This is a genomic window from Vibrio hibernica (genome assembly GCF_015223435.1).
GTDB classification, from domain to species: Bacteria; Pseudomonadota; Gammaproteobacteria; order Enterobacterales; family Vibrionaceae; genus Vibrio; species Vibrio hibernica.
In genome coordinates this window covers 115,344-158,045 of sequence record NZ_VHKO01000003.1, presented here as the reverse complement: position 1 = coordinate 158,045, position 42,702 = coordinate 115,344, and the positions used below count along the sequence as shown (strand labels likewise).

Here is a 42,702-nt window from a genome sequence, read left to right as displayed (position 1 = left end):
AAATAATTGGATTAATTACTCAAATTACATGGATGGATTTATGTTTGAAAAAGTACCTGCTGCACCTGCTGACCCGATACTTGGTTTAACTGAAGAATTTAAAAGTGATTCTCGTTCAACCAAAATCAACTTAGGTGTAGGCATTTACAAAAACGAAGAAGGCCAAACCCCTGTTCTTGCTACCGTAAAAAAAGCAGAAGCAGCGTTATTAGAATCCGAAAAAACCAAATCGTACTTAACTATTGAAGGTACTGCTGAATATGGATCCGCGGTTCAAAAACTATTATTTGGTTCTGAGTCAAAAATCGTTACAGAAAAACGCGCTAAAACAGCTCAAGCGCCTGGTGGCACAGGAGCGCTTCGTGTCGCTGGTGAATTCATTAAACGTGAATTAAATGCAGGTAAAATTTGGATTTCAAACCCAACATGGGCAAACCACGTTGGTGTATTTACTGCCGCTGGTGTTGAAACTGCGCAATACAATTATTACAACGCAGAAACTCATGATAAAGATTTCGCTGCAATGCTAACCAGCCTTGAAGCGGCACAAGCAGGTGACGTTGTTCTTTTACACGGCTGTTGTCACAACCCAACTGGTATTGATCCAACGGCTACTGAATGGGAACAGTTGGCAAAACTTTGCGCGGATAAAGCCCTACTTCCATTATTTGATTTCGCTTATCAAGGCTTTTCTAAAGGTGTTGAAGAAGATGCAGCAGGTTTGCGTATTTTTGCACAATACTGTGAGGAAATTTTAGTTGCGAGTTCTTTCTCTAAAAACTTTGGTTTATACAATGAGCGTGTAGGCGCATTCACTTTAATTGCAAAAGATAGTGATATTGCAGCAACTGCGTTCTCTCAAGTGAAAAAAATCATTCGTTCAATTTATTCAAACCCACCCGCGCACGGTGCAGCCGTCGTTACTTACATCTTGAATAATGAAGCCCTTCGTAATGAATGGGAGCAAGAAGTCACTGAAATGCGCGACCGTATTCAAGAAATGCGCACCTTATTTGTCCAAACGTTGAAAGATGAAGGTGTCACGCAAGACTTTAGCTTTATCGAAGCTCAAAACGGCATGTTCTCTTTCTCTGGTTTAAGTAAAGAACAAGTTAATCGCTTAAAAGATGAATTTGCGATTTATATCGTAGGCTCAGGTCGCATCAGCGTTGCTGGCATGACCAAAAATAATATGGGTCCATTATGTAAAGGTATTGCGGCTGTTTTGTAGGCGCTTAACGTTATCTCTACTTTTGAGAGGCCAGCATTTGCTGGCCTTTTTTATTAGAGCATCAGAATAATCTAAAAATACCGATTCTGTCTTATGCTTAGAGGGAAAATAAGTCAATTAGTGTGAAAGTTATACAGAGGAAATTCTTTCTTATCATTAGCTTTTATTTATTTTAGTTATTTAAATCTGACCTTTTAGCTGCACTACCATAAATGGAATAAACATGCTTAAAAAACTAATAGTATTCATTGGAATATTCCTCTTAATAACTTTATTTTTCACTTTCGATCTTCATCATATTTTAACGCTGGAAGGCATTAAATCTCGCATGGATGAATTTTATCATTGGCAACGCACTTCCCCCTTTCTTGTAGCGACTGTCTTTTTTCTTATCTACATTGCCGTTACTGCATTATCTTTACCGGGCGCTGCAATTTTGACTTTAGCGGCTGGAGGATTATTTGGATTAACGACCGGGCTTTTTATTGTCTCCTTTGCCTCCACAATAGGTGCAACATTAGCATTTTTAGTATCTCGGTATATTCTAAGAGATACGATTGAAAGGAAATTTTCAAAGCGTTTAAAATCCATTAATGCAGGTATTGAGAAAGATGGCGCTTTCTACCTATTCACGCTTCGTCTCGTGCCGGTATTTCCCTTCTTTTTAATTAACTTATTAATGGGGCTCACCAAAATAAAAACACGGACCTTCTACCTTGTCAGCCAAATCGGTATGTTTGCGGGCACCGTGGTTTTTGTTAATGCTGGAACGCAATTAGCCCAACTAGATAGCTTAAAAGGCATTTTATCTGTCAATTTGATTTTATCTTTTGCTTTACTCGGCCTATTCCCTTTAATAGCAAAAGCTCTTATTTCATCCATTAATAAACGGCGTGTTTATGCTAAATGGACCAAACCAAAAGTATTTGACCGCAATATGATCGTCATTGGTGGTGGCGCGGCAGGTTTAGTCAGCAGTTATATTGCCGCCACCGTACGCGCCAAAGTCACCTTAGTTGAAACTCATAAAATGGGCGGAGACTGTTTAAACTATGGTTGCGTGCCAAGTAAAGCTCTCATTAAAAGCGCCAAAGTTGCCCACCAATTTCGTCATGCTGAAAATTATGGATTAGACAGCCAAAATCCTACGTTTTCATTTAAAAAGGTAATGCAACGTGTTCAAGACGTGATCGCGCAGGTCGAGCCTCACGATAGCATTGAGCGCTATACCAACTTAGGCGTGGAAGTAAAAGCAGGTTATGCCACCATTATTGACCCGTGGACGGTTGAAATCAAAGCTCACGATGGTTCCACCGAGCGTTTAACCACTCGTAGCATTGTCATTGCGACAGGCGCTCGTCCATTTGTTCCAACACTTCCCGGTTTAGATGATGTTGGTTATGTCACAAGCGATACGTTGTGGGAAACATTCGGGAATTTAGATGCTCCACCAACGCGCCTTGTCGTTTTAGGTGGTGGACCTATTGGTTGCGAGCTTGCTCAAAGCTTCGCTCGCCTAGGGTCTAAAGTCACCCAAATTGAAATGGCGGATCGCATCATGTTGCGAGAAGACCTGGAAGTCTCTGAACTTGCCAATACAGAATTAACCGCAAGTGGCGTAAATATTCTAACCAACCACAAAGCCCTACGCTGTGAATTACAAGGGAATAAAAAAATCATCGTGGTTGAACATAATGGCGAAGAAGTTGAAATCGAATTTGATCAACTACTTTGCGCAGTAGGACGCTCGGCACGTCTTGAAGGTTATGGATTAGAAACACTCGGTATCGAAACCAACCGCACCGTACAAACTAATGATTATTTAGAAACCCTTTACCCTAATATATTTGCTGCTGGTGATATCGTCGGCCCTTATCAATTCACCCACGTTGCAGCCCATCAAGCTTGGTATGCAGCTGTTAATGCTTTATTTGGTAGCTTAAAAAAATTCAAAGTCGATTATCGAGTGATCCCTTGGACAACTTTTATTGACCCAGAAGTTGCCCGTGTTGGTTTAAATGAAACCGAAGCGCAGCAGCAAGGAATTGATTATGAAGTGACTCGTTTTAATTTTGAAGAATTGGACCGCGCCATTGCTGAAGGTGCGACTAAAGGATTTATTAAAGTCATCACACCAAAGGGAAAGGATACGATTCTAGGCGTCACGATTGTTGGTCAACAAGCTGGTGATTTAATAGCTGAATTCGTATTAGCGATGAAGCATGGGCTTGGCTTAAATAAAATCCTTGGAACGATTCATGCCTATCCTACATGGGCAGAAGGCAACAAATACGCAGCGGGTGAATGGAAACGAAATCACGCGCCTCAAACTATATTAAACTGGTTAGAAAAATACCATACATGGCGTCGTGGATAACCAAAACTACTTACCGAAGAACGAGAGCATTACTGATAATGTTCTCGATTCTATTTAAAAATAGCGCAGCTTTTTGATGTAAAAACTCTAAAAAACTCAGCAAGCCCAAAAACCCTCCTCAAAACAATAATAATGCTTTAGATCCAGACTTTGATTGCCTATAGTTAACTTATCTCCCATTAGTAGTTGTGGACATCATGGAAGCAGAATTACACGAAATTCAAAACTTTATTGCTCAATACCCTCCCTTTGACAGTTTGCCTGAAGAAAAAATAGCTTATATCGCTCAAAACACCGAAATTTCTTATTACCGAGAAAATACACCCATTATTAAATTTGGTGATCATATTAAAGATTTATATATGGTCAGATCTGGCGTTATAGAAATTTATCGCCGTAAAGGTGAACTCTATAACCGCTTAGATCAAGGCGATATCTTTGGTCAAATGGGGTTGTTAATGAACGGTAAAGTTCGTTTACCTGCTACGGCCACTGTAGACTCACTGTTGTATTGCATTCCTGTCGAAGTATTTAACGAATTATATGAAAGCGAAGATAGTTTTGCAGATTTTGTAGAAGTTGAGAACAACGCACGCTTACGCCAAGCAAACTCTGACAACAAAAGCTCCAACGATCTCACTACATCAAAAGTAAAAACCTTAATCACCCGAGAAGCCTTTTCTCTTGATAAACAACAATCGATTCAAACTGCCGCAAAACTAATGGCGGATGAGCATATATCGGCCTTATTAGTTATTGATGAAACCATAAGCATTGATGAAAATAATGAAAGCCAAGTAATAGGTATTATCACCGATCGAGACTTATGCACTCGAGTTTTAGCCGAAGGGTTAGATCCCAGCACCGCCGTTAGTGAGGTAATGTCTCCTGAGCTGATATCGTTAGATCATAACGCTTATATTTATGAAGCTATGCTAGCAATGTTACGCTGCAACGTTCACCACTTACCGATTCTTAAAAATAAGCAGCCAATCGGTATTATCGAAGTGGCTGATATTATTCGTTACGAATCTCAAAATAGTTTATTACTCGTCAACCAAATTTTCCACCAACAAAACATTGATGATTTAGTCACTATTTCTGAACAAGTAAAAGATTGCTTTGTTCGCATGGTACATGAAGATGCAAACTCACATATGGTGGGCAGCGCAATGGCCGTCATTGGCCGAAGCTTTAAACAACGCATTGCAGAATTAGCCGAAGAACATTTAGGCGCTCCCCCTATCCCATATTGCTTACTCGCACTAGGTTCAATGGCTCGTGATGAACAACTTATTGTCACCGACCAAGATAACGCCATCATTCTAGATAATAGCTATGATGAAGAAAAACACGGGGAATACTTTGCTCAACTGGCGGAATTTGTTTGCCAAGGGCTAGCTCGCTGTGGTTATGAATTGTGCACTGGCGATATTATGGCAACTAATCCCATATGGCGTATGACACGGGATGAATGGGAAGAATGCTTTGCTGACTGGATAGACAACCCTAATCCTAAAGCGCTTTTAAATAGCTCTATATTCTTTGATTTAGATGGTGTACATGGGCGTATCAAATGGGCAGAAAGCTTAAATGGCTTTATTGTTCGCCGCGCTCGTAATAGTAATAAATTTTTGGCTTGCCTTGCTCGTAATGCCAATAATAGAACCCCACCGCTTGGTTTCTTTAAAAGCTTTGTCATGGAAAAAGATGGTCGCCATAACAACTCCATTAACTTAAAACGTCGTGGAACGGCACCATTAGCGGATTTAGTCCGCGTACATGCCCTGGCTGTCGGTTCTCGCGCACAAAACTCATTTGATCGCTTAGATGATATTATTGAAGCGGGTATTCTACCAAAAGGTCGTGGTCAGGATCTGCATGATGCAATGGAATATATTTCTATGGTTAGGATCCGCCACCAAGCATTTGATGTTGAAAATGAAATCGAACCTGACAACAATATTGAACCCGATAACATGTCTGACTTTGAGCGCCGAAATTTAAAAGATGCCTTTCAGATTTTAAGTAATGCGCAAAATTTCTTAAAGTACTGTTATCATGGTAATTCATTTAAAAATACACCACCGCCAACTAAAACCCAACCAAACACTATCCGTCGTATGCGATAAGAGTAATGATTATGAATAAAACACACTCTGAAGAGGATTTTGATTGGAATGTTTTCTTTAGTAAACAAGCTAAAGAAGTCAAAGATCATCGTTTACAAACGTTTTATCAAGCTGGCGTTATTGATCCTAACACGCCATTAAATTCGGTTGAATTTGTAGCATTAGACTTTGAAACCACCGGTCTTGATTATGAGAAAGATGGGATTATTAGTATCGGTCTTATTCCTTTTACGCTACAGCGGATCTACTGCAACCAAAGTAAACATTGGCTAGTTAAACCCCGTAAACCGATGAATGAAGATTCTGTCATCATCCATGGTATTACACATAGCGATTTATCTGATGCTCCTGATTTAAAGCGGATATTGGAGGAAGTTTTAGATTCGTTAGCGGGTAAAATTGTGGTTGTACACTATCGTAATATTGAACGTCGATTTTTTGATAGAGCATTAAAAGAGCGGCTTGGTGAAGGTATTTTATTTCCTATGGTGGACACACTCGAAATCGAATCCATAATTCAAAACCAAGCTATAAGTGGTTGGTGGAATAAACTACGGCGGAAAAAAGCAGAATCCGTACGCTTAGGAACCAGTCGTACTCGTTATAACTTACCGGCTTATCAACCTCACCATGCATTAGTCGATGCTATTGCAACTGCCGAGTTACTACAGGCCCAAATTCATTATCACTTTTCACCAGAAACGCCTATTAGTGAAATTTGGTGTTAATGCAAACCCTGAAAATTATATCCATCACTGCAATTAAGTAAACAGATATTGTAACTGGATAATGACTGCGATTTATTTTACCTCCGTTTAAAATAGAAAAGGTTGGCCATTACTAAAATGACCAACCTTTCTTTATTTACGTCTACTCTTACTTGCTAATTCTAATACTTTATACGTTCTGTTCTCATCCCCATGATCAAACTAACACACATGATCAAGAGTACGAAAACAAACGGTAATGCGGTTGAAATAGCCACGGCTTGTAGTGCCGCAATCGCATTACTACCTCCAACCCAAAGTAATGCCATAGCAACAGCACCTTCAATTAAAGCCCAAAATAGTCGTTGAGGTACTGGCGCATCAATTTTGCCACCAGCAGTGATGCTGTCTATCACTAATGAGCCTGAATCGGATGAACTAATAAAGAAAACTAAAATAAGCACAATACCCACCACTGAGATTACATTACTCATTGGCAGTGCATCGAACACTTCAAACATCGCCATAGTAACATCAGTGAAACCTTTTTCCCCTAACGCACCAACTTTATCAACGATCTGCGCAATACCAACACCACCAAATGTTCCCATCCAGATAGTTGTAATAAACGTAGGAAGCAGCAAAACAGCAATAATGAATTCACGTACCGTACGGCCACGAGAAACACGAGCAATAAACATACCTACGAATGGTGACCAAGACATCCACCATGCCCAATAAAAGACAGTCCATCCATGCATCCACTCCGTATCCGTACGACCAAATGGATTCGATAAAGGAATAATGTTCTCAATATAGCTCATCGCTGTTTCAGGAATAGTATGAGATACCGTTCCGAAAGAAACACAGATAATAAAAACGAGCAGCATAAATGCAACAATCATATTAAGATTACTGACTAATTTCACACCACCATCGATACCTCGATAAACAGAAACGGCCGCCAATAATGTCACGACAAAAATCACAATGATTTGTAAGCCGACACCTGCATGAATGCCAAAAACATGCCCAATACCACTTGCGGCTTGCTGCGCACCAAAGCCTAACGATGTTGCAAGACCAAATAACGTGGCAATGACGGCTAGAATATCAATAATATGCCCAGGCCAACCCCATGTTCTATCGCCTAAAATAGGATAAAAAACAGAACGTATTGATAAAGGTAATCCCTTGTTGTAAGCAAAGAAAGATAATGAAAGCGCGACGACAGCATAGATGGCCCAAGGGTGAAGACCCCAATGGTACATAGTTGCTCCCAATGCCATTCTTGCAGCTTCTGGAGTATTAGGGGCTACATTAAGGGGTGTTCCAAACCAATCGGTATAATAAGCAGCAGGTTCAGCCACACTCCAAAACATCAATCCAATCCCCATACCTGCGGCGAAAAGCATCGCTAGCCATGAAAGATAAGAGTGTTCGGCTTTCGCATCAACACCACCTAAACGAATTTTCCCATAAGGAGAAACAACCAACACTAAACAAAAAATAACAAAAATATTACCTGCGATAATAAATAGGGAATCAAATCGATTAATGATGGACAACTTAACACCATCTAAAACATCTTTTGCAGTAGCAGGATCAGCAATTAAAATAACGGCCAAAAAAAGGAGGATTAACCCTGCACTAATACTAAACACCGCATTATGGACATCAAAGCCCCATTTCTGGACATTATCTTGCCCTATCGTATAGTCCGTGCTGTCTATACTATATTTGTCTATACCTTTAGTCATACTTCTCATCCATATTGGAATAACGAACCGATCTCAGAGTGCAAAATGCTTACACACTGAACATAAAATTGTAAAAATTTGAAAATCAATTAACAGAAGCCTAACGTCCAAATAAAAAATATCTAGTTAAACTCAAAAAAACACGACCAATCGGATACAAAACCAGCAATGCGGGCAAATAACACCCAGAAATATCATGTCACAGTTTGATCATAAGAACATCAGAAAACGAATTTATCGAGATCCAAATTTAAGGTCATTAACTAAGCCAGCTTATATACTACTTTGTTCGCTTCAGCTTGCTCTTTAACCACGAGTCCCTCTTCAACCAATTTTTTCAAACCACCAGCCGCCCATGTTGCAGCTTTAATCTTTTCTTGACCCGCTTCAAGGCCAATATCTTTAGAGGTAATACCTTCAACGTGAGCAGCAACAATATCAAGAATAGACTGCTGTTTTGGCGTTAACTTAATGTTTTGAGCAGTGTTAACCGCAGCTATTGTTATTTTTTCAGCTTTGACTATAACAGATTTCGTTTTTGCTATTGCTTTTTTAGCTTTAGACTTAGCTGCTGTCATGCTGTTATCAGCCGATACTTTAGCAATTTTTACTGCCTTTTTAAGTTTACGCTGTATGTTGCGCTTATGTGCCAGTCTTATTAAAGTTCTCCACAAAGTCACTGTTTATAGTGTGGTAAAAAAGTTTACGGGGTTATAACAAAATATAATTCAAATTTACAGTAACTGGCTAGTTTTCATACTAAAACACCAACAATTTCATTGGAATTAACTAAAATAGACAAATTAACTCATGATTTCATTATATCTTCATAAGGCTTATGCTGAACAAGATGAGCAAGATGCTAAATTTATTCAATCAAGTGGTATCCAAATGAAGGTAATGCCAACTCTACAGCTTTTCCAGAAGCAACCAGATATCCCTCTATGGCTAAAATACGCGCTATGGGCAATTTTACTTTGCTGTATTTTCACGATTCAAGCTCAATTTAATATCAAAGTTACTGTACTATTTTGCCTCGTTACCTTTAGTCTTTTCATCTCAATTAAAGAATTAATTTACAGTCAAAATTTTGGTTTTACTTTGACAAGCACCCATTTACAACAACATTTATATCGAGGTGGTTGGCTATTACAATGGAAGAATATTAAACATGCTGGCAGTTGTGAATATACCATTCAAGGCTGGAATACAGATATTCCTTGGATCGGAATTGAAATGAACAACTACCAACCTTTTATTGAGCACATCAGCCTTAAAGCGATCAGACACATTTTAGTTCACCAACGTAACTTGTTATATCTCGGTTTAAAACAACATAGAAAACAACATGAATTTGAAAATCACATTATCAATGACACAGCTTATACATTTAAAGATGGTAGGACGGCGACTGGATTAAGAGCAATGTTAATCAATAGAATGATCATTCAAAGAGAGTTATGGGGTTATGATATTTTTATAGCGGAGTGCGATTTAACGATATCAAAAAGTGAATTTATAGGATTAACTCGCCGATACCTCGCGGCGAGTTAACTTTATTACGTTTAATACAACGGCATTTCATCGGCCACATACGGATTCGATTTCCGCTCTTGTCCGAAAGTAGACTCAGGGCCATGACCAGGAATAAAACGAACATCGTTACCCAATGGCCATAGTTTATTTTTAATACTGTCAATTAGGGTTTGATAATCACCTTTAGGGAAATCAGTACGGCCAATCGCACCGTTAAATAACACATCACCGACAAAAGCAATTTTTGCACTTTGACTAAATAAAATAACATGTCCTGGAGTATGGCCAGGAGTATGAATGACTTTTAAAATCTCCTCTCCAAATTCAATGATGTCTCCTTCTTGTAGCCATTGCGTTGGTTCAAAAGGGTCAACTGGAGGGAAACCAAACATCTGGCTTTGGTTCATTAAACCTTGTAGCCAAAATGCATCATCGATATGAGGTCCGATTACAGGAATATTCATTGCCTCTCGTAACTCGGGAGTTCCACCAACATGATCAAGGTGACCATGGGTTAAGACGATTTTTTCGAGCTGAACCCCTAGCGTATTGATAATAGTCACCAAATGATTCACTTCTCCGCCGGGATCAACAATCACACCTTTCATGGTTTGATCACACCAAACGATAGAACAATTTTGCTGAAATGGCGTCACTGGCACCGATTGATATTGCAAGCTCATTAGGTATCTCTTTCATTCAATTTCGATAATGGAGGGACTATGCCAGTCTCACCTTCATTTGACAAGATTCGGCCTTTAATCTAAATATTGAATTTGCATATTGGCTTGTGACCAAACTTTCCACGTATCACCTTCTTGCTTAAACACAATTAATGCCTCAAGTTTATTATTATGAAAAGTAGGCCCTGAAACTTTTGTTGTTCTTATCCATACTCTTGCGTAAGCGTATTCGTTCTCTTGGGTAATATAGTGAAACTGATCCAAAGAATAGTTCAGCTTATAGTTCCCAAATATATCCTGAATCGCTTTTTTAGTTGGAACCCAAGCAAGCGATTGACTATGCATAGTCGCCATATAAGCCTGACTATCTTCTCGTTGCGAAGCATCCAAATTTTGATCAATCACTTGCCGTATTAAGTCTTCGGTTGTCGCGGCACTGGCAGGCGTTGTTATTAACCCCAATAAAACTACACAGCATAAATATATTGCTTTCATTTTATAACCCTATTTTAAGTTGGTATTGCGTTCCAGTGGTTATCCCACTGAATGGTTGAATTATGTGTATTAATATTATTGACAGGATCTCTATTCACAACCTCACCAGAACCGGAACTCACAAAAAAGTGTCCATTATGCGCGACAACACCCGATGCATCAGGCAATGGATTAAGCTCTAACAAACAATTTTGTGAAATAGACCAAATACCATAGCAATTTCCTGGTGGTGATGTGGCTAATACATAATCATCTACCACTGCAATACTCGCGATATAATGATCAAACCTTGCCCATTGTTCAGGTTCCGCATTAAGCATCGTTAGTCCACTATCCCCTTTTTGCATCGCAATTAATGAAGGATAATCATCAGGCTCACCTCTATACTGTTGACCACACAACACTAAATCATGTTGATCATAACCAAGATGTCGAATACTCAATTTTTTATCTGCTAATCCAACTTTGCTCGTAATTTCTCCATGCTGATTGAGGCGAATTAATGATGGTTGCATCGTATCCAAGTTAAGTGGTTCACGCCCTTGAGTGTGTACCCCACCAACTCCAACGGCGTAACTGCCATTATTTAAGCGAATAATCTCATGTGGACCAATGCCAATCCCATGCCATTCATCCACTTTTTTATAATCTTTAGCGACATCATAAACGCCAATTAAACCCTGGCTAGTTTGCTTGATCCCTTGCGTCGCGAGAAGTAACTTACCATCTAAGCTAAAAACACCATGCCCATAAAAATGACGATTATTTTCAGCCTGGACAAGCTGCTTCTTCGTGCCAGTTTGATAATCAAAAACTTGAAAATAACTACCCGGGCGGCGAGCAAAAGCAACCGCATCGGTAAAGCCCATACTACTTTTTTGACTAATAGCAACGCCGTGTGCTCTTTGTGGTAATGGGATCTGATAAATAGGTTTGCCTTGCCAATCGGCAACGACACAATGGAAGTTTTGATTAAAACCAACCGAATTACCAATCAATGCCGCCTTTTGTACTTCATTTTTATGTTGATAAAGCCACGCTATGCTGCCACATGCGACTAATCCGCCCCCCACAGCTGCTAAGGATAATAATTGACGCCGCTTAGCATTAAAATCTGTCATACGATTAATCGCCATCAGTAGAATTAAATCCTACCACCACGCCAAGTTCAACGGCTACTTCATCATGCAATAAGTATTTTATCCGCTCTAATTTATTAAACTGAGTCAGTGCTTGTCGATAGCCGTCTTTCGTTTGCAACATATCAAACAAACTGGCTTGTTTTGGCCAAGTAGTAATAGTGTGATCAAATTGAGCTAGTAGGCGGTCGGCAAGTTCAGACTGATCTTGCTTTCTTAATTGCCCATCTAATCCTATTCCTTTAGCAACATACAACTGACGTAATGCTTCTAAGTTGCTTTTCATTAAAATCAAAGATTGTTTAGACCGCCATGCTTCTGAAAAGTAAGGACGAGGATGGCCAATTTTTGCTAACGGACGACTTATTTTTTGCATTAAAAAGTCTAACTGATTCGTTAATAAACCAATATACTCAGCTTGCCATTGCTTATCATCATAGGATGACCAAGGATTAGTTTGCCATTGCATCGCAATCATTTCGGCGTGCTTATGCAATGTTTCACTGATCACTTCGCTTAATGCACAACTGGATTTATCACCATGAATAAAAGGTGATTGTGCGTCAAACAACAACCACTCTAAGCCACTTAATCCTTGTACTGTCACACTTTGGTTGATTATATCACTTCGATTCCACAGTTCTTTTTTCTGTAAAAGCTGCTGCATTTTTTGACCTGTAATATTTTTCTTATCTGGCCAAAATTGAATATTCCAACTTAATGCTACCGCTTCTTTTGGTCCTTTCGCTTGTCCTTGTAGCGGCATCCAAGCATTCATGGTTTCTAGCCACTGTGCTTGGATAGTTTGAAGCCCACCGGTATCTGCTTCACAATATTGCTTAATCGATTTTTGTAATTTTTCAGTGGATAAGACAAAGTTTTGAGCAAACTGCCGTTCTAACAGATGTACCTGCTGCTGGCTAGTTTGAGGCTGAGACACTGCAGGCTTTTCAATCGTAACTTTCATATTCGACGGAAAATCAGGTGTGTGGAATATATAATAAATACCGCCTGCAATAGCACAGGTAGAAATGGCGATGGTGATTGCTTTAAGCATAAATATAGTTCTCTATAAGGAATTTAAAAATGCGATTAAGGCATCTCGATCAGATTTAGATAGACTCAGTACTTTCTGTTTAGATTTTTGTGCTTCTCCACCATGCCATAATACCGCTTCCATCAAATTTCGAGCTCGACCATCATGTAAAAAATAAGTATGTCCATTAACTTCTTTGGTGTAACCAATGCCCCATAATGGTGGCGTTCGCCATTCTGTGCCGCTTGCTAAGAATTCAGGTCGATTATCCGCCAAGCCAGTGCCCATATCATGCAAAAGCATATCGGTATAAGGGTGAATGGTTTGATTTGATAAGGAGGGTAAGCCATCACGTTTAGCCGTTTTAATTTCAGGGGTATGGCAAGAAACACAACCAACACTTTCAAATAGTTGTTGACCACGCATTACACTTGCTTCAGTGGTATTTCTACGAATTGGTACCGCTAAATGCTGAGAATAAAATTCGACAAATTTTAATATTTTATTGCTAACTTCAACGTTTTCTTCATCTTGGCTATTACCATTAGGCAATTCTGCACAAATCGTTTGTGGTGGCGAACAATTTTCATAAGGGAATAGCGTGCTCGTGAGCCCTAAATCACCATTAAATGCGGCTGCATCTTGTTGGATGAGTGTTGGCTGACCCGCTTTCCAACCAAATCGACCGACTACCGTAGTCTTTGTTTGAGCATCCCATACTTGATTTAGCCTGCCTGAGATACCGTCGCGGCCTTCCTTTTGTTGTTGTGCAAGTCGCTTTAATGTTTCTACCGGAATCGACTCAAGTAGGCCTAACCCTATCATTGGAGGGGCTACTCGCGCAGAAAGCATCGTATCTGGATGTAATTCACCATAATTAAGATCGTGCAAAATTAATTTAGGTTGCCTTAGTTCAATGACAGCGCCATCATTAAAACTCACATTGAACTTTGTATATTCAATTTTCACTTTTCCTTCAGGTTTTGCATTTGGAATAGAAAAGTCTTCCAATTGATCACCATAAGTGGGCTCAGGGATAACACCAGATATAATTAATTGTTGTGTTTGCTGCTTAGTTAGTGCTGGAATGCTCATACGCACCAACATCGAAACAGCTTGATCTTCACCTTCTTCTGGAGGGTGACCTCTACCATCTTTGATATGACAATTTTGACAACCATTAGTATTAAATAACGGCCCTAAACCATCTCTGGCATCAGTAGTTGCAGGTGCCTGCACCCAAGGATTGCGAAAGAAACTATTCCCAACACTAAAATCTAACCGCTTGGAGATAGGTAGGTTATTAGAGGGCATAGAAAAAGCATTACTGCCTTGCTTATTCGTACTCGTATCCCCGCCAGATTTAACACCATAAGCAAATGAAAAAGCGGGAAAAGAAAGGCTTATGATGAGCGGGATTACTAAGTGCGGTTTAATATTAATGCATAATTTCATGGTACATCCTGTAAGGGCTCAGTGAGCCGAGCCCTATCCATTTATCTTTTTTTACGTGCAGGTTTTATTTTTATAATCAACGTCTCATTAAAATTCGTGATCTGCATTATCAGGACTCAAACTGGTGATCCCAATCACCGCTGCGGCTTTTTCAATCGACTCCGTTTGCTTCACTAAGGCCTGAATCGAAGCATTCACTAATTCATGACCCGCTTTATTATTTGACGCTATTAATTGATCAAAATGCTGATTATTTTTTTCGGCAGACTCAACTAATTTATGTATTTGATCACGGGTAGCATCAAACTGTTGTGAAATTTGTTGAGCAGCATCAGCATCTTTTTCCATTATAAGATCTTTAATACTGGCACCTTTAACGATTGAGCCATCAACACGGGTATAGCTACCGTTAAATACGTTATAAATGCCAAGTTCATTATAGTAATGTGAGTTATGAGTATTATCAGAGAAACAGTCATGCTCATCCTCGGTCGAATTAGCTTCTAATGCTACCTTCATACGCTCACCGGCAAGTTCACCAAGAGACAGCGATCCCATCCCAAACATCATTTTACGAATACCATCTTGTGCAGATTGGTTTAATAATTGACTGCGATAATTCTCTTTTTCTTTCGCATCCCATTGTGCCGTCATCCACTCTAAATCTTTCACTAATAATTGAGATGCGGCTTCAAGGTATTGACCTCGACGATCGCAGTTACCGTTAGTACATTCTTTTCCTACCAAAAAATCGGTATATGGACGTTCTCCTGCGCCCGCTTGCGTACCATGTAAATCTTGTCCCCATAGTAAGAATTCGATTGCATGATAACCAGTAGCAACGTTTGCTTCAGATCCCGCCAGTTCATTTAGGCTTGCCAGTAGTTCAGGTGTAATATTCGTTACATCAATTTTATTACTACCAACTTGAATCAATTTATTCGCAATAATGTTAGCTTGAGCGCCATCGTTACCTAACTCAAAGTGATAACCTTTCGCAACATAATCAATCAAACCTTCATCCAATGGCCATGCGTTAAGCTGCCCTTCCCAGTCATCAACTACAGCATTACCAAAACGAAATGTTTCAGACTGTTGGTAAGGAACACGAGAGGCTAGCCATGCTTCACGAGCCTGTTCCAGAGTTTGTTCAGAAGGTTGTTTAATTAAGCTATCAATAGAGTCTTGTAAGTTTTTAGCTGTAATATATGCATCATCAAACACTGCATAAGCGAGATCTGCATAATTTTTCACAACTTCTTTTTCGGTGACATTGGCAAATGCCATAGGGCTTACAAACAAAAGTGCAGAAGCAACAATACGGGATCTTGGAGTAGTAAACATAATTCTTCCTTGTAATATATGCTAATAGCAATAGTTATCATTACTATTTATTGGCAGGAATAATACTTACTTAGAACTAATTTACAACTTATCCATTACTTCCATATAAAACTTTATGATGTAGGTAAAGTTTTTGACCATAAAAAACCCCTATCTAGAGGCTAGATAGGGGGTTAAATAGAGGTTAATTACAATTAAATAGTGTTTAGTTACATACTACATTCTTTAACCACTACTCAAATTTTAAACGATGTTTTCCGTGCGATGCCTTCGCTTTCAAGTAACTTTCATTACCAGTTTTCAGGTGCACATGAGTTGGGATAACTTCTTCTAGTTCAATACCAAACTCTTGTAGCTCTTTCATTTTTTTAGGGTTATTAGTGATCAGTTTTATTTTACCGATGTCCAATGCTTTTAGCATTTGAGCTGCTTCAGAGAAGTCACGTAAATCATCCCCAAATCCTAAATGATTATTAGCTTCATAAGTATTCATACCTTCGCTTTGTAAACGATAAGCATCAATTTTATTATATAAACCAATACCACGCCCTTCTTGACGTAAATATAATAAAATGCCGCCGTGCTGGCCCATTTTATTTACCGTTTCATCAAGTTGCTCGCCGCAATCACAACGAGAAGAATGGAATACATCACCAGTTAAACATTCTGAATGCATACGAACTAATGGCGTCTGATCTTGTTTATCAGCTTGCTTAAAAATAATAGCGATGTGTTCTTTTTCGGTTTTAAGGCCGTGAAATGACAATATCTCTGCACTAATATCGCTATTAATACCCACTTTTAAGTCAACTCTGGCACGTACTTCAGCCATTTTATTCTCTCTATTCATTAGTTCTTCTGTGCAATATTATTTCCCTAAACATCTTGAGACACAAGCAAAGTTAGGATTAATGATAAAAATAATTTACGTTATACTATAACATCAATGTCTGTAGGCAAGTAAAACATAGTATTTTAGTCAGATATTATTCAAATGGCTCGTTTACCTAATATCTATATTTTAGGCATAAAAAAGCCGAAGACTTGCATCTTCGGCTTTCATTTCAAATAACCGTTGAAGAATTAATGATTATTCTTGGTCTGTTTCTTGGTTATTATCTGTTGAGTTATTCGCTTCTATCGCAGAATCACCATTTGCTGTTGGAGCAATAACCGCAACAACATCACCGTTTTCATCTAAGATAATTTCATCTTCTATTTCTTCGATACGTTGTAAGCCAACCACTTTTTCACCTTCAGAGGTACGGATCAGTGTCACACCTTGTGTGTTACGACCAACCTGGCTCACTTCCGATACACGAGTACGAACTAACGTGCCCGCATTAGTGATCATCATAAATTCATCTGCACCTAGTGCCTGAACTGCACCAACAACTTGGCCGTTACGCTCAGAAACCTTAATCGAAACAACACCTTTAGTGCCACGACCTTTAGTTGGATACTCGGTGATAACGGTACGTTTACCATAACCATTTTCAGTAACAGTCAGTACATCGCCACCTTCGTTTGAAGGAATAATCAGTGATACTACTTGATCACCTTCTGCCAAACGAATCCCACGAACACCCGCAGCCGTACGGCCCATAGCACGAACACCTTTAAACTTAATTTCAGGGTTGCCATCTTTATCAAGAATTGGATTGCCATTTTCATCTAGAACAGGAACTTCTTCTGACTCTTTAAATCGAACCACTTTGCCCTCTTTTGAGAACAGCATAATTTCATCTGAGCCAGAAGTGATGTTGACACCAATTAGCGAATCTTCATCACGCAAGTTCAAGGCAATCAGGCCATTTGAACGAACGTTAGCAAAGCTTGCTAATGATGTTTTCTTAACCGTACCATCACCCGTTGCCATGAAGATAAATTTATCTTCAGTAAATTCAGTGACAGGAAGAATTGCGGTAATGCGTTCATTTTCTTCTAGCGGTAGAATATTTACAATTGGCTTACCACGAGCGTTACGACTCGCAAATGGCAATTGGTAAGTCTTCAAGCGGTATGTTTTACCACGAGTTGAGAAACATAAAATATTATCATGTGTATTGGCAACTAATAGACGCTCGATGAAATCTTCATCTTTCATCTTAGTCGCGCTCTTACCTTTACCACCACGACGTTGAGCTTCGTAATCGCTTAGAATCTGATACTTGACATAACCTTCGTGAGAAAGTGTTACGACAACATCTTCTCTCGCGATCAGCTCTTCCATATCAATATCATGACTAGCCGCTGTAATTTCAGTACGACGCGCATCACCAAACGCTTCACGAATCGCTTCAAGTTCTTCACGAATCACTTCCATCAAACGCTCTGTGCTTGAAAGAATGTGAATCAATTCTGCAATTTCATCTAATAATGCTTTGTATTCATCCAGAATCTTATCGTGCTCTAAACCAGTTAAACGGTGTAAGCGCAATTCAAGAATAGCTTGTGCTTGCTGCTCGGTTAAGAAGTATTCGCCATCACGAATACCGTATTGATCTTCTAACCAATCAGGACGCGCGGCATCTGTTCCAGCACGTTCAAGCATGTCAGAAACATTACCAAGCGGCCAACCGCGAGCGACTAAACCAATTTTAGCTTCTGCTGGCGTCGCTGCTTGTTTGATAAGCTCAATTATTTCATCAATATTTGATAGCGCAAGTGATAATGCTTCAAGAATATGGGCACGATCACGAGCTTTACGCAATTCGAAGATAGTACGACGTGTCACCACTTCACGGCGATGATCAACGAAGCATTTAATCATTTCTTTTAAATTGAACAGTTTCGGCTGGCCATTATCTAGCGCAACCATGTTCACACCGAAAGTCGTTTGCAGTTGAGTTTGTGAATATAGGTTATTTAAAACCACTTCACCTACAGCATCACGTTTACATTCAATTACGATGCGCATGCCGTCTTTATCAGACTCATCTCGCAGCGCACTGATACCTTCAACTTTTTTGTCTTTTACTAACTCGGCAATTTTTTCAATTACGCGAGCTTTGTTTACTTGATATGGAATTTCAGTCACAACAATTGTTTCGCGACCATTTTTTTCCACATCGATATGAGCTTTTGAACGCATGTAAACTTTACCGCGTCCAGTTTTGTATGCGTCAATAATGCCTTTACGACCACTAATTAAAGCCGCCGTAGGGAAATCTGGACCAGGGATAAACTCCATTAACTCATCAATGGTAATGCTTTCGTTGCCAATATAAGCCAAACAACCATCGACCACTTCACCTAAGTTATGTGGTGGGATATTAGTTGCCATACCTACAGCAATGCCCGATGCGCCATTAATCAGTAAGTTAGGAACTTTGGTTGGCATAACCGCTGGAATTCTTTCCGTGCCATCATAGTTATCAACAAAATCAACAGTTTCTTTATCTAGATCAGCAAGCAGTTCATGCGCAATTTTAGACATACGAACTTCGGTATAACGCATCGCCGCAGCAGAGTCGCCATCGATAGAACCAAAGTTACCTTGACCGTCAGCAAGCATGTAACGTAAAGAGAATGGTTGAGCCATACGAACGATGGTGTCATAGACCGCACTATCACCATGTGGGTGATATTTACCGATCACGTCACCAACGACACGAGCAGATTTTTTGTAAGGTTTATTCCAATCATTACCAAGTACATTCATCGCGAACAAAACGCGACGGTGAACAGGTTTTAGACCATCGCGCACGTCAGGAAGTGCACGACCAACGATGACAGACATCGCATAATCAAGATACGAACCGCGAAGTTCGTCTTCAATATTTACTGGCGTAATTTGTTTAGCTAAATCGCTCATAGAGCCATTATCCCTCTATTCTTTTTGATCGCATGATTTATATAAAAGCTCAAAATAGCTTTAAAATTGCGACACGCACAAGGTGTAAAAATATAACACATAAAACCACTTCTCGGCATCTATTTCATATGGCTTTAAGCTGTTGATGGCAACTTCACGCTTTAACTGCAGAAAAATTGAACTACGCTCAAAATATTAAAGCGATGACAAGCTAATAAGATGGACTAATAAACATAATCTCAATGTATTCTTTCAATCATAAATAACCGCGTCTAATACAATACGCCCGACAAGTCTAATGCAATCAAGTTGAATTAACCCTATTTATCAAATATATCTTGTCCTATTTGTTGCTCTATTCTTTCCTGATATAGTGTTCACCATCTTAATATTGAGAAAGAATAACCAATATGACAACGAAACAAAATGTTGATCCTGCTGAGATCAAAAAATTTGCAGATATGGCCTCTCGCTGGTGGGATTTAGATGGTGAATTTAAACCTCTGCATCAAATCAATCCTTTACGTTTAAACTTTGTTTTAGATAATGCAGACGGCCTATTTTCAAAGAGAGTGCTTGATGTCGGTTGTGGTGGTGGAATTCTAGCAGAAAGCATGGCAAAAGAAGGTGCTGAGGTTACCGGTTTGGACATGGGCGCAGAACCACTTGAAGTGGCTAGATTACACGCTCTAGAAACTGGCACTACTCTTACTTATATTCAAAGTACAATCGAAGATCACGCCAAGCAAGAACCCGCTACTTACGATGTTGTCACCTGCATGGAGATGCTCGAACACGTTCCAGATCCTTTATCGGTGATCCAAGCCTGCGCAAAATTAGTTAAACCCGGTGGTCACGTTTTTTTCTCAACCTTGAATCGTAATGTTAAATCTTACCTATTTGCCATTGTTGGCGCTGAACAAATCATGAAATTAGTACCAAAAGGTACTCACGATCATGCTAAATTCATTCGCCCCTCAGAACTGCTTAAAATGGTCGATAGTACATCACTGCAAGAGCAGTCCATTACTGGTTTAGGTTACAACTTACTCACCGATACCTACTCGCTTGGTAAAAACGTTGATGTAAACTACATCGTTCATACTCAGTGCATAAAATAGCAACATTTCAAATCATTGACCGTTCGAAAAGCCGATCATAAAACGTCGGTTTTCATACATGATAATTTCATAAAAACATGCTGAATCGCACACAATTAAATCGATCTTTTTTCTGATCATTTTAAATAAAAGATCAAGCTAAATATTTTTTAAATCTATAATTTCACTATGCATTTGAAGAAGGAGCCGTTCACCTCCCAGTCATACATAATTGTATAGGTTAGTAGCTACTTACTGAAAATATACTATCCCTAACTTATCCACAAGAATCACTCCCCACCCAACTTGAAAACCTAAGCATTTCGCACTATCTTGTAACTCATCCAAGGGAGACACACCATATATAGTGTTTTGGTTTCCCCTTGGATCTAGACAAGCCAGTCACAAGCCGCAACTTTCGAACACATTTCGCATGCAGCTTTGCACCAATTAGTAGTTAGGGAACTTAATTCGAATGAATCAACAATTGACAGTCACAAAACGTGATGGATATAAAGAGCAAATAGATCTTGATAAGATCCACCGAGTGATCACATGGGCTGCAGAAGGCCTACATAATGTTTCCGTATCACAGGTTGAACTAAAAGCTCATATCCAATTTTATGACGGTATTACGACTTCTGATATCCATGAAACTATCATTAAATCAGCAGCGGATCTCATCTCAGAACAAAGCCCTGACTACCAATATTTAGCAGCACGCTTATCGGTTTTCCATTTGCGTAAAAAAGCTTATGGTGAATTTGAACCACCATCATTATTTGATCATGTTGCTAAATTAGTTGATATGGGCAAGTACGATAAACACTTGCTAGAAGATTACACAGCAGACGAATTTAACGCGATGGATCAATTTCTTGATCATAATCGCGATATGAACTTCTCTTATGCTGCGGTTAAGCAACTGGAAGGTAAATACTTCGTCCAAAATCGTGTTACCAAACAAATTTACGAAAGTGCCCAATTTCTCTACATTTTAGTGGCTGCTTGTTTGTTTGCTAAATATCCAAAAGACACACGCCTTGATTACATCAAGCGCTTCTACGATGCTGTATCAATGTTTAAAATTTCGCTGCCAACACCAATTATGGCTGGCGTTCGTACACCAACTCGTCAATTTAGCTCATGTGTATTAATCGAATGTGGCGACAGTCTAGATTCAATTAATGCTACGGCCAGCTCCATTGTTCGTTACGTTTCTCAACGTGCAGGTATCGGTATCAATGCAGGTCGTATTCGTGCACTTGGTTCTGAAATCCGCAATGGCGAAGCCTTCCATACCGGTTGTATCCCATTTTATAAATACTTCCAAACAGCGGTAAAGTGTTGCTCGCAAGGCGGCGTACGTGGTGGTGCAGCGACAATATTCTATCCAATGTGGCATGGCGAAGTTCAATCACTATTAGTGTTAAGAAATAACCGTGGTGTTGAAGAGAACCGTGTTCGTCATATGGATTATGGTGTTCAACTCAATAAACTCATGTACTCTCGCCTCATTAAAGGCAGTCACATCAGCTTATTCTCTCCTTCAGATGTTCCTGGTCTTTATGATGCATTTTTCGAAGATCAAGATAAATTTGAAGAACTGTATGTTAAATACGAAGCAGACTCTTCTATTCGTCGTGAAACCGTTAAAGCTATCGAATTATTTTCTTTATTGATGCAAGAGCGTGCTTCTACTGGTCGTATTTATATCCAAAACGTCGATCACTGTAATACTCATAGCCCATTTGATCCAAGCGTAGCACCAGTACGTCAATCTAACTTATGCCTTGAGATTGCACTGCCAACTAAACCACTTAGTAATGTCGATGATGAAGAAGGTGAAATTGCACTTTGTACACTTTCAGCCTTTAACTTGGGTGAAATTAAAGAACTGAGTGATTTTGAAGATTTATCTGATCTAGTTATTCGTGCTTTAGATGCATTATTAGACTACCAAGATTACCCTCTTCCCGCTGCGCGTAAAGCAACCATGAACCGTCGTACTTTAGGCGTTGGCGTGATCAACTATGCCTATTACTTAGCTAAAAATGGTGTGAAATATTCTGACGGGAGTGCAAATGGGTTAACCCACCGTACTTTTGAAGCGATGCAATATTATCTTCTAAAAGCATCGGTAGAACTTGCGAAAGAAAAAGGCGCTTGCCCAGCTTTCAATGAGACAACCTACTCAAAAGGCATTCTACCAATAGATACCTATAAGAAAGATTTGGATGCTATTTGTAATGAACCTTTACACTTAGATTGGGAAGCTCTGCGTAGCGAAATAATGACGCATGGTTTACGTAATTCAACTTTAACCGCTCTGATGCCATCTGAGACATCATCACAAATATCGAATGCAACCAATGGTATTGAACCACCACGCGGATTTGTATCGGTTAAAGCATCAAAAGATGGCATCCTGAAACAAGTGGTACCTGAATATCAAGCATTGAAAGATAAATATGAACTGCTATGGAAAATCCCATCCAATGACGGCTATCTGCATTTAGTTGGTATTATGCAAAAATTTGTTGATCAGTCTATTTCGGCTAATACAAATTACGATCCAAGTATTCAAGCCAATGGCAAAGTACCAATGAAGCTGTTACTTAAAGACCTATTAACAGCCTATAAATTTGGTGTCAAAACACTGTACTATCACAACACTCGCGATGGTGCGAGTGATGAACAAGGTGATAACGGCACAGTCATTGAGCAAGAAGATGATTGTGTAGGCGGTGGCTGTAAAATATAACACCATTTTAAAAACCGTAACCTGCTTCCTTTTGTCGCAGGTTACTTTCATTAAATACCTTCTAAAATAAAAGTATCAATAGAAATATGCTTTCATCAATTTTAGAAGGTAATACAGCAACTTACTTTAAGTAATAATTGCTTTTGAATAGATTATATACCTAACAATTAAAGTACCCTTGAACCTAGCCAACAAAACGGCAGCTTCAAAAATAAGACGGGTATATGCTATTCACTTATAGAGGTTTACATGGCATACAGCATTTTTAATCAAAATAAAAACGATCAACTAAAAGAGCCAATGTTTCTTGGTCAATCTGTCAATGTTGCACGTTACGATCAGCAAAAATTTGAAATCTTTGAGAAATTGATCGAAAAGCAATTATCGTTTTTCTGGCGCCCAGAAGAAGTTGATGTTTCAAACGACCGTATTGACTACAATAAATTACCTGAGCATGAAAAACATATTTTTATCAGCAACTTAAAATATCAAACTCTATTAGATTCAATCCAAGGTCGTAGCCCAAACGTTGCCCTTCTCCCTTTAGTTTCGCTACCGGAGTTAGAAACTTGGATTGAAACATGGTCATTCTCTGAAACGATCCATTCCCGTTCTTATACGCATATTATTCGTAATATTGTTAACGATCCAAGTGTGGTATTTGACGATATCGTTGAGAACGAGCACATCGTTAAGCGCGCTAAAGATATTGCACATTACTACGATAAATTGATTAGCTTAACTAATGATTACCATCGCTACGGTGAAGGCACACATGTTCTTAATGGCGAAGAAGTAAATGTCAGTTTAATGGCATTGAAGAAGCAATTATATCTTTGCTTAATGTCGGTTAATGCCCTAGAAGCGATTCGTTTTTATGTCAGCTTTGCTTGCTCATTTGCTTTTGCTGAACGTGAGTTAATGGAAGGTAATGCTAAGATCATTAAGCTAATCGCTCGTGATGAAGCTCTTCACCTTACTGGTACTCAACATATGTTGAATATTTTACGTAACGGGCAAGATGACTTTAGCTTTATGCAAATTGCCGAAGATTGTAAACAAGACTGTTTTGATCTTTTCAAAGAAGCAGCTGAGCAAGAAAAAGAATGGGCTGAATATCTATTTAAAGATGGTTCGATGATTGGTCTTAATAAAGATATTCTATGCCAATATGTTGAGTACATCACCAATATTAGAATGCAAGCGGTTGGTTTAGAAATGGCCTACCCAAAGGCAACTTCAAACCCTATTCCATGGATTAACTCTTGGTTATCTTCTGATAATGTACAAGTTGCCCCACAGGAAACTGAAATTAGCTCATACCTTGTTGGCCAAATTGATAACGAAATTGGTGCGGATGACTTTGGAGATTTTGAGCTGTAATCGCTCTTGTTGCTTATGAATAAAATGCACGTCAACCAAGCCACTTTATTAGAAACCGATAACCAAACTACCTTGCTAGAGACAATGGAGAATGCAGGATTACAACCTGAGTTCCAGTGTCGAGATGGACATTGTGGTGCCTGTAAATGTGAGTTGGTATCTGGTGAAGTAGAATACGTTGGCTTTGCATTAGCTTTTACACATCCGAAAGAAATTTTGCCTTGTATATGTAAAGCTAAAACAGATCTAGTGTTAGAAAAAGTTCGCTATCAAAGCATAAAACAACGAGCGTAACCGTTAACCTCATAAGTTAAAATATAAAAACGCTCAGCAATTAAGTTGCTGAGCGTTTTTTGATCAATTATAAAGACGAGTATAAAAGGTTATTAAAAATCGTAGCTAATACTGACCGTCGTATAAATTTCATCATTACTCTTATCTGAAGCCACATCAGTGTTATAGATATATTTAGCATCAAATACTAATGCCACATCCCCGACCAATTTATTACTTAAATTAGCCCCTAATGTATAAGTTGTGTTGGATTTACCATAATCAACTTCAGCATCTCCACCTACCGATAAGCTATCTGTCACTTCGGTATCTGCATTAATGAAGGCATTCGCAATGATATCTTCCGTAACTTGATTTGGTGCATCAACATCATCTGGCTGACGTTTGTTGTAACGATAACCAGGGCCACCGCCCACATTAACTTGTGTGGTTTCACTATCAATTAATGCTTTTTCAATACCAGCGGTGACCGAATACACTTCACGATAAGTCTCAAATTGATCATGCTCATATTTATTATCAATAAACGTTTTATAGCTCTTGGCGATTTGATAAGACAACTTATACCCAAGAGAATACTTATTAGTACCGTCATCCTCTGAATCAGAAGATTTTGTATAGTAAGTATCGCCTTTAAATTCATTTGTCCATTTAGCTTTTTCATACTTCAATTTAGCCGCTGAATTCAAAGACGTTGAGCTGGTTGAAGCATTAGAATATATAAGACCAAGCTTCATACCACCACTGAACTTCCCTTCATCAGGATCAGAGGTTTTATCGGCTGCATAAGCGGTCGTTGTCGCAAGCAATATTGATATAGGCGCAAGTATTGTTAATTTCATGTCAAAATCTCATTATTATACCTATGTAAACCGTATTAAAAACCTCACTTACATTTGTCATAGTAATGACATGTTATCCAAGCACTCACTTCAACCGAGTAAATACCCACCACAAAAAGCTTACAATAAATAAGGTCATTTATATTCTGTTAATATTTACTCCAGTATTTATAACTCCACCAATCCGACACGTTCACATTGAGCAAACTCACCAAATACCACTTCATGTTTTGCATGACGACGCAACATGTCAAATAACATGGTACTGAGCAAGACCTGTTGAGACTTTAATGGATACTTACGCTTAAAGACCACTTGTTGAGCAAAACAATTCTGACAAGTCACCAGTACCAATGCATAACTGCCATCTTTCAATTTAAAGCTAGCTAAACTCACATCAGCTTGAGTATCTATGCGGTATTCTGTTGCGATGATCACACCATCTTCTAGATCTGACAGTGGCTCAACTTGATTATCGATAATGCTTTGCTGAAAGTACTGCTGTGCTTTTTCCGACTGATATAAGGTTCTCGCCAACTCTCCACCGGTTGCTTGCTCCATTAATGAAAGCTGCCATTGATTATCACTCAACGCCTCTCCTACCACTTCAATTAAAGGCTGATTAATACCGACAACATAAGCAGATAACGTTTCATTGATCTGAAACATTATGGATTCAATTTGTTCATGATCACGCGGGCTAAACACTTTAACCTCAATAAAAGGCATATAAGAGCGGTAACCTAAACTGAACCCTTTTGGAAGCTGAATGGATTGCAGTAAGTCCGCAATTCCAGATTCACCTAAACCAAAAGTGTAAATTTTATGACACACTTGTTGCTCAACTTCAGGATAAAGCTTATGCAATAAAGGTAAGATTTCTTCCTTAACCATTCGCTTGAATTCAAACGGTACACCTGGTGTAAACATGATCAATGCATCATTTAATCGCATACTGAAACCACAAGCGGTACCAACTGGATTATCAATCACTTCGGCGCCTTTCGGTAACATGGCTTGTTTTAAATTACTCTGTGCCATCGGTCGATTAGACTGAGAGAAGTACGCTTCCATTTTCTCTACCCAAGCTTGATTCAACTCAAGATAAACACCTGCTGCATCAGCCATCGCTTGTGCACTCATGTCATCACTGGTCGGCCCTAACCCTCCGTTAACAATAATGACATCACTACGTAAGCTTAATGTTGTAATTTCATTCACTAAAGAATCCAGTTGATCACCCACGGTAGCTCGGTAGCTTAATCCTAATCCATGCTGGAAAAACTGCTCACCAAGCCAAGATGCATTGGTATCAACAATATCGCCATGTAACACTTCTTCACCTGTACTGAGCATCGAAATTTTCATGTCTCGTCCTTTTTATCTATAACGATTAACGCTTTAGAAAGTTTTAATTCTTTAAATAATGACATACCAAGTTCATGAACACAGCCTAAATATATAAAAATAATTAAGATAATATTTTAGTGAGATACTCTTTATCTTTAGGCAGATAACGGAAAATTACCTAAACTAATAATAAGCTTCACTTTAGATTCAACTTGATGGAGAAAAATGATGACGAAAATTTTCATTATTAATTTTGCAGGACAAGCCTCTCCTGCCATGATAAATCAGTTAGCCAAAACAACCCATGACTATGAGGGTAAATGGCTCATCACAAAAATCAGTTACCTTGATAAACAAGTGTCGGGTCTGATTAAAATAAGCATGCCAAATGAGCATGTTGAAATAGTGAAACAAGCCTTTCGAGATCAACCAAATCTCAGTGTTTATTTCGCAGATTCAAGCATCAATAAACAAGATGAAAATGAAAATATCTATAACCTTCGTATTGATGCCGATGACCGTAACGGAATACTGAAAGACATCTCTAACACTCTTGAAGCGGAACATGGACACATACTCGACATTGAAAGTAATCGAGTATTTTTAGTCGATAATCTTGGCGTTAGTTCCAGCATGTTTAGTTCACATTTAACAATTAAGCTGCCAACTGAAACTAATATACATGATGTAATTTCAGAACTTGAAACCATAGGACTCAAAACGTGGTTATCCAAACCGGATGAAAAATAAAAATCGTAACGATCATACCTAGATCGCCCATAAAATAACATTTATGTAACATATTATTTATTCTATGCTTGGTGACCAGTAAGTACTTGTGGCATTCTAGTTGAAAATAATAAGGAGATATTTATGTTAGGGACGATCACACGCCTGTTTCCAGTATGGGCGATACTCATTTCAATTATTGCTTATGTACAACCAGAACTCTTTCAACCATTAAAATCTTACATTGTGCCATTACTCGTCACAATTATGCTCGCGATGGGACTCACATTAAAACCATCCGACTTCATCAATGTCGTCAAACACAAAACTGCCGTGGTGGTTGGTATCATTTTACAATTTACTATCATGCCATTAGTGGCGATTCTAATTAGTCATTTACTAGATTTCAGCCCTGAATTAACCATTGGTATGGTGCTTGTGGGCAGTGTGGCAGGTGGTACGTCTTCCAATGTTATGTGTTACTTAGCCAAAGGAAACGTGGCACTTTCTATTTCAATGACCGCCATTTCAACATTACTGGGCGTATTTATGACGCCATTTTTATCCGAAATGTTAGCAGGCCAAACGGTTAATGTACCCGCCAGCGCTATGCTTTTAAGTCTAGTTAAAATTGTATTAATTCCTGTCGGCGCAGGCATTTTAATTAATCAATTTATTCATAGTTTTACCAAAAAATTAGAGCCTATTCTTCCGTTAATTTCAATGATCGCCATTGTTATGATTATCGGTATCGTCATTGCACTCAATGCTTCACAATTTGCCACTATTGGGCCAATCATTGCGGTTGCTGTTATCCTACACAATGGATTTGGATTACTGGCTGGCTATTGGATTTGTCGCTTACTCGGATTTGATGAAACTATCTGCCGAACGATTTCATTTGAAGTGGGATTGCAAAATTCCGGCCTAGCAACCGCATTAGCAATGAAGTTCTTCACTCCTGCTGCAGCTATGCCTGGTACGCTGTTCTCATTATGGCATAACATTTCAGGTTCAATCCTTGCCGGAATTTGGGCAAAGAAAGCACCAAGTGAAGAACAAAATATCAGCGACAACACCGAGAAAGCAGCTAATTAAAAGAGTCAACTAATCCCAAGCGCTGAACGGTCAAACTCAAGGTCACCATTATCTAGTACTGTAATGGTGACCTTATTTTTTTCTATGCCCGACTCATCTGTATTTGTACAACCACTAAAGATAAACCAATCATATTTATACACAAGTGAGTAGCGATTATCGGCAAGGTAGTGCACTTCTAATATCTCAATCCCCTTCTCATTTAACGCTCGATGATCAATATGATCCATATTCGGAATTAAGCTATGTTCAAACTGGGCTTTATTTTCGACCAGAAATACTCTCAGCTTTTCCGCTAACACATCACCTTGTTGAACATCTTTATTATCATTAACAAATTGCATATATATCCTTTTTTGGGGTTTATACATTTCCAATTAGAAACGGTTATCTCAGCGGAAATATCATAGATTATAGTATGAAAGCAAGTCACAATAACTACAGGTATTGCAAAATGAGTTGTGGGTAGCTAGCGCGATCTGTAAACTTGCACTCGCTAGAAATCCTGATTTTGAGTGCGCACTAAATGTGAACCTTTGATTATGCTGCCACAAAATCGATATTGAATTTAATGGAGATAAATAATGAACAGCATATTCCCGTACTTTGCTGGGGCTTTTAAGCTTATTGTATTAGGTATTGGAGCCTACTTCGCTATTAAATGGCACTTTGATGAAGATAGAAGAGTAAAGGAAGCAGAAGGCGTGGTATTTGAGAAACCAAGCCTCATGAAAAAGTGGGCAATGATACTCCTCCTCCCAATCCTTTTTGTCCTTCTGGTCCTTCTAATTATTTATGCTACTAACTGGTTTCTCGACTAACGGGCTTTATTTGCTGTCTCAATTTTTAAGCTCTAAATTAGTTTGAGGCAAAACTGAGTCAGCCATGAACTACTGACTCGAGGCTTGAAAAACGTGTGATGAACACGAAAGTATAAGGTTACTAAGCTTAAATAATGAGATTTCCGCCTTAAGAAAACAATCCCGAAGATAAATAGCGATCCCCTCGATCACAAACAATAGCAACGACAACGGAACCAGGATTGTTTTTAGCTATCTCAATAGCAGCAAAAACAGCCCCTCCAGAACTTACTCCTGCACTAATGCCTTCTTTTTGAGCCAGTGCGCGGGTCGTATTTTCCGCAGATTCTTGATCAATATCCATGATTTTATCAATGGTTGAATCATCATAAATACCCGGTAGGTACTCTTTAGGCCAGCGGCGAATACCCGGAATTGAACTGCCTTCTGAAGGTTGTAGCCCAACAATACAAATATCTGGATTTTGAGATTTAAGATAACGAGATACACCAACGATGGTTCCAGTCGTGCCCATGCTTGATACAAAATGAGTGATTTTCCCTAAACTTTGTTGCCAGATTTCAGGGCCGGTAGAATGAAAGTGTGCATCAGGATTATCTGCATTATTAAACTGATCAAGTACAATCCCTTTACCTTCACTTTGCATTTGTAATGCTAAATCTCGCGCACCTTCCATTCCTTGCTCTTTGGTCACTAAAATTAGTTTTGCACCGTAGCCTTGCATTGAATCTTTGCGTTCTTGAGTGGCGTTATCCGGCATAATCAAAATCATCTTATAGCCTTTTATCGCAGCCGCCATCGCCAATGCAATTCCCGTGTTTCCACTAGTGGCTTCAATCAGCGTATCGCCCGGTTTAATCGTCCCTCGGGTTTCCCCCTGAATAATCATATTAAGCGCTGGGCGATCTTTAACGGAGCCTGCAGGGTTATTACCCTCAAGCTTAACGAGTACGGTACTTTGGCTACCTGTTGCAAGCCGTTGCAACCTGACTAAAGGTGTTTGACCGACATAATGTTCAATAGTTGGAAATTCAGACACTTACATTCCTCTATATTGGTATAGATATTTATATCATTTATTATGTGTTCCTCACCAACAGTAATACAAGACTAATTAAGCATAAGTATATAATGTATTGTTTGTTAATATTCTAAATAGTTCTATTTATAATCTTTGTTATCATTAAGTTATACACATACTCTAATCGAAATGGATACGATCTACGTAACAGAATTAGGAGTATGAATATAATGAAACGAATAAAGTCAGTATTGGCAGTCTTGTTAATTGCAAGCTCATTTAATGCATCCGCAGCAGACCAAACTATCCTGAACTCTTCTTACGATATTGCTCGTGAGCTGTTCGCAACCTATAACCCGATTTTTGCAAATCATTGGGAAGAAAAAACCGGTAAGACAATTGAGATTAAACAGTCTCATAGTGGTTCTTCTGCTCAAGCTCGTGCAATTCTTCAAGGTTTGCCTGCCGACGTTGTAACGTTCAATCAAATTACCGACGTTCAGGTATTACACGATAAAGGCAAATTAATCCCAGCAGATTGGCAAAACAAACTACCCAATGCAAGCTCTCCATATTATTCAACAGCCGCATTTTTGGTTCGCAAGGGTAACCCAAAAAACATTCATGATTGGGGGGATTTAGCTCGTGAAGGCGTTGCTTCTGTTTTCCCTAATCCAAAAACATCAGGTAATGCTCGTTATACTTATCTCGCAGCCCTTGGTTACGCACAAAAAGCATTCGGTAAAGACAATGAAGCGAAACAAAACAAATTTCTAAAGCAAATGCTCGCTAATGTAGCGGTCTTTGATACCGGTGGCCGTGGTGCAACAACGTCATTTGTTGAGCGTAAGATCGGTGATGTTCTGATCACATTTGAATCGGAAGTAAACAACATCCGTAAACAGTATGGCGAAGATGGCTATGAAGTAGTGGTACCTAAAACGTCTATCCTCGCTGAATTCCCTGTTGCAGTGGTTGAGCGTAATGCAAAACGTAACGGTACAACAGAAGTAGCAACTGAGTATCTTTCTTACCTATACAGTGAAGAAGCTCAACGTATGTTGGCGGGCTTTAACTACCGTATCCATAATGAAAAAGTAAAAGCTGAGTTTGCTGACCGCTTCCCGCAAGTAGAACTACTCACCGTTGAAGAAATCGTTGGTGGTTGGGATAACGCAATGAAAACACAATTTGCGAATGGCGCTAAGCTAGACCAATTGCAACGTCGTTAATCAGCTTTGCCTAAGATGTTGTTACCACTTATTGTTAGGTGGTAATAACTCATTTTTGACTAATTATCTGAGGGTTTATGAGCGGATCTCACGCAGTTTCTCGCCCAAAACATCAACGTGTTCTTCCAGGTTTTGCCATCAGCTTGGGGGTTTCTCTGCTATTTATCAGTTTGATCCTTTTACTGCCGGCAACAGGACTCGTAATGCAAACCAAGGGGATGTTACTTAGCGAGTATTGGTACGTCATTTCTGACCCTCGCCTTGTCGCAAGTTATAAAGTCACCCTTGGTTCGGCTTTTGTGGCTTCTTTATTTAATGGCGCTTTCGGACTGCTACTGGCTTGGGTTTTGGTTCGATACCAATTTCCCGGTAAGCGCATTTTAGATGCCTTGGTTGATTTACCATTTGCGTTACCAACTGCAGTGGCTGGGATTACGTTAGCTACGCTTTATTCGAGTACTGGTTGGCTTGGAAGTCTATTAGAAAGTATCGGTATCAAAGTCGCTTACACACCATTAGGTATTATCGTTGCCATGGCATTTACCAGTATTCCTTTTGTTGTTCGAACCGTTCAACCGGTATTAGAAGAAATATCTCAAGAGGAAGAAGAAGCCGGTATGACGTTGGGCGCATCTGACTGGGCGGTATTCTGGAGAGTCATTATGCCTTCATTACGTCCCGCCCTATTAGTTGGAGTCGCCCTATCATTTACCCGTAGTTTAGGCGAATTTGGCGCTGTTATTTTTATTGCCGGAAACATGCCTTATGTGAGTGAAATAACATCGTTAATGATATTTGTTCGCTTACAGGAGTTTGATTTTCCGGCAGCAAGCGCAATTGCTTCAGTTGTTCTTTTAACGTCATTGTCTTTATTACTAATTATTAATCTATGGCAAGGCGCTTATTTACGCCGAATTCACGGTAAGTAAGGGATATGATGTCGAAACCTTCACGTATTGGTGAGCAACCTTTAGTTAAGTGGTGCTTAATTTCATTAGTCTTGTTTTTTGTTGCGATTCTTTTGATTATTCCGCTACTAAGTATTTTTCAGCAAGCTTTTGCAAGTGGACTCTCCACTTATTTTAATAACCTGAGCGAGCCCGACACCCTTCATGCTATTGGGCTAACGCTTATAGTAGCATTACTGACAGTACCGATTAATTTAGTTTTCGGTGTAATGCTTGCCTGGTCTGTAACACGATTTGAGTTTATTGGACGCAAATTTCTGGTCACTTTAATTGATATACCTTTTGCCGTATCACCTGTGGTGGCTGGCCTTTTGTATCTGCTGTTGTATGGAAGCAATGGCTGGATAGGAGAATGGTTATTTGAGCATGATTTACAAATTATGTTTGCTTGGCCGGGCATTGTTTTAGTGACGGTGTTTGTAACTTGCCCATTTGTTGCGAGAGAATTGCTCCCTCTCATGCAGCAGCAAGGCCGTTCTGATGAAGAGGCGGCTGTTATTCTTGGCGCTTCATGGTGGCAACTGTTTCGTCGCGTAACACTGCCAAATATAAAATGGGCTTTAATTTACGGCGTAATTTTGACTAATGCTCGAGCGGTGGGTGAATTTGGCGCCGTTGCTGTTGTCTCTGGAAACATCCGAGGTGAAACTAATACATTACCGTTACATGTCCAGTTATTGTATGAGGATTACCAATCTGAAGCGGCATTTGCCAGTGCATCTCTATTAGCGTTTATCGCTTTATTAACCTTGATTTTGAAAGCTTTTGTTGAATGGCGACAAGAACGAAATCATATAAATGAACAAGCCCAACAAGGTGAGCTATGAGTATCCGTTTAAATAATATTTCTAAGCAGTTTGGTAAATTTCAAGCGCTTTCACCTCTCTCTTTAGATATTAATAATGGTGAGATGATTGGTCTTTTAGGCCCCTCAGGTTCAGGTAAAACAACGCTATTACGCATTATTGCTGGATTAGAGAATGCCAATACCGGATCGATTCACTTCGGTGACCACGATGTGACTAATGTTCATGTGCGCGATCGTCGTGTGGGGTTTGTATTTCAAAACTATGCCTTATTCCGTCACATGACCATTGCGGATAATATCGCTTTTGGTTTGGAAGTGATGGAACGTTCATTGAGGCCTAATCCTGCTGAAATTAGTAAACGTGTTAAGCAATTATTAGAGATCGTGCAACTTGGTCATCTCGCGGGGCGATATCCAGAACAGCTCTCTGGTGGTCAGAAGCAACGTATCGCTTTAGCTCGTGCTTTAGCAACCAAACCAGAAGTCTTATTACTCGATGAACCATTTGGTGCTCTGGATGCGAAAGTACGTAAAGATCTACGCCGTTGGCTGCGTAATCTGCATGATGAATTAGGTTTTACCAGTGTATTTGTGACTCACGATCAAGATGAAGCATTAGAGCTTTCTGATCGTGTGGTTGTGATGAGTCACGGAAAAATAGAGCAAGTGGATTCTCCAGTTGAGCTCTACGCACACCCTAATAGTCGTTTTGTATTTGATTTTTTTGGTAATGTGAATCAATTTAAAGCGAATTGGAATAATAAACATTGGCAAAACGGTAACGCCTTTATTCTTCCTCCTATATCTGAAACAACTCAAAAAAATGGTTATCTCTATATCCGTAGCCATGAACTGAGTTTGTCGAAGAAAGCAAACAGCCAAGCCTCACTGCCTTGTAAAGTGGTTACAATTAACCCTGTGGGGGCAGAAGTTCGAGTTGAGCTATCACCTATTGGTTGGGATACAACCGAATTATGGGAGGCAAAATTGACTCATCAAGCGTTGAATGAGCAATCATTTAGCCGTGGTGATGAAGTTTATGCCACGCCTCAAGTTGGGTACTTTTTTGCCGACGGTGCGAAGGAAGAACCTATCATTTTGCGTTGGCCATTCCTTACTCCAGGTAACTTGATGTTTGATATATAGACATAAGAAAAGTCATCTGGATTTGTAACAATATAGAAGTAGACTTAATCTGTAAGGTAAAATCCGTAACCTGAATGATTAATAAGCCTATACAACAATAGCCGCGATGACTTAGCTACATGGGCCATTTTAAGTTACATTACTATTTTTCAGTTACATTGCGATCTTTAAAATAAATCTGTCATTGCTTGTTTATCTCATTTCTCCGGCGACCCACTTTTGTTCCAATTAATGAGGAAGCAATAACCGCAGCAGTGAAAGATCGCCATGTGTCGTAGTATTTAACAGATTAGATATTGAAATGATTATTTTCTTTTATTCAGCTCGACCAATGTTTCATTCCACGCAGCATTACCGTCTCGCTTAGTGACATCATATTCCGAGCAAAACTGAGATATAGTCATATTGTTATCACCAGTCGCCAATTTCAACGCTAGTTGAACTTGCTGAAGCTTGCTTTGAAGGCGCAAAACTTGACCTGCATTAGGGTTCTTTTCTTTCGCATATTTTAAGGCCGCATGTTTGCGATCTGCCGCGCCCGCTCTGCGATCTGCCTCACCGAGTAAATATCTCAGTTGAGCGACACTTTTACCCTTTTTAAACGCAGGTTCAATCAGTTCAACACATTCATCAAATGACGGGTTAACAACATACTGATCAATTTTACAAGCTTGTTGACGCATCCACTTTAGCGCGAGTTCTTCATCTGACATAATAAAAATCTTTACAAAAAATAGCCGTATATGGTATCGCTCAATAGCAAACTGTTGCAATAAGAAATTGAATAACTTGATGTCTTTTTAGTTGATGATTATACATTGCTGAGAAAAGCATATTCATGTAGGGGGAATTGGGCATTAAAAATGACAGTGAATCAGACGACTGCACTGCCAATTTTGGATAAGACTAAAACTGTAAACATTGAGGTTTAATAATTAACTTACCGACCATTGTGATAGAGAACGCTTGAAATCATCATAACCAAATTCGTTCAGTTTTTGGATCTCACCATTAGAGCGCTTACAATACACACTTGGCATTTTCAATCCATTAAACCAATTCAGCTTCACCATGGTATAACCTGCGCTATCAAGAATATGCAATCGTTGACCAATCGTTAAAGGCTTATCAAATTTCGCCACGCAAAACTGATCCCCAGCAAGACAAGAACAAGAACCGATTACATATTCAAACTCACCATTTTCAGTGGCTTCGCCGATCGTGGCAGGTTCATTGTATATCAAGGTATCAAGCCGATGCGCTTCAGTGGCAGAGTCCACAATCGCTGTTTTCATGCCGTTTTCAACCACATCAACCACCGTCACCACTAAATCAGCGGTTTTGGTAATGATGGCTTCGCCCGGCTCTAAATAGAGTTGAACAGCATGTTTCTCACCAAAGTGCTTTAAGGCTTGTGCGAGTTTTTCAACCTCATAACCCGGCCAAGTAAAGAACACCCCACCGCCTAAACTTACCCAATCAAGTTTATCCAGATAAGCACCAAAACGTTGTGAAATGCTGTCTAGTAAAGAGATAAAGTCGTCGGCAGATTTATTCTCACAATTCATGTGAAACATCACGCCATCGAGAGAATCAAATAGATCCGCATTTAATTGAGCTTCTTGAACCCCTAAACGTGAAAACTGACGCGCAGGATCAGCCAAGTCTTGCCCTGCACGACTAACACCCGGATTCAAACGGATACCAATTGATGCTTTACCTTCCACTAAATGACGATGAGCTTGCAGCTGACTTAATGAGTTAAAGATCATCTTGTCACAAATGCCCACCACCGCTTTTACATCTTCTTCACTGTAGCCGACACTGTACGCGTGATTTTCTTTACCAGAATCAGCGCCACCGAAAGTTTCATACCCAAGCATCACTTCATAAGGACCGCTGCTTGTAGTGCCATCAAGATAAGGTTTGATAATGTCAAACACGCCCCAAGTAGAAAAACACTTGAGCGCTAAAACCAATTTAACACCACTTAATTCTTTTAGTTTTTTAGTGATCTCAAGGTTATGAATAAGCTTGTCTTCGTCGATCATAAAATATGGCGTTGGGAGATTGTTTTGCATGGAAAGTTCTCAATCAATAAGGGAATGATAAACAAACAGCCATGAGATAGTCACATGGCTGTTTTTTCAATAGATAATTCAATAAAGCTTATTTTAAGATATTAATCTTCGGTTGACCCGGTTCTAATTCTTGAACATGCCAATCAAGACCAATTTTTGGCATTGTCTCTAAGAACATATCAGGATCAAGTTGTTCCATGTTGAACACGCCCGATTGATTCCAACTACCATTAAAGTATTGCAATGCCGCCGTGATAGCAGGAACACCTGTAGTATAAGCAATCGCTTGATGCTCAACATCTTCATAAGCGACTTCATGGTCAGCATTGTTATAAATAAACACGCTGCGTGCTTTGCCACCTTTCGTCCCTTGAACCCAAGTACCAATACAAGTTTTCCCTGTATAGCCCGGAGCCAAAGAGGTTGGATCTGGCAATAACGCTTTCAAGACTTTTAATGGCTCAACCACAGTGCCATCGTGCAAGGTAATAGGATTTGGGCTTAGCAAGCCAATATCTTTCATGCAGTTGAAGTAGTTTAAGTAAGTGTCGCCAAAACCCATCCAGAACTCAATACGCTTAGCAGGGATAAACTCTTGCATCGAACGTACTTCATCATGCGCCATTGAGTACACTTTAAATTCGCCACAATTTGGAAAATCAAACTCAAGCATACGCGTATGACAAGGAACTTGCTTCCAGCTACCACTTTCCCAATAGAAAGAATCACCTTGGATTTCAAGCATGTTGGTTTCAGGATCAAAGTTGGTGGCAAATTTCTTACCATGATCACCAGCATTCACATCCATCACATCAATAGTGTCAATTTCATCGAATAAATGTTTAACGGCGTAAGCGGCAAATACGCTCACTACACCTGGATCAAAGCCAGCACCTAAAATCCCAGTAATACCCGCTTCGGCAAACTTTTCACGAAATGCCCATTGAGGATCATACGCTTCAGGCACTTGTTGCCCTTCGCTGCATAAATCAACGGCAACAGACGTATCTAAATAAGAAACCTTAGCTTGGTAACACGCTTCCATAATGGTCACGTTAACCCAAGGAGGGCCAGCATTAATCACTAAATCGGGCTTAACGTCATTAATTAATGCCACTAAAGATGCCACATCATCTGCATCTACAAATCGAGCTTCTAATTTCTTTAATGAGTCTTTAAGGTTATTTTTACCTTTAATTGAGTCAATAATTTTTTCGCACTTAGATAACGTCCGAGATGCAAGAGTAATATCCCCTAACACATCATTATTTTGAGCCGCTTTATGCGCAACAACCCAACCAACACCACCTGCACCAATTTGTAAAATAGACATCTTTAGTTCACCTTCCTTCTTACACTTTTAATCATGCTCACATACGTTATGTTGACTTATGTAAGCTGTAAATTTTGTTTCAACAAAGGCAACAACCGCGCCTACCTTGAGCACCACCAGCAGCAATACTTAAAATAGACATCTTTAGTTCACCTTCCTTCTTAATTTCCTACTATGTTCAACGATAAGCGATGATTGCTTATATGAACGTAATTTTATTTCTTATTTATTACTTGTTAATGTTTGTGCTAACTGGTTGATGTCATGTAATAACGATTCAAAACCAGATAACTTTAAGCATGGATTTAAAATTGTGAATTTTAATGCCGCTTTGCCATCAACCGTCGTTTCGCCTAGCACTGCAATTCCGCGAACTAAGGCTTCAATGCGAATTTGACGATTTAAATCATTCAATGCTTCTTCGCTTAAATTCGCATTACTGTAACGCATTAACACAGTCGATAACGCTGGCGGTGCAAGTAACTCAAACGCCGCATCATTAGAGACCATCTGAGCAACCTGCTGAGTTTGTTCAATCAAATGATCAACCATTTCGCCCAACGCTTGCGTTCCCACACTTTGCATGGTCATAAAGACTTTTAAAGCATCAAAACGGCGCGTGGTTGCCATTGATTTATCCACCAGATTCGGCAACTCATCGGTTTCTCGATTAAGGTAATCAGCATGATGAAGCAGATACTTAAAGTTCGCTTTATCATTCACGAGTACCGCGCCACAGCTAATTGGTTGATAGAATAATTTATGGAAATCGACACTTATCGACGACGCCCTTTCAATACCAGCCAAACGGTCTTTATGTTGACTTAAAATCAATGCGCCACCGTAAGCACCATCAACATGCAACCATAAAGAATGCATTTGTGCTAAATCGGCAATCGCATTCAAATCATCAATCGCGCCATGGTCAGTTGTGCCCGCCGTACCAACCACAGCAAACGGAATTAATCCCTGCGCTTTCAATTCAATCAATGTCTCGGCAAGAGAGTCAATATGAATGGTTCCATCGGTGTTGGTATCGACACACACAACCCCTGCTTCACCTAATCCCATCAAAGAAGCCGTTTTTTGCACGGTAAAGTGGGACTTATTGGAACACACGATTCTCAGCTTATCGGCATAATCCGGTAAACCTAATTTTTGAATAGAATGTTGACTCAATTTATCGGCAATCCAATCACGAGCGAGTAATAAGCCCATTTGATTACTTTGCGTACCACCACTGGTGAATACACCATCGGCTTGGGAGCTCATACCATATTTGGCGCACAACCAATCCACGACACGCTGTTCAACATAAGTTGCGGCAGAAGCTTGATCCCATGAATCCATCGATTGATTCAGTGATGCAATCATAATTTCAGATGCAATAGCCGGTACAAGTGGTGGCGTATGCAAATGAGCAATGCAATTTGGATGTTGAACAAAAATAGAATTTTTAGCGACTAAGTTAGTATTGTTATGAATGACTTGTTGTAAATTATCGTTGCTTGAGTCCAAATTTACGGCTTCAATTTGTGCTTTTAGCAATTGCGGATCAATGCCTGAATAAGGTTTATCCACTGCTTCGAAAACCGCTTTCATCGCTTGAGTGGCTTGATTCATCGCATGCTCAAAGCTATTTGCACCATTTTCACCGGTTTGGATAAAGTGCTTATGCCACTCTTGGTGATTAGTTTCTTCTTGTGGAAGTTGAACTTTTTCTGGATCGATGCTACCACCAGCGGCAATGATCGCCTCTTTTAATGTTTTTAACGCAAAGTCAATTTGCTCAAAACTGATAATAATTGGTGGTAAAAAACGTAGAACGGAACCATCGCGTCCACCTTTTTCAAGCATCAAACCACGCTCTAATGCCGCGCGTTGGATCTTTAAAGTTAATTCAGAAGCAGGAATACGTTCGCCAAATTTATTCAACTCACCATTTGGATGAACAACCTCTGCACCTAACATTAGCCCTTTACCACGAACTTCTGCGATACAGCCGACTTCACGCTGGATTTTTTCAAGACCTTCACGCAAGTATTGACCGGCTGCTTTAGCATGCGCGACCAAATTATCACGTTGAATAATTTCTAATGCTTTTGCACCTGACACCATGGCAAGCTGATTACCACGGAAAGTACCGGTATGCTCGCCCGGATTCCAAGTATCAATTTTTTTATTGAACACAAGAATCGACATTGGCAATCCACCGCCGATCGCTTTTGATAGGCAAAGAATATCCGGCGAAATACCCGATTCTTCAAAAGCAAAATTATACCCTGTTTTACCAACGCCGCATTGAATTTCATCAAAAATCAATAAAATGCCATGTTCTTGAGTGATACGACGTAATTCACGTAACCAAAAAGCAGGGGCAGGAATAACACCGCCCTCACCTTGAACGGGTTCAACAATAATCGCAGCCGGTTTTTGAATGCCACTTTCATCATCATTGAGCATACGTTCAATATAACGAATACTTTGTTTCGCGCCTTCATCACCGCCGAGACCAAATGGGCAGCGTAAGCTATATGGGAAAGGCATAAAGTGAACATCAGACATCAAACCCGTGCGACGTGCTTTCGTCCCCAAGTTCCCCATCATTCCCATCGTGCCGTTTGTCATGCCATGATAAGCACCACGAAACGCCATCATAGTATTACGACCCGTTGTTTGCTTAGCCAGTTTAATGGCGGCTTCAACCGCATCTGCGCCAGAAGGACCACAGAATTGGATAACGGAATTATTCGCAAAATCGGCAGGTAGGAAAGATTTTACCTGCTTAATGAAATGATCTTTTGCTGGTGTCGTAATATCAAGGGTTTGATAAGGCAAGCCTGAGTCTAATTGCTCTTTCAGTGCCTGATTAATTTCAGGGTGGTTATAACCCAGCACTAACGTTCCTGCCCCAGCTAAACAATCTAAAAATAATTGCCCACGAGTATCCTCGACCAACACACCGTAAGCTCGCTTAATCGCAATAGGCAAACGGCGTGGGTAAGAACGAACAGCCGATTCGTGTTGCTCTTGATCGAGTAATACTTGATCTAAAGTAAGATCATACACACCATCAACATATGGAATATTAGTGGTGAATGGAACATGTGCGGTATTGAGCTCAAAATTAAAAGCGGTAGTCATCTCAGTAACTCTTCAATGTAATTGTATACTTTTCTTTCCAGTCAACTGGGGTAGAAAAAGCAACCAACCTAAATAACCTTATTCAAACTATAAATAAGGATTCGTTTAAAACACAAAAGGAAATCGAAAACAAACCTATATGGAAAAATAGCGTAAAGATACACGCTAAATTAAAGCCATCATAAGTATGCTAACGTTTTAAAGTCGTATTAAATCAAGGTTCGGTAAGGCTTGACGTGCGGCGATTAAGTGGCATGCAGCAATAGCATGAAAATCGCGTCGAATTGATAAGTGTCATCAACAAAATAATTTGGTTGATGATTTTATTTATGCTTATAAAGCTGATTTTAAAAATCGTGGCTAACGTGTTCAATGTTGGGCTTCCTATATAAATGCTACCTTTATCTCAGCATTTTTATCCCTTCTACTGATAAACGTTTATCAGTACCTACTCATACGTAATGGCACAATCAGCTTGAATGTCCTTACGCGTATCCCCCAAGGTACAACTTATATTCCTCAAGATTGCCGCAAAAATAACATAATTAATATTTTGTTAGCAATCTTATTTTAAGACTCAGATGCGTTTCTTTTATGTCTAATCGTCAGTTGAATTTTAATTCGTTGATATATAGCCGTCTTACTTCCTGTAATTAATGGTACATAGCTTGGATTTCAGAGGCATACGTTTGGTCAATATTTTTACGCCGTAATTTTAACGTTGGAGTGATTAAACCTTTCTCTATCGAAAATGCTTCTGACAACAACGTGAATCTTTTGATTTTCTCAAAACCTGCTAATTCTTGCTGTAATACTTTTAAGCGATTTTCAAAATGTTCAATCACATGATGATTGCGAAGCAGATCAATCGAGGAT

Annotated in this window: 35 protein-coding genes (1 of these 35 cut by a window edge); 16 read left to right on the top strand and 19 right to left on the bottom strand. The window is 39.4% G+C overall.

What is annotated here, in order from left to right:
• Positions 1–40: 40 nt before the first annotated feature.
• From FH976_RS02850 to FH976_RS02835, 4 genes are all read left to right on the top strand, one after another.
• On the top strand, positions 41–1,231 hold the full coding sequence (locus FH976_RS02850) for an amino acid aminotransferase (protein ID WP_194089402.1): 1,191 nt from the start codon (positions 41–43) through the stop codon (positions 1,229–1,231).
• Positions 1,232–1,454: 223 nt separating this feature from the next.
• Positions 1,455–3,608, top strand: a complete 2,154-nt coding sequence (locus FH976_RS02845; RefSeq protein ID WP_194089401.1) for an FAD-dependent oxidoreductase — start codon at positions 1,455–1,457, stop codon at positions 3,606–3,608.
• Positions 3,609–3,805: 197 nt separating this feature from the next.
• Entirely contained in the window at positions 3,806–5,740 is a 1,935-nt protein-coding gene (locus tag FH976_RS02840) for a DUF294 nucleotidyltransferase-like domain-containing protein (RefSeq protein ID WP_194089400.1), read from the top strand.
• Between the two features lie 11 nt (positions 5,741–5,751).
• On the top strand, positions 5,752–6,468 hold the full coding sequence (locus FH976_RS02835) for a 3'-5' exonuclease (protein ID WP_194089399.1): 717 nt from the start codon (positions 5,752–5,754) through the stop codon (positions 6,466–6,468).
• A 161-nt stretch (positions 6,469–6,629) separates the two neighbouring features.
• Here the strand turns inward: FH976_RS02835 and FH976_RS02830 are convergent, their stop codons facing one another.
• The gene (locus tag FH976_RS02830) at positions 6,630–8,207 is read right to left on the bottom strand and encodes a BCCT family transporter (protein ID WP_194089398.1); all 1,578 of its coding nucleotides are present in this window, start codon (positions 8,205–8,207) and stop codon (positions 6,630–6,632) included.
• A gap of 263 nt (positions 8,208–8,470) precedes the next feature.
• Positions 8,471–8,866, bottom strand: a complete 396-nt coding sequence (locus FH976_RS02825) for a MarR family transcriptional regulator (RefSeq protein ID WP_194089412.1) — start codon at positions 8,864–8,866, stop codon at positions 8,471–8,473.
• Between the two features lie 151 nt (positions 8,867–9,017).
• Between FH976_RS02825 and FH976_RS02820 the strand changes: the two genes are divergently transcribed.
• A complete protein-coding gene (locus FH976_RS02820; RefSeq protein ID WP_194089397.1) occupies positions 9,018–9,761 on the top strand; it encodes a DUF2982 domain-containing protein in 744 nt (247 codons plus the stop codon).
• An 11-nt stretch (positions 9,762–9,772) separates the two neighbouring features.
• Here the strand turns inward: FH976_RS02820 and FH976_RS02815 are convergent, their stop codons facing one another.
• The 8 genes from FH976_RS02815 to gyrA form a co-directional block, all read right to left on the bottom strand.
• Positions 9,773–10,426 carry an MBL fold metallo-hydrolase gene (locus FH976_RS02815; RefSeq protein WP_194089396.1) on the bottom strand — a complete coding sequence of 218 codons (654 nt, stop codon included), beginning with the start codon at positions 10,424–10,426 and terminating at the stop codon, positions 9,773–9,775.
• Between the two features lie 75 nt (positions 10,427–10,501).
• A complete protein-coding gene (locus tag FH976_RS02810; protein ID WP_194089395.1) occupies positions 10,502–10,921 on the bottom strand; it encodes a hypothetical protein in 420 nt (139 codons plus the stop codon).
• A gap of 14 nt (positions 10,922–10,935) precedes the next feature.
• Positions 10,936–12,042 (bottom strand): DUF1513 domain-containing protein, encoded by a 1,107-nt coding sequence (locus FH976_RS02805; RefSeq protein ID WP_194089394.1) that lies wholly within the window; start codon positions 12,040–12,042, stop codon positions 10,936–10,938.
• 4 nt (positions 12,043–12,046) lie between these two features.
• On the bottom strand, positions 12,047–13,117 hold the full coding sequence (locus FH976_RS02800) for an imelysin family protein (RefSeq protein WP_228767320.1): 1,071 nt from the start codon (positions 13,115–13,117) through the stop codon (positions 12,047–12,049).
• Positions 13,118–13,129: 12 nt separating this feature from the next.
• Positions 13,130–14,533 (bottom strand): di-heme oxidoreductase family protein, encoded by a 1,404-nt coding sequence (locus FH976_RS02795; protein ID WP_194089410.1) that lies wholly within the window; start codon positions 14,531–14,533, stop codon positions 13,130–13,132.
• A gap of 105 nt (positions 14,534–14,638) precedes the next feature.
• On the bottom strand, positions 14,639–15,895 hold the full coding sequence (locus FH976_RS02790) for an imelysin family protein (RefSeq protein WP_194089393.1): 1,257 nt from the start codon (positions 15,893–15,895) through the stop codon (positions 14,639–14,641).
• 232 nt (positions 15,896–16,127) lie between these two features.
• Positions 16,128–16,727: a GTP cyclohydrolase II gene (locus tag FH976_RS02785; protein WP_194089392.1), complete on the bottom strand. Its 600-nt coding sequence runs from the start codon at positions 16,725–16,727 to the stop codon at positions 16,128–16,130.
• Between the two features lie 258 nt (positions 16,728–16,985).
• Positions 16,986–19,712 (bottom strand): DNA topoisomerase (ATP-hydrolyzing) subunit A, encoded by a 2,727-nt coding sequence (gene gyrA / locus FH976_RS02780; protein WP_194089391.1) that lies wholly within the window; start codon positions 19,710–19,712, stop codon positions 16,986–16,988.
• Positions 19,713–20,122: 410 nt separating this feature from the next.
• On the opposite strand from gyrA, the gene ubiG reads away from it, so the two are divergent.
• The 4 genes from ubiG to yfaE all read left to right on the top strand — a co-directional run bounded on the left by ubiG (position 20,123) and on the right by yfaE (position 25,253).
• A complete protein-coding gene (gene ubiG, locus FH976_RS02775; protein ID WP_194089390.1) occupies positions 20,123–20,833 on the top strand; it encodes a bifunctional 2-polyprenyl-6-hydroxyphenol methylase/3-demethylubiquinol 3-O-methyltransferase UbiG in 711 nt (236 codons plus the stop codon).
• Positions 20,834–21,287: 454 nt separating this feature from the next.
• Positions 21,288–23,576 carry a class 1a ribonucleoside-diphosphate reductase subunit alpha gene (gene nrdA, locus FH976_RS02770; protein WP_194089389.1) on the top strand — a complete coding sequence of 763 codons (2,289 nt, stop codon included), beginning with the start codon at positions 21,288–21,290 and terminating at the stop codon, positions 23,574–23,576.
• Between the two features lie 249 nt (positions 23,577–23,825).
• A complete protein-coding gene (nrdB, locus tag FH976_RS02765) occupies positions 23,826–24,959 on the top strand; it encodes a class Ia ribonucleoside-diphosphate reductase subunit beta (RefSeq protein ID WP_194089388.1) in 1,134 nt (377 codons plus the stop codon).
• A 15-nt stretch (positions 24,960–24,974) separates the two neighbouring features.
• The gene (gene yfaE, locus FH976_RS02760; protein WP_194089387.1) at positions 24,975–25,253 is read left to right on the top strand and encodes a class I ribonucleotide reductase maintenance protein YfaE; all 279 of its coding nucleotides are present in this window, start codon (positions 24,975–24,977) and stop codon (positions 25,251–25,253) included.
• Between the two features lie 92 nt (positions 25,254–25,345).
• On the opposite strand, the gene FH976_RS02755 is transcribed toward yfaE, so the two are convergent.
• On the bottom strand, positions 25,346–26,095 hold the full coding sequence (locus FH976_RS02755; protein ID WP_194089386.1) for a DUF481 domain-containing protein: 750 nt from the start codon (positions 26,093–26,095) through the stop codon (positions 25,346–25,348).
• Positions 26,096–26,263: 168 nt separating this feature from the next.
• Positions 26,264–27,463, bottom strand: coding sequence for a CinA family nicotinamide mononucleotide deamidase-related protein (locus FH976_RS02750; RefSeq protein WP_194089385.1), 1,200 nt, complete (start codon positions 27,461–27,463; stop codon positions 26,264–26,266).
• Between the two features lie 207 nt (positions 27,464–27,670).
• Between FH976_RS02750 and FH976_RS02745 the strand changes: the two genes are divergently transcribed.
• Both FH976_RS02745 and FH976_RS02740 read left to right on the top strand, forming a co-directional pair.
• Positions 27,671–28,195, top strand: a complete 525-nt coding sequence (locus tag FH976_RS02745) for a glycine cleavage system protein R (protein WP_194089384.1) — start codon at positions 27,671–27,673, stop codon at positions 28,193–28,195.
• Between the two features lie 123 nt (positions 28,196–28,318).
• Positions 28,319–29,272: a bile acid:sodium symporter family protein gene (locus FH976_RS02740; protein WP_194089383.1), complete on the top strand. Its 954-nt coding sequence runs from the start codon at positions 28,319–28,321 to the stop codon at positions 29,270–29,272.
• 5 nt (positions 29,273–29,277) lie between these two features.
• On the opposite strand, the gene FH976_RS02735 is transcribed toward FH976_RS02740, so the two are convergent.
• Complete coding sequence (locus FH976_RS02735; RefSeq protein WP_194089382.1) at positions 29,278–29,616, bottom strand: hypothetical protein; 339 nt, start codon at positions 29,614–29,616, stop codon at positions 29,278–29,280.
• A gap of 240 nt (positions 29,617–29,856) precedes the next feature.
• On the opposite strand from FH976_RS02735, the gene FH976_RS02730 reads away from it, so the two are divergent.
• Positions 29,857–30,093, top strand: coding sequence for a hypothetical protein (locus FH976_RS02730; protein ID WP_194089381.1), 237 nt, complete (start codon positions 29,857–29,859; stop codon positions 30,091–30,093).
• Between the two features lie 148 nt (positions 30,094–30,241).
• Here the strand turns inward: FH976_RS02730 and cysM are convergent, their stop codons facing one another.
• A complete protein-coding gene (cysM, locus tag FH976_RS02725) occupies positions 30,242–31,132 on the bottom strand; it encodes a cysteine synthase CysM (RefSeq protein WP_194089380.1) in 891 nt (296 codons plus the stop codon).
• 212 nt (positions 31,133–31,344) lie between these two features.
• On the opposite strand from cysM, the gene cysP reads away from it, so the two are divergent.
• From cysP to FH976_RS02705, 4 genes are all read left to right on the top strand, one after another.
• Positions 31,345–32,346 (top strand): thiosulfate ABC transporter substrate-binding protein CysP, encoded by a 1,002-nt coding sequence (gene cysP, locus FH976_RS02720; protein ID WP_194089379.1) that lies wholly within the window; start codon positions 31,345–31,347, stop codon positions 32,344–32,346.
• Between the two features lie 77 nt (positions 32,347–32,423).
• Positions 32,424–33,275, top strand: a complete 852-nt coding sequence (gene cysT / locus FH976_RS02715) for a sulfate/thiosulfate ABC transporter permease CysT (protein ID WP_194089378.1) — start codon at positions 32,424–32,426, stop codon at positions 33,273–33,275.
• A 5-nt stretch (positions 33,276–33,280) separates the two neighbouring features.
• A complete protein-coding gene (gene cysW, locus FH976_RS02710; protein WP_194089377.1) occupies positions 33,281–34,141 on the top strand; it encodes a sulfate ABC transporter permease subunit CysW in 861 nt (286 codons plus the stop codon).
• A complete protein-coding gene (locus FH976_RS02705) occupies positions 34,138–35,268 on the top strand; it encodes a sulfate/molybdate ABC transporter ATP-binding protein (RefSeq protein WP_194089376.1) in 1,131 nt (376 codons plus the stop codon). Before cysW ends, FH976_RS02705 begins: the two co-directional genes overlap by 4 nt.
• Positions 35,269–35,573: 305 nt before the next feature.
• Here the strand turns inward: FH976_RS02705 and FH976_RS02700 are convergent, their stop codons facing one another.
• The 5 genes from FH976_RS02700 to FH976_RS02680 all read right to left on the bottom strand — a co-directional run.
• Positions 35,574–35,981 (bottom strand): hypothetical protein, encoded by a 408-nt coding sequence (locus FH976_RS02700; RefSeq protein WP_194089375.1) that lies wholly within the window; start codon positions 35,979–35,981, stop codon positions 35,574–35,576.
• A gap of 222 nt (positions 35,982–36,203) precedes the next feature.
• On the bottom strand, positions 36,204–37,349 hold the full coding sequence (nspC, locus tag FH976_RS02695) for a carboxynorspermidine decarboxylase (protein ID WP_194089374.1): 1,146 nt from the start codon (positions 37,347–37,349) through the stop codon (positions 36,204–36,206).
• A gap of 88 nt (positions 37,350–37,437) precedes the next feature.
• The gene (locus tag FH976_RS02690; protein WP_194089373.1) at positions 37,438–38,682 is read right to left on the bottom strand and encodes a carboxynorspermidine synthase; all 1,245 of its coding nucleotides are present in this window, start codon (positions 38,680–38,682) and stop codon (positions 37,438–37,440) included.
• A 222-nt stretch (positions 38,683–38,904) separates the two neighbouring features.
• Positions 38,905–41,826, bottom strand: a complete 2,922-nt coding sequence (locus FH976_RS02685; protein ID WP_194089372.1) for a pyridoxal phosphate-dependent class III aminotransferase — start codon at positions 41,824–41,826, stop codon at positions 38,905–38,907.
• A 653-nt stretch (positions 41,827–42,479) separates the two neighbouring features.
• Positions 42,480–42,702 carry the final stretch of an AMP-dependent synthetase/ligase gene (locus FH976_RS02680; RefSeq protein ID WP_194089371.1) on the bottom strand. The gene runs 1,577 nt beyond the window's last position, so 223 of the gene's 1,800 nt are visible here — the last part of the coding sequence; its start codon lies off the right edge, out of view — the gene reads right to left on this strand; its stop codon occupies positions 42,480–42,482.

Coding starts and splice junctions, on each gene's coding strand:
- gyrA (WP_194089391.1), bottom strand. CDS start 19,712: ATGAGCGATTTAGCTAAACAAATTACGCCAGTAAATATTGAAGACGAA.
- cysW (WP_194089377.1), top strand. CDS start 33,281: ATGATGTCGAAACCTTCACGTATTGGTGAGCAACCTTTAGTTAAGTGG.
- nrdB (WP_194089388.1), top strand. CDS start 23,826: ATGGCATACAGCATTTTTAATCAAAATAAAAACGATCAACTAAAAGAG.
- FH976_RS02690 (WP_194089373.1), bottom strand. CDS start 38,682: ATGTCTATTTTACAAATTGGTGCAGGTGGTGTTGGTTGGGTTGTTGCG.
- FH976_RS02740 (WP_194089383.1), top strand. CDS start 28,319: ATGTTAGGGACGATCACACGCCTGTTTCCAGTATGGGCGATACTCATT.
- nrdA (WP_194089389.1), top strand. CDS start 21,288: ATGAATCAACAATTGACAGTCACAAAACGTGATGGATATAAAGAGCAA.
- cysP (WP_194089379.1), top strand. CDS start 31,345: ATGAAACGAATAAAGTCAGTATTGGCAGTCTTGTTAATTGCAAGCTCA.
- nspC (WP_194089374.1), bottom strand. CDS start 37,349: ATGCAAAACAATCTCCCAACGCCATATTTTATGATCGACGAAGACAAG.
- FH976_RS02810 (WP_194089395.1), bottom strand. CDS start 10,921: ATGAAAGCAATATATTTATGCTGTGTAGTTTTATTGGGGTTAATAACA.
- cysT (WP_194089378.1), top strand. CDS start 32,424: ATGAGCGGATCTCACGCAGTTTCTCGCCCAAAACATCAACGTGTTCTT.
- FH976_RS02830 (WP_194089398.1), bottom strand. CDS start 8,207: ATGACTAAAGGTATAGACAAATATAGTATAGACAGCACGGACTATACG.
- FH976_RS02700 (WP_194089375.1), bottom strand. CDS start 35,981: ATGTCAGATGAAGAACTCGCGCTAAAGTGGATGCGTCAACAAGCTTGT.
- FH976_RS02750 (WP_194089385.1), bottom strand. CDS start 27,463: ATGAAAATTTCGATGCTCAGTACAGGTGAAGAAGTGTTACATGGCGAT.
- FH976_RS02815 (WP_194089396.1), bottom strand. CDS start 10,426: ATGAGCTTGCAATATCAATCGGTGCCAGTGACGCCATTTCAGCAAAAT.
- FH976_RS02850 (WP_194089402.1), top strand. CDS start 41: ATGTTTGAAAAAGTACCTGCTGCACCTGCTGACCCGATACTTGGTTTA.
- FH976_RS02805 (WP_194089394.1), bottom strand. CDS start 12,042: ATGACAGATTTTAATGCTAAGCGGCGTCAATTATTATCCTTAGCAGCT.
- FH976_RS02840 (WP_194089400.1), top strand. CDS start 3,806: ATGGAAGCAGAATTACACGAAATTCAAAACTTTATTGCTCAATACCCT.
- yfaE (WP_194089387.1), top strand. CDS start 24,975: ATGAATAAAATGCACGTCAACCAAGCCACTTTATTAGAAACCGATAAC.
- FH976_RS02800 (WP_228767320.1), bottom strand. CDS start 13,117: ATGCTTAAAGCAATCACCATCGCCATTTCTACCTGTGCTATTGCAGGC.
- FH976_RS02755 (WP_194089386.1), bottom strand. CDS start 26,095: ATGAAATTAACAATACTTGCGCCTATATCAATATTGCTTGCGACAACG.
- FH976_RS02730 (WP_194089381.1), top strand. CDS start 29,857: ATGAACAGCATATTCCCGTACTTTGCTGGGGCTTTTAAGCTTATTGTA.
- FH976_RS02790 (WP_194089393.1), bottom strand. CDS start 15,895: ATGTTTACTACTCCAAGATCCCGTATTGTTGCTTCTGCACTTTTGTTT.
- FH976_RS02745 (WP_194089384.1), top strand. CDS start 27,671: ATGATGACGAAAATTTTCATTATTAATTTTGCAGGACAAGCCTCTCCT.
- ubiG (WP_194089390.1), top strand. CDS start 20,123: ATGACAACGAAACAAAATGTTGATCCTGCTGAGATCAAAAAATTTGCA.
- FH976_RS02785 (WP_194089392.1), bottom strand. CDS start 16,727: ATGGCTGAAGTACGTGCCAGAGTTGACTTAAAAGTGGGTATTAATAGC.
- FH976_RS02835 (WP_194089399.1), top strand. CDS start 5,752: ATGAATAAAACACACTCTGAAGAGGATTTTGATTGGAATGTTTTCTTT.
- FH976_RS02735 (WP_194089382.1), bottom strand. CDS start 29,616: ATGCAATTTGTTAATGATAATAAAGATGTTCAACAAGGTGATGTGTTA.
- FH976_RS02845 (WP_194089401.1), top strand. CDS start 1,455: ATGCTTAAAAAACTAATAGTATTCATTGGAATATTCCTCTTAATAACT.
- FH976_RS02685 (WP_194089372.1), bottom strand. CDS start 41,826: ATGACTACCGCTTTTAATTTTGAGCTCAATACCGCACATGTTCCATTC.
- FH976_RS02820 (WP_194089397.1), top strand. CDS start 9,018: ATGATTTCATTATATCTTCATAAGGCTTATGCTGAACAAGATGAGCAA.
- FH976_RS02705 (WP_194089376.1), top strand. CDS start 34,138: ATGAGTATCCGTTTAAATAATATTTCTAAGCAGTTTGGTAAATTTCAA.